This is a genomic window from Polaribacter sp. Asnod6-C07, from assembly GCF_045063625.1.
GTDB classification, from domain to species: domain Bacteria; phylum Bacteroidota; class Bacteroidia; order Flavobacteriales; family Flavobacteriaceae; genus Polaribacter; species Polaribacter vadi_A.
On sequence record NZ_JBEFOF010000005.1, the window covers coordinates 3,748,245 to 3,805,915 of the forward strand.

54 protein-coding genes and 1 tRNA gene (2 of these 55 cut by a window edge) are annotated in these 57,671 nt (G+C 27.3%); 25 read left to right on the forward strand and 30 right to left on the reverse strand.

All coding sequences use genetic code 11. The annotated features are described in order from the left end of the window. The 3 genes in view from ACJJVK_RS16315 to ACJJVK_RS16325 are tightly spaced (at most 39 nt apart) and all read right to left on the reverse strand, a layout consistent with a single transcriptional unit that may run on beyond the window. Window positions 1–938: the 5' portion of a hypothetical protein gene (locus ACJJVK_RS16315; protein ID WP_405567978.1), read on the reverse strand. Its footprint begins 235 nt before the window's first position; the window shows 938 of its 1,173 coding nt (coding positions 1–938); it begins with the start codon at window positions 936–938; its stop codon lies off the left edge, out of view. A 1-nt stretch (window position 939) separates the two neighbouring features. Beyond that, window positions 940–3,021, reverse strand: coding sequence for a hypothetical protein (locus tag ACJJVK_RS16320; RefSeq protein ID WP_405567980.1), 2,082 nt, complete (start codon window positions 3,019–3,021; stop codon window positions 940–942). A gap of 39 nt (window positions 3,022–3,060) precedes the next feature. Further along, the gene (locus tag ACJJVK_RS16325; protein WP_405567982.1) at window positions 3,061–3,372 is read right to left on the reverse strand and encodes a hypothetical protein; all 312 of its coding nucleotides are present in this window, start codon (window positions 3,370–3,372) and stop codon (window positions 3,061–3,063) included. A gap of 131 nt (window positions 3,373–3,503) precedes the next feature. On the opposite strand from ACJJVK_RS16325, the gene ACJJVK_RS16330 reads away from it, so the two are divergent. After that, on the forward strand, window positions 3,504–3,923 hold the full coding sequence (locus ACJJVK_RS16330; RefSeq protein ID WP_405567984.1) for a prepilin-type N-terminal cleavage/methylation domain-containing protein: 420 nt from the start codon (window positions 3,504–3,506) through the stop codon (window positions 3,921–3,923). A gap of 637 nt (window positions 3,924–4,560) precedes the next feature. On the opposite strand, the gene ACJJVK_RS16335 is transcribed toward ACJJVK_RS16330, so the two are convergent. Then, window positions 4,561–4,746: a hypothetical protein gene (locus ACJJVK_RS16335; RefSeq protein ID WP_405567987.1), complete on the reverse strand. Its 186-nt coding sequence runs from the start codon at window positions 4,744–4,746 to the stop codon at window positions 4,561–4,563. 482 nt (window positions 4,747–5,228) lie between these two features. On the opposite strand from ACJJVK_RS16335, the gene ACJJVK_RS16340 reads away from it, so the two are divergent. The 5 genes from ACJJVK_RS16340 to ACJJVK_RS16360 all read left to right on the forward strand — a co-directional run bounded on the left by ACJJVK_RS16340 (window position 5,229) and on the right by ACJJVK_RS16360 (window position 15,510). Then, window positions 5,229–13,214 carry a PAS domain-containing protein gene (locus ACJJVK_RS16340; RefSeq protein ID WP_405567989.1) on the forward strand — a complete coding sequence of 2,662 codons (7,986 nt, stop codon included), beginning with the start codon at window positions 5,229–5,231 and terminating at the stop codon, window positions 13,212–13,214. Then, window positions 13,207–13,860, forward strand: coding sequence for a response regulator transcription factor (locus tag ACJJVK_RS16345; RefSeq protein ID WP_215995300.1), 654 nt, complete (start codon window positions 13,207–13,209; stop codon window positions 13,858–13,860). The genes ACJJVK_RS16340 and ACJJVK_RS16345 overlap by 8 nt, the downstream gene beginning before the upstream one ends. A 614-nt stretch (window positions 13,861–14,474) precedes the next feature. Beyond that, a complete protein-coding gene (locus ACJJVK_RS16350; protein WP_215995301.1) occupies window positions 14,475–14,846 on the forward strand; it encodes a response regulator in 372 nt (123 codons plus the stop codon). A gap of 84 nt (window positions 14,847–14,930) precedes the next feature. Then, window positions 14,931–15,377, forward strand: a complete 447-nt coding sequence (locus tag ACJJVK_RS16355) for a GNAT family N-acetyltransferase (protein WP_405567992.1) — start codon at window positions 14,931–14,933, stop codon at window positions 15,375–15,377. Window positions 15,378–15,437: 60 nt separating this feature from the next. After that, window positions 15,438–15,510, forward strand: a tRNA-Gly gene (locus ACJJVK_RS16360). A gap of 134 nt (window positions 15,511–15,644) precedes the next feature. Here the strand turns inward: ACJJVK_RS16360 and ACJJVK_RS16365 are convergent. Next, a complete protein-coding gene (locus ACJJVK_RS16365) occupies window positions 15,645–16,301 on the reverse strand; it encodes a rhomboid family intramembrane serine protease (protein WP_405567993.1) in 657 nt (218 codons plus the stop codon). 80 nt (window positions 16,302–16,381) lie between these two features. Here ACJJVK_RS16365 and ACJJVK_RS16370 point away from each other — a divergent pair, with 80 nt between their 5' ends. Then, window positions 16,382–17,302 (forward strand): lysophospholipid acyltransferase family protein, encoded by a 921-nt coding sequence (locus tag ACJJVK_RS16370; protein ID WP_405567995.1) that lies wholly within the window; start codon window positions 16,382–16,384, stop codon window positions 17,300–17,302. On the opposite strand, the gene ACJJVK_RS16375 is transcribed toward ACJJVK_RS16370, so the two are convergent. The 4 genes from ACJJVK_RS16375 to rpsA form a co-directional block, all read right to left on the reverse strand. Further along, on the reverse strand, window positions 17,280–18,746 hold the full coding sequence (locus ACJJVK_RS16375) for an aminotransferase class V-fold PLP-dependent enzyme (RefSeq protein ID WP_405567998.1): 1,467 nt from the start codon (window positions 18,744–18,746) through the stop codon (window positions 17,280–17,282). The two genes, ACJJVK_RS16370 and ACJJVK_RS16375, sit on opposite strands and share 23 nt — an antisense overlap. 9 nt (window positions 18,747–18,755) lie before the next feature. Continuing rightward, window positions 18,756–19,589, reverse strand: a complete 834-nt coding sequence (locus ACJJVK_RS16380) for a hypothetical protein (RefSeq protein WP_405568394.1) — start codon at window positions 19,587–19,589, stop codon at window positions 18,756–18,758. Window positions 19,590–19,599: 10 nt separating this feature from the next. Continuing rightward, window positions 19,600–20,991, reverse strand: coding sequence for a phosphoglucosamine mutase (gene glmM / locus ACJJVK_RS16385; RefSeq protein ID WP_405568002.1), 1,392 nt, complete (start codon window positions 20,989–20,991; stop codon window positions 19,600–19,602). A gap of 265 nt (window positions 20,992–21,256) precedes the next feature. Beyond that, window positions 21,257–23,068: a 30S ribosomal protein S1 gene (gene rpsA / locus ACJJVK_RS16390; protein ID WP_215995307.1), complete on the reverse strand. Its 1,812-nt coding sequence runs from the start codon at window positions 23,066–23,068 to the stop codon at window positions 21,257–21,259. A gap of 243 nt (window positions 23,069–23,311) precedes the next feature. Here rpsA and ACJJVK_RS16395 point away from each other — a divergent pair, with 243 nt between their 5' ends. Beyond that, the gene (locus tag ACJJVK_RS16395; RefSeq protein ID WP_405568006.1) at window positions 23,312–23,941 is read left to right on the forward strand and encodes a 7-carboxy-7-deazaguanine synthase QueE; all 630 of its coding nucleotides are present in this window, start codon (window positions 23,312–23,314) and stop codon (window positions 23,939–23,941) included. A 171-nt stretch (window positions 23,942–24,112) separates the two neighbouring features. Here ACJJVK_RS16395 and cmk read toward each other — a convergent pair whose 3' ends face one another. From cmk to ACJJVK_RS16430, 7 genes are all read right to left on the reverse strand, one after another. After that, entirely contained in the window at window positions 24,113–24,802 is a 690-nt protein-coding gene (gene cmk, locus ACJJVK_RS16400; protein ID WP_405568009.1) for a (d)CMP kinase, read from the reverse strand. Between the two features lie 2 nt (window positions 24,803–24,804). Further along, window positions 24,805–25,827 carry a type IX secretion system protein PorQ gene (gene porQ, locus ACJJVK_RS16405; protein WP_405568012.1) on the reverse strand — a complete coding sequence of 341 codons (1,023 nt, stop codon included), beginning with the start codon at window positions 25,825–25,827 and terminating at the stop codon, window positions 24,805–24,807. A 527-nt stretch (window positions 25,828–26,354) separates the two neighbouring features. After that, window positions 26,355–27,098 (reverse strand): DUF4294 domain-containing protein, encoded by a 744-nt coding sequence (locus ACJJVK_RS16410; protein ID WP_405568015.1) that lies wholly within the window; start codon window positions 27,096–27,098, stop codon window positions 26,355–26,357. Window positions 27,099–27,166: 68 nt separating this feature from the next. Then, the gene (ligA, locus tag ACJJVK_RS16415) at window positions 27,167–29,167 is read right to left on the reverse strand and encodes an NAD-dependent DNA ligase LigA (protein WP_405568018.1); all 2,001 of its coding nucleotides are present in this window, start codon (window positions 29,165–29,167) and stop codon (window positions 27,167–27,169) included. A 16-nt stretch (window positions 29,168–29,183) separates the two neighbouring features. Next, on the reverse strand, window positions 29,184–29,699 hold the full coding sequence (locus ACJJVK_RS16420; protein WP_405568020.1) for a hypothetical protein: 516 nt from the start codon (window positions 29,697–29,699) through the stop codon (window positions 29,184–29,186). Between the two features lie 280 nt (window positions 29,700–29,979). Further along, the gene (locus tag ACJJVK_RS16425) at window positions 29,980–31,422 is read right to left on the reverse strand and encodes a glyceraldehyde-3-phosphate dehydrogenase (RefSeq protein WP_405568022.1); all 1,443 of its coding nucleotides are present in this window, start codon (window positions 31,420–31,422) and stop codon (window positions 29,980–29,982) included. 136 nt (window positions 31,423–31,558) lie between these two features. Then, window positions 31,559–32,953, reverse strand: a complete 1,395-nt coding sequence (locus ACJJVK_RS16430; RefSeq protein WP_405568025.1) for a trypsin-like peptidase domain-containing protein — start codon at window positions 32,951–32,953, stop codon at window positions 31,559–31,561. A 129-nt stretch (window positions 32,954–33,082) separates the two neighbouring features. On the opposite strand from ACJJVK_RS16430, the gene dapF reads away from it, so the two are divergent. The 5 genes from dapF to ACJJVK_RS16455 all read left to right on the forward strand — a co-directional run bounded on the left by dapF (window position 33,083) and on the right by ACJJVK_RS16455 (window position 36,810). After that, window positions 33,083–33,853, forward strand: a complete 771-nt coding sequence (gene dapF / locus ACJJVK_RS16435; RefSeq protein WP_405568028.1) for a diaminopimelate epimerase — start codon at window positions 33,083–33,085, stop codon at window positions 33,851–33,853. A 106-nt stretch (window positions 33,854–33,959) separates the two neighbouring features. Continuing rightward, entirely contained in the window at window positions 33,960–34,376 is a 417-nt protein-coding gene (locus ACJJVK_RS16440; protein WP_405568030.1) for a GxxExxY protein, read from the forward strand. A 49-nt stretch (window positions 34,377–34,425) separates the two neighbouring features. After that, on the forward strand, window positions 34,426–34,947 hold the full coding sequence (locus ACJJVK_RS16445; protein ID WP_405568033.1) for a GNAT family N-acetyltransferase: 522 nt from the start codon (window positions 34,426–34,428) through the stop codon (window positions 34,945–34,947). Window positions 34,948–34,976: 29 nt separating this feature from the next. Beyond that, window positions 34,977–36,002: an endolytic transglycosylase MltG gene (gene mltG, locus ACJJVK_RS16450; protein WP_405568036.1), complete on the forward strand. Its 1,026-nt coding sequence runs from the start codon at window positions 34,977–34,979 to the stop codon at window positions 36,000–36,002. Window positions 36,003–36,198: 196 nt separating this feature from the next. Next, complete coding sequence (locus ACJJVK_RS16455) at window positions 36,199–36,810, forward strand: peptidoglycan-binding protein LysM (RefSeq protein WP_405568039.1); 612 nt, start codon at window positions 36,199–36,201, stop codon at window positions 36,808–36,810. On the opposite strand, the gene lepB is transcribed toward ACJJVK_RS16455, so the two are convergent. Genes lepB through dnaA form a run of 4 tightly spaced genes read right to left on the reverse strand, consistent with a single transcriptional unit; the run spans window position 36,807 to window position 40,133 of the window. After that, window positions 36,807–37,493, reverse strand: coding sequence for a signal peptidase I (lepB, locus tag ACJJVK_RS16460; protein ID WP_215995123.1), 687 nt, complete (start codon window positions 37,491–37,493; stop codon window positions 36,807–36,809). The genes ACJJVK_RS16455 and lepB overlap by 4 nt on opposite strands. A gap of 2 nt (window positions 37,494–37,495) precedes the next feature. Further along, window positions 37,496–38,203, reverse strand: coding sequence for an SAM-dependent methyltransferase (locus ACJJVK_RS16465; RefSeq protein ID WP_405568041.1), 708 nt, complete (start codon window positions 38,201–38,203; stop codon window positions 37,496–37,498). 35 nt (window positions 38,204–38,238) lie between these two features. Continuing rightward, complete coding sequence (locus tag ACJJVK_RS16470; protein WP_405568043.1) at window positions 38,239–38,691, reverse strand: low molecular weight protein-tyrosine-phosphatase; 453 nt, start codon at window positions 38,689–38,691, stop codon at window positions 38,239–38,241. 14 nt (window positions 38,692–38,705) lie between these two features. Beyond that, window positions 38,706–40,133, reverse strand: coding sequence for a chromosomal replication initiator protein DnaA (gene dnaA / locus ACJJVK_RS16475; protein ID WP_405568046.1), 1,428 nt, complete (start codon window positions 40,131–40,133; stop codon window positions 38,706–38,708). 176 nt (window positions 40,134–40,309) lie between these two features. Here dnaA and ACJJVK_RS16480 point away from each other — a divergent pair, with 176 nt between their 5' ends. Continuing rightward, window positions 40,310–40,708, forward strand: a complete 399-nt coding sequence (locus tag ACJJVK_RS16480; RefSeq protein WP_405568049.1) for an acyl-CoA thioesterase — start codon at window positions 40,310–40,312, stop codon at window positions 40,706–40,708. Window positions 40,709–40,720: 12 nt separating this feature from the next. Here the strand turns inward: ACJJVK_RS16480 and prmC are convergent, their stop codons facing one another. The 3 genes from prmC to ACJJVK_RS16495 are packed head-to-tail and all read right to left on the reverse strand — an operon-like array spanning window position 40,721 to window position 43,507. After that, window positions 40,721–41,581, reverse strand: a complete 861-nt coding sequence (gene prmC / locus ACJJVK_RS16485) for a peptide chain release factor N(5)-glutamine methyltransferase (RefSeq protein WP_405568051.1) — start codon at window positions 41,579–41,581, stop codon at window positions 40,721–40,723. 5 nt (window positions 41,582–41,586) lie between these two features. Then, entirely contained in the window at window positions 41,587–43,011 is a 1,425-nt protein-coding gene (gene cls / locus ACJJVK_RS16490; protein WP_405568053.1) for a cardiolipin synthase, read from the reverse strand. A 1-nt stretch (window position 43,012) separates the two neighbouring features. After that, window positions 43,013–43,507 (reverse strand): GNAT family N-acetyltransferase, encoded by a 495-nt coding sequence (locus ACJJVK_RS16495; RefSeq protein ID WP_405568056.1) that lies wholly within the window; start codon window positions 43,505–43,507, stop codon window positions 43,013–43,015. 53 nt (window positions 43,508–43,560) lie between these two features. Between ACJJVK_RS16495 and ACJJVK_RS16500 the strand changes: the two genes are divergently transcribed. The 5 genes from ACJJVK_RS16500 to ACJJVK_RS16520 are packed head-to-tail and all read left to right on the forward strand — an operon-like array spanning window position 43,561 to window position 47,218. Beyond that, window positions 43,561–44,025, forward strand: coding sequence for an LEA type 2 family protein (locus tag ACJJVK_RS16500; RefSeq protein WP_405568058.1), 465 nt, complete (start codon window positions 43,561–43,563; stop codon window positions 44,023–44,025). A gap of 34 nt (window positions 44,026–44,059) precedes the next feature. Next, window positions 44,060–45,148: a bifunctional diaminohydroxyphosphoribosylaminopyrimidine deaminase/5-amino-6-(5-phosphoribosylamino)uracil reductase RibD gene (ribD, locus tag ACJJVK_RS16505; RefSeq protein WP_405568396.1), complete on the forward strand. Its 1,089-nt coding sequence runs from the start codon at window positions 44,060–44,062 to the stop codon at window positions 45,146–45,148. Then, entirely contained in the window at window positions 45,141–45,746 is a 606-nt protein-coding gene (locus tag ACJJVK_RS16510) for an HAD family hydrolase (protein WP_405568060.1), read from the forward strand. Before ribD ends, ACJJVK_RS16510 begins: the two co-directional genes overlap by 8 nt. Beyond that, complete coding sequence (locus ACJJVK_RS16515) at window positions 45,747–46,610, forward strand: EamA/RhaT family transporter (protein ID WP_405568062.1); 864 nt, start codon at window positions 45,747–45,749, stop codon at window positions 46,608–46,610. Continuing rightward, entirely contained in the window at window positions 46,610–47,218 is a 609-nt protein-coding gene (locus tag ACJJVK_RS16520; protein ID WP_405568065.1) for an IMPACT family protein, read from the forward strand. Before ACJJVK_RS16515 ends, ACJJVK_RS16520 begins: the two co-directional genes overlap by 1 nt. A 20-nt stretch (window positions 47,219–47,238) precedes the next feature. Here the strand turns inward: ACJJVK_RS16520 and ACJJVK_RS16525 are convergent, their stop codons facing one another. The 6 genes from ACJJVK_RS16525 to ACJJVK_RS16550 all read right to left on the reverse strand — a co-directional run bounded on the left by ACJJVK_RS16525 (window position 47,239) and on the right by ACJJVK_RS16550 (window position 51,123). Then, complete coding sequence (locus tag ACJJVK_RS16525; protein ID WP_405568068.1) at window positions 47,239–47,661, reverse strand: thioesterase family protein; 423 nt, start codon at window positions 47,659–47,661, stop codon at window positions 47,239–47,241. Between the two features lie 15 nt (window positions 47,662–47,676). Further along, window positions 47,677–48,546: a DUF5777 family beta-barrel protein gene (locus ACJJVK_RS16530; protein ID WP_405568070.1), complete on the reverse strand. Its 870-nt coding sequence runs from the start codon at window positions 48,544–48,546 to the stop codon at window positions 47,677–47,679. A gap of 10 nt (window positions 48,547–48,556) precedes the next feature. Further along, on the reverse strand, window positions 48,557–49,102 hold the full coding sequence (locus ACJJVK_RS16535) for a YceI family protein (protein WP_405568073.1): 546 nt from the start codon (window positions 49,100–49,102) through the stop codon (window positions 48,557–48,559). A 19-nt stretch (window positions 49,103–49,121) separates the two neighbouring features. Continuing rightward, window positions 49,122–49,532: an OB-fold protein gene (locus ACJJVK_RS16540; protein WP_405568075.1), complete on the reverse strand. Its 411-nt coding sequence runs from the start codon at window positions 49,530–49,532 to the stop codon at window positions 49,122–49,124. 11 nt (window positions 49,533–49,543) lie between these two features. After that, window positions 49,544–49,900, reverse strand: coding sequence for a c-type cytochrome (locus ACJJVK_RS16545; protein WP_405568077.1), 357 nt, complete (start codon window positions 49,898–49,900; stop codon window positions 49,544–49,546). A gap of 137 nt (window positions 49,901–50,037) precedes the next feature. Continuing rightward, window positions 50,038–51,123 (reverse strand): LytR/AlgR family response regulator transcription factor, encoded by a 1,086-nt coding sequence (locus ACJJVK_RS16550; protein ID WP_405568080.1) that lies wholly within the window; start codon window positions 51,121–51,123, stop codon window positions 50,038–50,040. A 134-nt stretch (window positions 51,124–51,257) separates the two neighbouring features. On the opposite strand from ACJJVK_RS16550, the gene ACJJVK_RS16555 reads away from it, so the two are divergent. From ACJJVK_RS16555 to ACJJVK_RS16570, 4 genes are all read left to right on the forward strand, one after another. Next, window positions 51,258–51,695, forward strand: coding sequence for an OB-fold putative lipoprotein (locus ACJJVK_RS16555; protein WP_215995141.1), 438 nt, complete (start codon window positions 51,258–51,260; stop codon window positions 51,693–51,695). Then, a complete protein-coding gene (locus tag ACJJVK_RS16560; RefSeq protein WP_215995142.1) occupies window positions 51,688–52,236 on the forward strand; it encodes a YceI family protein in 549 nt (182 codons plus the stop codon). Before ACJJVK_RS16555 ends, ACJJVK_RS16560 begins: the two co-directional genes overlap by 8 nt. Continuing rightward, entirely contained in the window at window positions 52,226–53,140 is a 915-nt protein-coding gene (locus tag ACJJVK_RS16565) for a DUF5777 family beta-barrel protein (protein WP_405568083.1), read from the forward strand. Before ACJJVK_RS16560 ends, ACJJVK_RS16565 begins: the two co-directional genes overlap by 11 nt. A gap of 188 nt (window positions 53,141–53,328) precedes the next feature. Further along, window positions 53,329–53,619 carry a hypothetical protein gene (locus ACJJVK_RS16570; protein WP_405568086.1) on the forward strand — a complete coding sequence of 97 codons (291 nt, stop codon included), beginning with the start codon at window positions 53,329–53,331 and terminating at the stop codon, window positions 53,617–53,619. A 36-nt stretch (window positions 53,620–53,655) separates the two neighbouring features. Here ACJJVK_RS16570 and lon read toward each other — a convergent pair whose 3' ends face one another. After that, window positions 53,656–56,109 carry an endopeptidase La gene (gene lon / locus ACJJVK_RS16575; protein ID WP_405568089.1) on the reverse strand — a complete coding sequence of 818 codons (2,454 nt, stop codon included), beginning with the start codon at window positions 56,107–56,109 and terminating at the stop codon, window positions 53,656–53,658. Between the two features lie 198 nt (window positions 56,110–56,307). Between lon and ACJJVK_RS16580 the strand changes: the two genes are divergently transcribed. Next, the gene (locus ACJJVK_RS16580) at window positions 56,308–57,255 is read left to right on the forward strand and encodes a hypothetical protein (RefSeq protein ID WP_405568092.1); all 948 of its coding nucleotides are present in this window, start codon (window positions 56,308–56,310) and stop codon (window positions 57,253–57,255) included. A 98-nt stretch (window positions 57,256–57,353) separates the two neighbouring features. Further along, window positions 57,354–57,671, forward strand: the 5' portion of a protein-coding gene (locus ACJJVK_RS16585) for an RNA polymerase sigma factor (RefSeq protein ID WP_405568094.1). Its footprint extends 249 nt past the window's final position; the window shows 318 of its 567 coding nt (coding positions 1–318); the start codon lies at window positions 57,354–57,356; the stop codon falls past the right edge of the window.

Sequence of the window (57,671 nt, forward strand, 5' to 3'; positions counted from 1 at the left end):
GTTAACATACTTGATTCTGGAAGAGAAATTCCCAATTCATCAAAATATTTAGAAATTGAAATGTTAGCTCCTGATTGTATTCCCTGTATAAGCTGTTTTTTTTGTGTAACTTTTTTTTGTAATGTATTGAGTTGACTTTTATAAGTTTGACTAATTTGTAGCTCTGCAGAAAGATTGCCTACTTGATCTCTATAATTTGTAAATGCAAAGAAATTAACTAGTAATATTAGCAATAAAAAGCCCAACCCTGCTTTTAAACCAATATCAAAAAAACGTTTTTGCTTATAACTTTCAGCTAATATACCCTGAATTGAACTTGTGGTATTTTCAGTATAATAGGCTATAATACCAGCTAAAGATAATAGTTCTATATTAGATACTTCTATATCATTTATGTTGTAGTCTATTGTTGCAACTTCTTGTTTTTCTATTATTACAATTTTATTATTTTCTAAATAAATATTTGCATTTGAAGTGGTTAATATTTTATTTTTCTGAAATCTCAAAAGATGTTGAATGGCTAAATTGCCAATTGAAAAATCAATCACAAAAATCCCTGCTTTCAAGTATAAGTTTAGGATGACATCTATTGTCTCTTTTCTTGCAATAGCTACAAAAGAATAAATATCATCTGTATATAATTCGAAATAAAAATCGTTTAAAATAATATTTGGAAAAGCAGTTTTAACTATCTTTTTTTTATCAACATCTGTAAACTCAACTCTTTTAGCTAATACTTGTTCATCGTTTAAAATCAAAAAAATATGTTTTTGATCTTTTAGAACATTAATAACATCTTCTTGTTTATGAACTATTTTTCTTTGAAAAATTTGAAGTTCTTTTTTCTTTTGAACAAGCTGTAATATTGAAAAAGAATTGTTTTCTGCGTGTTCAACCGCTGTATATTTATTTCCATATTTTATAAACTTTCCTATCATTTTAATAAATGATTGTTGGTTTTATAAGCACTGAAAGTTTACTTTTTTGTGCAGTTCTTGTTCTTTTACTAAATAAATATTTAATTATTGGTATTCTCGCAAGAAAAGGAACACCTGAACCTGAATTATTTCGCGAAGATTCTTCAATTCCACCTAATATTACGATATCTTTATCTTTTACTCTAATTGTAGAAGTAAATTCTCTAGAATTCATTCCTGGAGGAGCTTCTGAATCAATTTGTACACCATTAAAATCAGATTGTAATACATTAATATTTAAAGTAATGTTTCCATCCCCAGATACTAGTGGACGAATTCCAATTGATAAATCTGCATCAATAGGATAATAATTTTTAACATCTGTAATAACCGGATTTTGTGTTCCGATTGTATTAGTTTGGGTAACTGCATAATACGAACGTTCTCCTCTTGATAAGGTGGCTTGATGCCCATTTAATGTTGAAAGTTTGGGTGTCGATCTTATTTTTAAATTTCCATTTGTTTCTAATGCTTGAATTCTAGCATAAAAATTAGGAACTACTTTTCCTACATTTAAAGCTCCAAAATTATTAAAACCTCCTATAATTTTATTAATACTTGCAGCTCCTATTGTTAAGTCAGTAGAAGGGAATACAGTTCCTTGATCTGTTGTGGGTGAATCTCCAATTCCTAAATCTAAACCTGTAGTTACTGAACTTGAATTACTAACTTCAATAATCATCACTTCTATTAAAATTACAGGAACAGGTTTATCAATAGTTTTTAAAAAGGCTTTAAAAGCTTCTATTTTCTGTGCATTACCATTTACTAAAAAAGAATTTTGCTCAACATCTGTCGTAATTTCTAAACCTTCTGTTATTTTTTTTGGAACCAAATCTAAAATAGCATCAGATTTATTTGAATAATCTTGAAAAGTACTTCTATTGTTGTTTATTGAATTTCGATTATTTAGGTTATTACTGTAGTTTTGATTATTTTGATTAAAGTTTGAAGTATTATAATAACTTTGATTTCCATTCAGACCATTTATTCCTAGGGAATTATTTGCTAAGCTAGAATTACTATTACTCTGAATAGGAGTATTCATAATTTCTATTGAACGATGTAGTAATGGAATGATAACAGTGCTTGTTAAAGAAACTTCTTTATTGTCTCCAAAATAGTAGATATCATTCATCTTTTTAAAACTAAAATTTGTATTTTCTAAAATTTTAGTCAACAATACATCAAACGTAATATTATTGGCTTTTACAGTTGCATTTCCTGCATTTGTAAATGGACTGGTTGTAAACATATTAATACTAAGATCATAACCAATATCTTTTATGATGGAAGCAATTTCTATATTTTCAAAATCTACATCTATAATTTGTTTAACAGTGTCTTGTACTTTAAAGTAAAAGTTAGCATCTTTATATCTAGCAGGTTTCTGTCTTCTATTATCAGTAATTCCTTTTTGATTAGGTGCTAAAGCTCTTTCAAATAAGTAAAAATTATCTTTGGTTTTTGTAACTGATAAATTATTAGCAAATGCAATTTTATCTATTGCACTTTCTAGTGGCATCTCTTTAATATAAGAAGTTAGTTTTTGATTTTCAATTTCAAGAGCATAGGATAAGTTTTTTCCTGTAATATTGGTTATTTCTTTAAAGGCAGTATAAAGAGAATCGTTTTGTAAATCAATAGAAAACAAATCTTTGTCTTTGTCATATACAGCCTTAATATCTCTTGCTTTATATGGTTTAACGTACCTTTTTATGTTCAAAATAGTGCCTAAAGATTTAATTGTTAAATCAAATTCATTACAAAGGTACAAGAACACATTTTTTACAGTTGCATTGGAGAAATTTTGCGTAATTCTAAATTGATTTAGGTTAGATGCAATACTAACATTTAATTTATGCTCTCTAGCAATTGCTCTAATAAAAACAGGAAGTTCAGTATCATTTAAATTAAAATCTACTTTTTTTGAAAGCCCAGAAATTGAATTGGATAAACTATCTAATTTGATTTCTATTTCGTTAATTCTATTTCTTTTTTCTTGACCAAAATTAGTATGGTTAATGAAAATAAGAAAAAACAATATTAGTGCTGATTTTTTTATCACTTTAAATTTGGGGGTTTATTTAACTTTTAAGTTGTTTGAGGCATAATTTGTAGAATATCCTGAGTTATATGCTTTTACTCGCCATTCATAATCTCCTATTTCTAAATCTTTTACTAAATAGGTCTTTACTTGAGTTGAATCTAGTATAATTTGGACTGCATTATCAAAATTTGGTGTTGCAATTTGAATTTGATACTCATTAGCTTCAGGAACCTCTTGCCAATTAAATTGAATATTACCAGAAATTACATCTGAATTTTCTGAAGGTGCTATCAAAATAACAGTTTCAGATGATATGTCTTCCACAAAAATTGCTTCACAATTCATAAAAAGACACAATATACTTATAAATAGCAATCTCTTTTTCATTCTTTTCTATAGTTATTTAAAATATAAATGTAATAAATTATTATTATTTTAATACTTTTGGAAGTGTGAATTTTCTAAATTGCTGAACGATGAAAAAAAAGAAAAAGCTATTATCAAAGAAAATAGATGCTTTTAATATGCAAGAACTCCTAGTGGTTTTGGTTATTATTGGCATTCTGATTTTAATTGCTTTACCCAATTTAATGCCAATAGTTTCAAAAGCTAAAGCTCTTGAAGCGCAAACTAATTTATCTACTATTTACTCTTTTGAAAAGAATTATTTTTTTATGCATTCAAAATATACAAATAATTTTAATGATATAGATTACCTGCCTAATAAAACTGTTAAAGAAGGTGGAACTGCTAATTATGAATATGAAATTATAGAAGCCACAAATAATTCTTTTAAAGCAAAAGCAATAGCTGTTACTGATTTTGATGGTGATGGCATTTTAAACGTTTGGGAGATTGATGAGAACAAGAATTTGAAAGAGGTAATTAAAGATTAAATTAATTCTATATAAACTAAAAATGCAATTGTTAAGTTTTTGAAAAATGTGCTCAGCTATCTCTGCTACTAATTATCTCTTTTTAAGAAAGTGCTAAAACAAAAAAACTAATTATACTAAATCTTGCACTAAAAGTCATTTATTTTAAGGTTGAATATCAATAATATTTAAGTTTTTTTTTATAAAATAAAATTTTATTATATAAAAAATTGCTCTTCAAACAATTAGATTATTATATTTGAAAAGAAATTTATCATTAATCAGAGTACACGATTTAGTACACGATTTTATCAAAATAAAGCTTAAACTGGGTTTTTAAAATGGGTTTATTTTAAATTCATAACCCTGAGGTCACGGGTTCAAATCCCGTTTTCGCTACAAGCTTAAAGCTAATTAAATCAACGAATTGTGTATCACAATTCGTTTTTTTATGCCTTCCTTTTTCTTACTTTTACAAAGAGTACACAATCGAGTACACGATTTACCTATGAAATTGAATTATTCTGAGCCAAAAATCTATTTTTTTATCTAATACAAAAATGCAATACAATCAAACACAGTATTACAATATTGTGTTGTTTTAGATCTAATACTTTTTTAATTAGCAGTAAAAAAACATCAGAAATTAAATTTAGATTTAATTGTTTTTTTTTACTTTTCCAATACTAGAAAAAATCATCTTAAAATAAAATGAATTATCGTTTTCAATTAATATTTTATCATACCAAATATCTCTATCATAGTAAGGTAACAAACAATTTGAGCCTGATATTAAAACTATTTTATACCAAGTAATATTATCATCAACTTTAGTTTTAAGCATATTTTTTTTGGATCTACTGCTAATCCCTAACACCTTTACCAACTTTTTTTTCTGACCTAGATCCACTTTTTATAAATTCTGTTTGACAAGACCTTCTTCATTTAATTTAACTGAGCAACAACTCCATGAGTTGTTAAAGTAGATTCAGCTAAAAATAAAGTTAGTTTTGTTAATTTTATTTTTCTTTAAACTCCTATAATTAAACTAAATAGACATTTATAAAACAAAATATAATTAATCTAAAAAATATCTAGAACTAAATAAATTTATAAATAAGGTTATACAATTTAATAAATTGGGTAAAATTCTAATTACAAAAAAAACACTGCTATTAATTATAATTCTAAATTACGCAATAAACAAGTTAATTAAATACTTATTTCCTAAATATTAACTATTTTTAGTATAAAATTCTAAAAACTAGATAGGAATTTAATTTTCATCTATTTTTTAACTTTAAGTTTCCCCAACAACAATAAGTTATGAATTATAATCAAATACTTACCTTGTTTATACAAGGTACAACAGTTGCTACAGTAATACTTTTTTTATTTAGACTTAGAAAAAAATTAGGCCTAGGTGTTTTATATGCCTGTTTAGGTTTGTTTCAGTTTGTACAAGTAATGGTATTTATTTTAAATACTGTTTTTGATTCAAAAACAAGTAATTTTCTAGTTTCACCTGGTTCATCAGTTTTTATTACTATTACACTTTTCAGTTTGCTTATCATCTACATAAAAGAAGATGCTCAAGAAACTAAAAAAATGATATATGCTATACTTATTGTTAATGTATTAATATCATTAGTACTACTTGCTTTTGGTTGGAATATAAAAGAAGCATATTTAGAAAACTCACTATCAACACCTAATCATTTTATATTTTCTCCTAGAATTTTAATTTTTGGAAATATTGCATTGCTTATAGATTCATTATTATTAATAATAATTTTTGAATACATTTCTAAGAAAACAAAATTTTTATATGTACAAATTCTTATAACAATGCTTATTGTTGTAAGTTTAGACACCATACTTTTCTCTGTTACAACTTTCTGGAATTTAGAAAACCTAACCTCTATTATTACATCTAATTTAATAGCAAAAAATAGTTTTGCATTCTATTACAGTATTCTATTTTATTTCTATTTAAGATATTTAGATCATACTGATAAAGATTTAGTCTATTTTAATATTAAAAATGTTTTTAAGCCTCTTAGTTATAAGCAAAAATTTGAAACTGCTGTAAGTAGTATTAAAAAAAGCGAAGAAATGTATCGTTTAATAACAGACAACTCTACAGATGTTATTTGTTTACTTGATTTGGATGGTAAATATAAATACGTAAGTCCTTCTATAAAAAGCGTTTTAGGTTATAATCAATCTGATTTTATAGACGAAAATATATTTAATATTGTACATATAGACGATGTAAAGCAGCTTAAAGAAAATATAATTAACTTTAAAAACACTAATAATATTTTTATCTTTAGGTTGCTTCATAAAAAAGGATTTTATGCTTGGATAGAACTCACGATATCACCTATTTATAAAAATAAAAAGCTAACTTCTTTTGTTTCATCTGCAAGAAATATTTCAGAGAGAGTTATTGCAAACAACCAATTTAAGAACTCTTTAAAACTTTTAGAAAAAAGAGAAAATTTATTAACTGAATCTAGTAAGATAGGTAAAATAGGTTTTATAGAATTTGATACTATTACCAATAGCTACAGTTGGTCAGATTATTTATTTACAATTTTTGGATTAGAAATTGGTTCTAAAATTCCGTCACAAGAAGAACTTATTAATTATTATGAAGAAGAATCTAAAATTGAATTGAAAAAATGCATAAAAAATCTTGAGTTAAATGGTACTCCTTTCGATATCGATTTAAAAATTATAAATGCAAAAAAAGAAGAGCTTTGGTTAAGAACAAAAATAGAACCTGTATTTAATGAACAAAATAAAGTTATAGGAAGAAGAGGAATTTCGCAAGATATTACGAAGTATAAAAATGCCCAATTAACTTTAGAAAAAAATGATTATTCTTTAAAAGAATCTAGCAGAATTGCTAAAATTGGTTATTGGGAGTATGATATAAAGTCTGATTGTTTTACTTGGTCTGACTATGTTTACAAGCTTTATGGCTTAAATGATAAAGATATAATTCCGTCAAGAAATAAAATTATGTCTTTTTATGATAAAGTTTCTAGTGAAAAGTATGAAATAGCCACCAAAAACCTTTTAAATAATGGTGTTCCTTTTGATTTAGAATTAAGAATAATAAATGCAAAAAAAGAAGAAGTTTGGGTTAGAGTTGTTGTTCAACTTATTTATAATGAAAAAAATGAAGTTACTGGAAGAAGAGGTATCATTCAAAATATAACAGATGCTAAAAAAATAAACCTACAATTAGAAAAATCTAATTTAGAAATTAAAGAATCTATAAAACTAATAGAACAAAAAGAACAATCTTTAAAAGAAACAAGAATTATTGCCAAAGTTGGTTATTCTAAATATCTATTTAAAACAGATAGCTTTATATGGTCTGATTACGTATATAAAATTTTTGGTTTAGACCCAAAAAATAAAATTCCAGAACGCACTAAATTATTAGCTTTATACGATGATGAATCTTTAAAAAAACTACAAAAAGCTACAAAAAAATTAGATAAAGATGGTATTCCTTATGACTTAGAGTTAAAACTAACTAACACTAAAAAAGAAGAAATCTGGGTACGAGTAGTTGCTCACCTTATTTACAATGAGAAAAAAGAACTTATTGGCAGAAGTGGTGTTTTCAGAGATATTACAGAAGCTAAAAACAATCAACTTAAACTAGAAACATATTTAAAGCAATTAGAAACCAAAGATGCAGATTTAAAAGAATCGAATAGAATTGCTAATATTGGTTATTGGGAGTATTATTTCGAAAACGATAAAATTACTTCCTCTTATTATACTTATAAAATTTTTGGTTTAGACCCTAACAAAGAAATTCCTAGTCGTAAAGAATTAAAGAAACTATATAATGCAGATGACTTAATAAAGCTAACAATAGCTACTAAAAAATTAATGCTTGATGGTATACCTTACGATATTGAATTAAAATTAAATAACTTTAAAAACGAAGAAATTTGGACAAGAAATATTGTTCAGCCAATTTACGATAGCAAAAATAAAATTATTGGTCGTAGAGGAGTAATACAAAACATTACTGCCTATAAAAAAACACAAATTGCTTTAGAAAACTCTTTACAGCTTTTAGAAAAGAAAGAATTATCTCTTAAAGATTCTAGTAAAATGGCAGGTATTGGCTATATAGAATACGATTATACTACCTCTAAATACACAGATTACTCAGAATATATTTACACACTTTTTGGAATATCACCTGGTGAAGAATTAAAACCTGAAGACAAAGTCTTAATTTATTTTGATAATGAATCAAAGCAAAAGTTTAAAAAAGCCCTAGAAGATGTAAAGAATGGATTAATAACAGATATTGAACTTAAAGGTAAAAACAGAAAACAAGAAGAAATCTGGATTAGAAGTGTATCAAGTCCAATTTATAATGATAGTAAAGAAGTTATTAAAAGAAGAATTGTTTTACAAGACATAAAAGCTTACAAATTAACGCAGCAAGAACTACAACAATCTTTACATCTACTAAAGAAAAAAGATTTATCATTGCAAGATTCTAGCAAAATAGCAGGTGTTGGTTTCATAGAATACAACTACCTAACAGACTCATACACTACAACTGAACATGTATATAACATTTTCGGTTTTGATTTAGGTACTAATGCGTCACAAAAAGAAATTATAACATTTTTTGATAAAGAATCACAAATAAAATATATACAAGCTTTACAAGACCTTAAAGAAAAAGGCTTAAACTACGATTTAGAGTTAAAAGGAATAAATAAGAAAAATGAAGAAATTTGGATAAGAAGTGTATCTAGCCCTTTATATAATGATGATGGAACCGAATTAATTGGTAGAAGAATTGTAATTCAAGACATTAGAAATTATAAAAATATTCAGTTAGAATTAGAAAAATCCAAACAAGAAATTCAAAATTCATTAGATTTAATTAAAAACAAAGATCAAGCATTAACAGAATCTAATAGAATTGCAAAAATTGGTTATTGGGAATATGACATTATTAACGACTCTTATAGCTGTTCAGATTATGTTTATGAAGTTTTTGGCTTAGATCCTAATAGAAAAACTCCTCCTCGTAAAGAAATATTAAAATTTTACGATCAAGAATCTCAAGAAAAACTAGAAGCTGCTACCTTAGAATTAAATACTCATGGTGTACCTTATGATATTGAACTTAAATTAAGAAACACAAATAATGAAGAAGTCTGGACAAGAAACATAGTGCATCTTGTTTTTAATAACAAAAACGAAGTTATTGCCAGAAAAGGTTTAGTACAGAATATTTCAGCTTACAGAAAAGCGCAAATTGAAATTAAAAACTCACTGACCCTTTTAGAAAAACAAGATTATTCATTAAAAGAATCTAGTAGAATTGCTAAAATTGGTTTTGTAGATTATAACAGTATAACAGAAAAATATACTTGGTCAGATTATACTTATGCTATTTTTGGTTTAAAAACAACAGATCAAATTCCATCTCCAGAAAAAATATCAAGTTATTTTGATAAAGAATCTCAAGAAAAATTAAAAAAAGTATTTTATGATATTAACAAAAAAGGATTAGCTACAGACATAGAATTAAAAGGTAAAAATAAAAATAATGAAACCTTTTGGATAAGGCAAGTAGCACAACCTGTTTACAATGAACATAAAGTAATGGTTGGTAGAAGAGCTTTATTACAAGATATTACTGCCTATAAAACAAATCAACTACAATTAGAAAACTCTTTTAAACTATTAGAAAAGAGAAAGTTTTCTATGGATGAAGCAAGTAAAGTAGCTAAAATTGGTTATTATGATTACAATACTGATACAGATACTTTTATTTGGTCTGAAAACATTTATATAATGCATGGTTTAGACCCTAATAAACCTGTACCTCCTAGAAATGTAGTAATAGCAATGATAGATAAAGAATCTTTACCTAAAGTAGAAAAAGCAACACAAAATCTCAACCAATTTGGGACTCCTTATGATATTGAAATGAAAATTTTAAATAAAAAAAGGAACCAACATGTTTGGATTAGACTCGTAGCACAACCCGTTTATAATAAAAATAATAAAATTGTAGGAAGAAGAGGTGTAGCACAAGATATTACACTACAAAAAAACACTCAAATAGAACTAGAAGAAAAAAACAAAAAAATTAATGAAACACTTAAACTATTAGAAAGAAATGAATATTCTAAAAACGAAACTAGCAAAGTAGCTAAAATTGGTTATCATGAATATTATAACACAACAGATTCTTTTTATTGGTCAGATTATATGTATACTCTATTTGGTTTAGAATTAAACAAAAAAATACCATCTAGATCTGAACTCGTTTCTCTATTTTATGAAAAATATAAACTAAAATTAAAAAAAGCTACTGAAAATTTAGAAGCCTATGGTTTACCTTACGATTTAGAATTAAAACTAGTTAATTTTAAAAGAGAAGTTATTTGGATTAGAATGTCTAATCAACCAATATACAATGAAAGTAATAGTAAAATTATTGGTAGAAGAGGTGTTGCACAAAACATTACTTTAAGAAAGCTAATAGAAGAAGAACATTTAAAAGTTAAAAACGATTATATTAGATTATTTGAAAATGCTACTATTTCTATATGGAACGAAGATTTAACTTTATTGTACAAAGAAATAGATAAACTAAAAAAACAAAATATAACAAACATTGATAAATACTTAGAAGAAAAACCAGATGTACTAAATAGACTTTTAGAAAAAATAAAAATAAATTACGTTAATAAAGCAACATTAAAATTATTTAAAGCTAGTAATCAAAATGAGTTTTTTAAAAATATCCATTTATCTTTTGGTAAAGGTGCTGATAAAGTTTTCACAAAACTTATAGAAGCTATTTGGTTTAATTTAGATACGTTTTATTCTGAAGTAAATTACAAAACTTTAAAAGGCGATGAGTTTACTGCAATAGTATCTGTAGCAATACCAAAAACACTTAAAGAACAAAAAACAGTACCTGTAAGTATACAAAGTATTCAAAAGATTAAAGATGTAGAGTTAGCTTTAAAAGATTCATTAAAAAACTTAAATGAAGCACAAAAATTAGGTCATATAGGTAATTGGGAGTTAAACACAATAACAGAAGAATTTACTTGGTCTGATGAGGTATATAATCTTTTTGATTTTAACCCAGAGAATGGACTTCCTAAAAAAGAAGATATTTTAAAAAAAATACATCCAGATGATATTAAGTTTCATAATAAAAAATTAGAGAATGCTATAAAATATGGCAATCCTTTTAATATTGAAATTAGATTTAAAATTTCGGATATTTCAGAAAAAACTATAAAAATTATTTGTGAACCAATAAAAGATAACGAAGGCAAAGTAATCTGTTTAAAAGGTGTTAACCAAGACATTACTAAACAAAAAAAGATACAAAAAGAACTAGAAAACAAAAATAAAGAACTTAAACAATCTTTAGAGTTATTAGAAATAAGTGAACACTCTAGAAACGAGGTAAGTAAAATTGCAAAAATAGGATACCAAGACTACAACTCTATTACAAACTCACACAAATGGTCAGATTATTTTTATGAAATTCTAGGTTTTAACCCTAAATATGGTATACCAGATACTAGCGAAATTGTAAAAGCTTTTCATAACGAATCTCAAATTAAAATGAGTAAAGCAATTTATAATTTAGATAACAAAGGTATACCTTGTGATATTGAGTTAGAATTAATCAACAAAAAACTAGGTAATATTTGGTTAAGATTTGTAGGCCAATCAGTATTTAGTAGCAATAACGAAATTATTGGTAAAAGAGGTATAATACAAAATATTACTGAACAAAAAATAAAACAAAAAAAGTTAGATGAGCAAAACGAAACACTTTTTAATTTAAATAATATTTTAAATGAAGCTCAAAAGATTTCTAAAATAGGAAACTGGCAGTACAATAAAACATCCAATTCAATAACTTGGTCTAACGAATTGTTTAGCATTTTTGAACGCTCTCGTTTATTAGGCCCTCCTAAAGGTTATTCAGATTTCTTATCTTATTATACAGATAATAGTAAATCTAATTTAGATATTGCAATACAGAAATGTATAACACAAAAAACCTCTTTTAATTTAGAATTAAATATTTATAATACTTTCGGAAGTTTAAAACATATAAATATTAAAGGTAAAGTATTGTTTGATGGGTATAAAATTTTAGGTTGTTATGGTACCATACAAGATATTACAGAACAAAAACAAATTTTAGATGAAATTGAAAAAACACAAGAAAAATATCGTTTGGTTACAGAAAATTCAAATGATTTAATCTGTTTACATGATATTAATGGAGTTTTATTATATCTTAGTCCATCTGTAAAACCTTTATTAGGTTATGATAATTTAAAACAATATGATAAACCTTTATATAACATTATACATCATAATGAATTAGAAAATTTTAAAAATCATATTAAAAATACAAGTATTAATAATAAGTATAAAAAACCAATTAGCTTTAGAGCAAAACATATAGATGGTCATTTTGTTTGGTTTGAAGCTTTATCATCAGCAGCATATAAAGAAGGGCAAATTACATTTTTTATAACAATTGCCAGAGATATTACAGAATCTGTATTAGCAAAAAGAGAAATAGAAGAATATCAAGAATCGCTTCAAAAGTTAACTACAGAAATAACATTAGTAGAAGAAAATCAAAAGAAAGAAATTGCTACCAATATTCACGACCATTTAAGTCAAGCTCTAGTAATTTCTAATATGAAAATAAAAGAACTACAAAGAAAACCTGAATTAAAAAATATAGATGAAGAATTACACTTTGTAGAAGATCATATTACAGATGCTTTGGCTAATAGTCGTAGAATAACGTCTGAGCTTTCACCACCTATTTTATACCAATTAGGTATTATAGAAGCTTTATATTGGTTGTTAGAAAACATAGAAACCAAACATAAAATTAAGTGCGAAATTAATGAAGATGAAGAACATATAAAACTAAACGAAATTAGTTCTATATTGCTTTATAGAAGCATACAAGAAATATTAAATAATGCTATAAAATACGCCAAAGCAACATTAATAACAATTAATATTCTTAAAAAGAACCAAGGGTTAGACATCGTAATAAAAGACAATGGTATAGGTTTTAATATAAATAAATTAAATAACTTTCGTAACAGTAATGGTTCTGGTTTTGGTTTATTTACAGTACAAGAACGTATCAAAAATATAAAAGGAAAATTTAAAATAACATCAGAAATTAACAAAGGAACATCTGTTAATATCTACATCCCTCTCAAAGATGAATAATTTAAACACAATTAAAATAATACTAGCAGATGACCATAAACTATTAAGAGATGGCCTAAGAAATATTATTGAACAAAAATCTCATATGCAAATAATTGGTGAAGCTGCTGATGGTAGAGAGGTCATAAAATTATGTACAAAACTAAAACCAGATGTTATTGTAATGGATGTTTCTATGCCTGGCTTAAATGGTGTTGAGGCTACAAAACAAATAAATAAGCAGCATCCAGACATAAAAATTATTGGGCTTTCTATGTATTCTAGTAAACAATTTATACAAGGCATGTTTAAAGCTGGTGCATTTGGTTACCTTTTAAAAGACGGCAGTTCAGATGAGTTAGTAACAGCAATATGCACAGTTACAGAAAATAGAAGATACTTATCTAAACATTTAGACCAAGAGTTACTTGTTTTATTAAAAAAAGGTAAATCTTTAGATAATGTAGAACTTAGCTCAAGAGAAAAAGAAGTTTTACAATTAATTGCAGAAGGAAAATCATCAAAAGATATAGGAGAAATATTATTTTTAAGCTCTAAAACTATAGACGTTCATAGAAATAATATAATGAAAAAATTAGATTTACATTCTATACCAGAATTAACCAAATACGCCATACAAAAGGGATTAACGTCTTTAGATTTATAAAAAACTAGATTTATTTTTTGGGGGGATATAAATCTAGTTTTTAGTACAAAAAATTTTAAATTGAATTTATTTATTTGGGGGGATAAAATAAACCTATAAAAAATTATTAATCGTTAATGTCTTTACACGATTCAAATATATATTAGAAAATAAAAATAATCTATAAGCAATTTTCTTATTTTTAAAATTCATAACTTTTTTAAAATTATAATCAATAAAATCTTAGTATAAGTAAATTAATATACTTTTTTAGAACTTATAAAGTATATAGTAGTTGAAGAATAAATTATCTATTAAAATATAAAAACTAGATTTATTGGGGGACTATAAATCTAGTTTTATAACAATTAAATATATTTCTAAATTTTACTAATTTTTTGGGGGAGTATAAATAAATTTATAAAAAAAATTAATAATCGTTATCATATTTTCACATGTCAAAGATAAAGTAGAAAACAAAAATAATCTATAAGCAATTTTCTTATTTTAAGAAATATTTAATAAAAACATCCTTAAATAGTTAGTACTTTTAATTAAGCATTTCACCTAATGACATAAACAACAATTTAACTTATTTTTGATATCCAACTAAACAGTATTTAACACAAAATATTTTGATATCAAAAGAAAAAAAAATATTAATTGTAGAAGACAACACAGTTATAGGTAATAATATTGTTAACGAATTATCTAAAGTCAATTATTTAAAAGAAGTAGAGTTAACAACCTCAATTATAAAAGCAATATCTCTTATTAATAATATTTTCTTCGATTTAATTATACTCGATTTAAGTTTACCTGATGGTAATGGATTAGATGTTTTAAAATTAATAAAAGAAAAAAAAACACAAAAAAAAGTTTTAGTTTTTTCTACAAGTACACACCTTAAACAAATTTGCTTAAAATATGGTGCTTATGCATTTTTTGATAAAGCAAAAGAGTTTGATGAATTAATTGCTACTACTAAATCTATTTCTAAAGAATAAATTTCATTTTTATATTTCAGAATTTAATAAAAAAAAGGGATTACATTACTTTTACTCTTTAATTCTGATTAAAATTAAATAAAGATGAAAACTCATATTCAAATTATTGAGGATAAAGAAATATTAACTATAATTCCTCTTTTAAGAAAGTTAAACAATAAAACACCTATAGAAACTCTAGAACAAAGAGTTTTAGAAATGTCTAAAATGCCTCATTACGAATGTGTAGGTTTATATGTTAATGAAATTTTAGTAGGTATTTCTGGTCTTTGGTATTCTACAAGACATTATATTGGTAAAACTGTAGAACCAGATCATGTAATTATAGATCATTCTGAAAGAGGAAAAGGATTAGGAAAAACTTTTTTTAGTTGGATTGATGCATACGTAATAAACAAAGGCTGTGAAGCTATAGAATTGAATGCTTATTCTAACAACTCAAAAGCGCATAAATTTTATTATAATGAAGGTTATAATGTTTACGGTTTTCACTTTTTAAAGGTTTTAAGAAACGATAAAAAATTTTATTAATTTTGATAAAAAAACATTGCAGAATTCAAAAATGATTATATATTTGCAACCCTTTACCAAGCGAAAGTAGCTCAGTTGGTAGAGCGTCAGCCTTCCAAGCTGAATGTCGCCAGTTCGAACCTGGTCTTTCGCTCTAAAAAACCTTATTTTAATTAATAAGGTTTTTTTTATGCCTAAAATTAAATCAGCAAATAAATAAGTTGATGTTATTTATACTCTAAAGAAAACAAATTCTTTAGCTTAAAAAATAAAATAAGAAACTGTTAATTATAAACTTTTAAGTTTGTCTCCAAAAAGTAATAGTAAAACAATAGGTATAGCTAGCAAAACAATAAAAGTAGTATTTGTAGAAAACAATATTGGTTGTAATATAAGTGTTAATACAAAACCACCAATTGCGCCACCTAAATGAGCTGCATGACCAACATTACCAACTTGTTTTTTCATTCCATAAATAGAATACAATAAATACCCTACTCCAAAAATATAACCTGGTATTGGAATAGGAACAAAAAATAAATATAAGCTCATGTCCGGATTTAGTAAAATAGAAGTGTAAACAATACCAGAAACTGCACCAGAAGCACCTACAGCACTATAATAAGGTTCATCTTTATGATAATGTAAAGCATACAAACTACCTGCTAACAAACTACCAAAATAGATAATTAAAAAAGAAGTTGTACCTAATATTTGAGTTACAAAACCACCAAACATATATAAAACATACATGTTTAAAATAAGGTGCATCCAATCTACATGTAAAAAACCAGAAGTAAGCATCCTTATTTTTTCATCTCCCTTTACCCTACCAACTTGAAACTTATATTTATCTAAAAAGGAATAATCATCAAAGCCTTTTTTAGAGAATAAAACATTAGCAATAACAATCAGTAAAATAATTGGGTTTATGTCTTGTAGCATATTACAAAAATAACAATTCAGTTTTGTTTTATTATATTCTTTTAATATAAATACTGATATTTGTAAATTAAATAAATGATATGCACTTTTTAGTATTTGCACTTACTTATCCCTTAATTTGGCTACTATCAAAATTACCTATGAGGTTTCTTTACGTAATTTCTGATGGATTTTTCTTTTTAAATTATTACGTTTTTAAATATAGAAAAAAAGTAGTTTTAGATAATTTAAATCTTGCTTTTCCAGAAAAATCTAACGAAGAAAAAAATGCTATTGCTAAAGGTTTTTTCAAACATTTTACTGATTTATTTATGGAAAGTATAAAAGCTTTTTCTATAAGTGAAAAAGAAGTTTTAAAACACTATAAATACAAAAATCCAGAAGTAATAAATAATTTAGTTAAAGAAGGTAAAAGTATTGCTTTGGTTGGTGCCCATCAAGCAAATTGGGAATGGTCTTTTAGCTTACCTCTTGTACTACAAGGTAATATTTATGGAGCTTACACTAAATTAGGGAATAAATATTTCGAAAAAACGCTAAGATCATCTAGAGAAAAATTTGGAATTCTTGGTTTTAAAACTTCTGAAACTGTAAAAGGAATGCAAAAGAATTTTAACAAAAAAATTCAAGGTTCTTATATTTTATTAAGTGATCAATCTCCTCAATTAACTAAAACACATTATTGGAACACTTTTTTTGGAATAAATGTACCCATACATACAGGTGCAGAAATGTTGGCCAAAAAATTTGATTTAGTGGTAGTTAATTATGTTGCAAAAAAAGTAAAAAGAGGTTATTACGAAACAGAATTTCAACTAATAACTGAAGAACCTAAACTACATGAGGGATATGAAATTACTGATAAATATTTAGCTTTAACTGAAAAAAACATTAATAAACAGCCAGAGCTTTACTTATGGTCTCATAAAAGGTTTAAGCATAGAGATAAAATTGAAGAATGGAAAGAAATGAGAGTTGCTAAACAGAAAACCAAGAAGTAACTAACTCTTTTTCTATTGGTGTAAAAGTTTTATGTACATAATCATTTTTAATAGGATCGTATGTATAATCTTTTGTCCAAGCTTCTATATTTTCTGATAATTCTTGTAAAGAATTACATATAAAATCTAACTCAGTATTTGTAATTGTAGGATGCAAAGACAAACGAACCCAACCTGGTTTATCTGTATTGCAACCATGTAAAATTTCGTCCTTAATTCTGTTTGATGTTTCTTGGTCTACATTTAATAAAAAATGTCCATAAGTTCCTGCACAAGAACACCCTCCTCTAGTCTGAATTCCAAATTTATCGTTCAATAATTTTACAACTAAGTTAAAATGATATTTTTCGAAATAGAAAGAAAAAATACTTAAACGCTTTTTATGGTTTGGTGCTAATATTTTAACATCCTTTAAATTCTCTAGAGTTTCAAAAATTACGGCATTAAGTTCTTCTTCTCTTTTATTAATGTTTTCAGTTCCCATATTTTCTTTCAACTGAATAGAAAGTGCAATTTTAATAGTCTGTAAAAAACCTGGTGTACCACCATCTTCTCTAGTTTCTACATCATCAAAATAATCATGTTGTCCCCAAGGATTTGTATAACTTACAGTTCCACCTCCTGGATTATCAGGTACAGTATTTTTGTATAATTTTTTATTAAAAACTAAAACACCAGAAGTACCTGGACCACCTAAAAATTTATGCGGCGAAAAGAAAATGGCATCTAACATTTCATCTTCATTTTCTGGATGCATGTCTATATCTACATAAGGTGCACAACAAGCAAAATCTACAAAACACAATCCATTATAACTATGTATTAATTTTGCTACTTTATGGTACTCCGTTTTTATACCTGTTACATTAGAACAAGAAGTAATTGAGGCTATTTTTATTTTCCTATCCTCGTATTTTTTAATGTATTTTTCAAAAGTTGTTAAACAAACCAAACCTTCATCATTACAAGGTACAACTTCTACATCTGCAATAGTTTCTAACCAAGAAGTTTGGTTTGAATGATGCTCCATATGAGAGACAAAAACTATAGGTCTTAACTCGTCTGGAATATTGGTATGATTCTTTAAATTTTCTGAAACTTTAATTCCTAAAATACGTTGAAATTTATTTACAACACCTGTCATTCCAGAACCTGTTGTAATTAAAACATCATTACTATTTGCATTAACATGACGTTTAATAATATTTCTAGCTTCGTGATAAGCCAAGGTCATTGCTGCACCAGAAGTAGAAGTTTCTGTGTGTGTATTTGCAACAAAAGGCCCTATTTGAGTACTAATTTTATCTTCTATAGATTTGTATAATCTACCACTTGCAGTCCAATCACAATAGACCAAATTTTGTTCTCCATAAGGAGAAGTAAATGTTTGATTAACACCAATTATTTGATTTCTAAACTGAGAAAAATACTGCTCTAAACTCATTCTTAATTTTTAAAATAATTTAAATCTTGCTCCGAAAACTATTGTTTTTTCTAAAAAAGTAAAACTTTGTTCAGCAGAATCTTCTGGATTTATTGTTGTTCTAATGTTTGGCATGTTTATATACCCATATTTTAAATCAGTCTGTAAAAAGAAGTGCTTAAAAAAGGTTAGATTTAAACCAGCACCTACAGAAACTCCCCAACCAGAAACATGAAAATTATCGTACCTTTCTTTGTTTAATAAAGTTGTATTTGTACGTGGATATAAAATACCTGCTCCAAAACCTTCAGTAATATTTAATTGTAAGTTTTCATTATTCATGCCAATTAAATGACCTATTTCATCAAATCTTTTTAACTCTACGTTTACATAATTTAAACCATCTGTGTGTTCAAATTGTAAAAAATCATGAGTTAATCTAATATCATCATTGTTGTAAACTCCATCATAAGGAGTATTGGCATTTATTTCTCCATTTATTTTTACTGTTTGATAACTTTCAACAACGTATTTCATATGATCTACACCAACAGAAATAGTATAATGATCGTTTAAAAAATAACCTAACCTAAAATTGGTTTGTGGTAATGTTATTTTTGTTGGATGAAAATAATCTAAAGTAAAACTAGATATTCTATCATTTGCAACTACATCTTGTAAAGTAAAATCGTAATTTGCTCCTTTAAAATTGATGTCTGAATTTGAGTAATCTGCTCTATTCCAACCCCAATAAATAAAGAATTTCCCTTTATTACCAACTTTTATTTTTTCTTCTTTCTGTTCTTGTTCTTGAGCTAAAAACGATAATGACATCATTAATAACAAGAAAAAAATTAACTTTATTTTCAAAATATTATGCTATTATTTCTTTAATTTCTTTTATAAATCTTTCTGCTAAAGCATCTGCTGCTACTTGAGATTTAGCTTCTGTATAAATTCTAATAATTGGCTCTGTATTCGATTTTCTTAAATGAATCCATTCCTCAGCGAAATCAATTTTTACTCCATCAATGGTATTTACATCCTCATTTTTATAGGTTTCTGCCATTGTTTCTAAAATTTGATCAACATCAATTGCTGGTGTTAATTGAATTTTATTTTTACTCATAAAGTAACTTGGGTAAGAATCTCTTAAAGTTTTACAAGATACTTTTTGATGTGCTAAATGCGATAAAAATAAAGCAACACCCACTAAAGAATCACGTCCATAATGCGAATCTGGATAAATAATACCTCCATTTCCTTCTCCACCAATTACAGTATTAGTTTCTTTCATTTTAATAACCACATTTACTTCACCAACTGCTGATGCTGTATACGTTCCACCATGTTTTTGGGTAACATCTCTTAATGCTCTAGAAGATGATAAATTAGAAACTGTGTTTCCTCCACCTAATCTACCTAAAACATAATCTGCACAAGCTACTAAAGTGTATTCTTCACCAAACATAGAACCGTCTTCAGAAACTAAAGCTAACCTGTCTACATCTGGGTCTACAACAATTCCGAAATCTGCTTTTTCTTTTACAACCAATTCAGAAACATCTGTTAAGTGCTCTTTTAAAGGTTCTGGGTTGTGAGGAAACTGTCCATTTGGTGTACAATATAATTCTACACATTCTACATTTAATTCTTTTAATAAAGCTGGAATAAAAATACCTCCTGTAGAGTTTACTCCATCTACAACTACTTTAAAATTAGCTTTTTTAATTGCTTCTACATCAACTAATTCTAAGTTTAAAACTTCTTGTATGTGTTTATATAAGTATGTGCTGTTTTTAGAGTATGATCCTAAATCATCAACTTCTGCGAATTCAAAATCTTCACTTTCTGCTAGTTCTAAAATCTTAACGCCTTCTTCTCCGTTTAAAAACTCTCCTTTTTCGTTTAATAATTTTAATGCATTCCATTGTTTTGGGTTATGAGATGCTGTTAAAATAATTCCTCCATCTGCTTTTTCTAAAGGTACAGCAACTTCTACAGTTGGTGTAGTAGATAAACCTAAGTCTACTACATTTATACCTAAACCTACTAAAGTATTTGCTACCAAACTAGAAATCATTTTACCAGAAATTCTGGCATCTCTACCTATAACTACTGTAAGTTTTTCTTTATTCGGATTTCTTTTTTTTATGAAAGCTCCATAAGCAGAAGCAAATTTTACGGCATCAATGGGGGTTAAATTATTATCAGTTCTACCTCCTATTGTACCTCTAATTCCTGATATTGATTTTATTAATGTCATAGTTTAATAATTTACTTTTTTAGCATAACAAATATAAAATAATCTATTTTGTAATTTATTAATTTTATAAAAAAGGTAGTAATTTATTGTTAAATTACTGGTGCTTGTAAATAAGCTGCGTTAAGGATTGGAGCTTTGTTTGAGCTCTTTTATGAAGGTATGAATAAAAAGCGAGTGCGTAAAGCCTGACCTGAAAGGTAACGCCCTATAATAAAAAAGCCAATACAAAATTGTATTGGCTTTTAAAATTTATAAAAAATGAAGATTATTTACCTTCTTCCATTTTTTTCTTTAAGGCTGCAAGACCTCCAATATCTCCTAATGTAGTTTTTTCTGCATCAGTAGATTTTTTAGCTTGTGCTTTAATATTCTTACGCTCTTGCTCTTTAAAGATAGATGTATGAGATACAACTACTCTTCTGTATTCTTTAGAGAATTCTAATACAATAAATTTTAAAGTTTCACCTTTAGTTAATTTAGTACCATCTTCTTTTTCTAAGAATCTACTTGGCGCAAAACCTTCTACACCATCAGCAAAAGTTACAACTGCTCCTTTATCATTCTTTTCTTTTACAAGACCTTCGTGAATAGAACCAATTTCGTAAGTAGCTTCGTGTGCATCCCAAGGGTTATCTTGAGTTTGTTTATGACCTAAGTTTAATTTTCTGTTTTCAACATCTAATTCTAAAACTTGTACGTCTAATTTTTGACCTACAGTTACAAAATCTGATGGATGTTTTACTTTCTTTGTCCAAGATAAGTCAGAAATATAAACTAAACCATCAATACCTTCTTCTAATTCTACAAATACACCAAAGTTTGTGTAATTTCTTACAGTACCTGTGTGAGTTGAATTGATTGGGTATTTAGTAGTAATATCTGTCCAAGGATCTGGGTGTAATTGTTTGATACCTAAAGACATTTTACGGTCTTCTCTATCTAAAGTTAAAATTTGAGCTTCAACTTTATCTCCAACTTTTACGAAATCTTGTGCAGAACGTAAGTGAGTTGACCAAGACATTTCAGAAACGTGAATTAACCCTTCTACTCCTTGCTCTACTTCTACAAACGCACCATAATCAGCTAAAACAACAACTTCTCCAGTTACTTTATCACCAATTTTTAAATCAGCATTTAAAGCTTCCCATGGATGAGCAGATAATTGTTTTAAACCTAATTGAATTCTAGATTTGTTATCATCAAAGTCTAAAATTACAACGTTTAATTTTTGATCTAACTCAACAACCTCATTTGGATGATTGATTCTAGACCAAGATAAATCTGTAATGTGTACTAAACCATCTACACCACCTAAATCAACAAATACACCATAAGAAGTAATGTTTTTAACAACACCTTCTAATACTTGTCCTTTTTCTAACTGACCAATGATTTCTTTTTTCTGTAATTCAATATCAGCTTCAATAAGTGCTTTATGAGATACTACAACGTTTTTAAATTCGTGGTTGATTTTAACAACTTTGAATTCCATTGTTTTCTCTACATACTGATCGTAATCTCTAATTGGCTTAACATCAATTTGAGAACCTGGTAAGAATGCTTCGATTCCGAAAACATCTACAATCATACCACCTCTAGTTCTACACTTAACAAAACCGTTAACTACTTCACCTGTTTCATGAGCATTGTTAACACGCTCCCAAGCTTTAATTACTCTTGCTTTTTTGTGAGATAATACTAATTGACCTGAAGAATCTTCTCTTTTGTCAACTAATACTTCTACTTTATCTCCTTCAGATAATCCTTGGTTGTAACGAAATTCGTTTAAAGAGATAACTCCTTCAGATTTAGAGTTAATATCAATAATTGCATCTCTGTCTGTAATTCTAATTACAGTACCTTCAATTACATCACGCTCATTTACAAAACCTACAGTACCTTCTAAAGCTTTTTCAAACTCTTGTAACTTTTCTTCATCTACAGCCTCAATACCTTGTTCGTATTTGTGCCAGTTAAAATCAGCTAAAAATTGTGTTGGATCTACAGCAGGAGCCGCTGTTTCTTGTACTTCAGTAGCAACTACTTGCTCTTCAGTGTTTTTTGTTTCTTCAGACATGTGTCTAAATTAATTTTGTATCTTGTTGTTTTACAGATTTTTAACGATTAAAACTTCAAGAGATGTTTTTATATTTTGTTTTATCTAAATCCTTTTACAAATCTGTTATCGTAAAAAGGAGTGCAAATTTACAAAATTTACTTGATTTATAGCTAATTAGAATTAAATTATTATTCTTTTTATTCTTGATATACAAAAAACTACCTTTGCACTTTTAAAACAATCAGGTAGATTTTAATGTAGATGGATAAAAAGACAAAAGATTTAGTAGATAAAGGTATCATGCTTCCCTTAATGGAAGAGTTTTACACAATTCAAGGCGAAGGTTCGCATACAGGAACTGCTGCTTATTTTATAAGAGTTGGTGGTTGTGATGTTGGTTGCCATTGGTGTGATGTTAAAGAAAGTTGGAATGCAGATTTGCACCCACCAACTTTAGCAGATAAGATTGTAGATAATGTAAAAAAATATGCCAATACTGTTGTAATTACTGGTGGTGAGCCTTTAATGTGGTCTATGGATTATATTACTGAAAACTTGCAAAAGAACAACATAAAAACGCATATAGAAACCTCTGGAGCGTATTCTTTTTCTGGAAAATGGGATTGGTTTTGTCTTTCGCCAAAGAAGACAAAATTACCTTTAGACGAGTGTTATGCTCAAGCAAATGAATTAAAAATGATAATTCATAATAAATCAGATTTTGATTTTGCAGAGCAAGAAGCTGCTAAAGTTGGCGAAAAATGTCAGTTATTTTTACAACCAGAATGGAGTAAAAAAGAAAAAATGACTGAACAAATTGTAGATTATGTAATGAAGAATCCAAAATGGAAAATTTCATTACAAACCCATAAATACCTGAATATTCCTTAGTATTTTTTGTAGCTATTTCCTGCTTTACACTATATCTTTTTATGCTGAATAACTTATAATTCAATTCATTTTCAGAATTTTATAGCTTTATAAAACTTATCGCTAATTTAATTCAGCATAAAAAGGATGTCGTTTCAATCAGGGCTAACCCAGTTTGTAAACCTTTAGTATTTAAGATAGTTTATCATCTACTAAAGCACAGATTCTTTCAAATTGTTCTTCAATTCCCATATCAGAATTATCGAATTCAATAGCATCATTAGCTTTTACTAGTGGAGAGTCTTCCCTTGTCGAATCAATTCTATCACGTTCTTGTACATTAAAAAGAATTTCATCAAAATTTACTTTATCTCCCCTATCTATTAATTCTTTATAACGTCTTGTAGCTCTTTTATCAGCAGAAGCAGTCATAAATAATTTTAAATCGGCATCAGGAAAAACAACTGTTCCTATATCTCTACCATCCATTACTACTCCACCTTCTTTACCCATTTCTTGCTGTTCAGCGACAAGTTTTTTTCTAACTTCAGAAATTGCTGCTACTTTACTTACCAATTGAGAAACTTCTAAAGTTCTAATTTCTTTTTCTACATTCTTGCCATTCAAATACATTTCTGCAAAACCTAAATCTTCATTAAATAGAAATGAAAGTGAGATACTATTCAAACTTGAAATTAAACCTTCCTTATTTAAAGTATCTATACTAACAAAATCATTCTTCTTTGCAAAAAGTGTTACTGCTCTATACATAGCACCTGTATCAACATATATATAGTTGTATTTCTTTGCTAATAATTTAGCAATGGTACTTTTCCCTGTTGATGAAAATCCATCTATAGCAATTGTAATTTTTTTATTCATTATTATCTTTTATCTAAATCTATTTGTAAACTAAATGTACTGGCATTAGCAGCAGAATGGAATTTAGAATATGCATAATTAAACTTTATTTTATTCATTTTAATTCCAAACCCAAAAGAAATACCACCAAAAGTTCTTACATTTTGCAATTTTAATTCTGCTGCTCTTCTAAAATTATAGCCCATTCTAATATTAATAGCACTTTCTGGGAATAATTCAGCACCAATAACAAAATGTCTAAAAGTATTACCAATAAAACCAATTTCTTCCTCAGTTACATTTCCTTCTAAATCAGTAGTTTGCTCTGAAGGGTTAGATTCTGAAACATTCCATTGTTGTAAATTATCTAAAGTAAAATACCATTTTAAAGGAACATATTCTAATTGATAAGAGCCTCCTAACGCAACTTTAAATGGTAGTTTTTCATCAGTCCCATCATAAGTACTAATTTGTGTTCCCACATTTCTAGCTACTAATGTAAATGAATAAGGTTTATAAGGACTGTAATATAAAATACCGAAATCGCCAGCAGCACCAGCAGAATTATAATTACTAATCCTTGAATTTATTATTTTGATACTAGCTCCAAAAAATAAATTTGTCCAAGGTAAATTTCTAGCATAACCAATTGAAATTGCTAAATCATTAGCACTAAAATCACCAGTTTCATTTCCTTCAACATCAGCACCAATTAAAGTACCATAATCTAAATACTTAATGCTTCCATGTATCGTACCAAAACGTCTTGATATTAATTTTGCGTAAGACAATGAACCAATATTAATCCCTGCCAAATAACTAGAATAATTAACAGAAACTTTATTATCAATCTCAGGATTGATCGTAGATGGATTCCATATAGGTTGATTAACATCATCAATAAGCGTTAATACTTCTCCACCAAGGGAAATTTGCCTTGCAGAAGTAGATAAATTCAAAAATTGATAAACATTTTCTCCTCCAACTTGAGATTTAGACTCTATTGAAAATAAAAAAGATATATATAAAATAAATAAAATTCTCATTTAGGCTATTAGTTTACTAATTTTTAAACGAAAATACACTAGAATATTTCATAAAAAAAGCAAATTTCGACAAATTTCTATAACTTATATAAATAAAAATCAATGAACTCTGATAAACTAATAAACTAACATAAAAATGTATTTCGTTTTTCGCTTAGCGGGTGCAAATATACAACCCATTTCTAATCCCACAAGGAATTATTTTAAAAATATTTAATTTATTTTTAACCTTTCTATAACTGCATTAAAACAAGACTATTAAGTCCTTAATTATTTTTAAAAATTTAATCCTTTTTTTTAACATAGTGTTTTTCTTTAACACAAGCATAGCTCAAACGACTAACCTTGTGTTAAGGATTGTAGCAGTTGTCTGAGCTCTTTTTTTGTTATCTAAGGAAATTTTAGTTCGTTTTATGTAAATTACATCTATAATAAGATAACTCAATACTCCAAAAAGAAACAAAAAAAAGCGAGCGCGCAAATCCTGAACCGACTAAAAGAAGGGGAACACCATAAAAAAATGTCTATTATTCCTTTTTCTTTTTAATAGATTTTTTCTTTTTTCTCATTTTAGCGAACATCTGTTTGTAAATTTCAATGTCTATTTCTGCTTTTCTTTCAAAAATTATTTTTGAAAAATCGAAATTAAGTTTAGAATCTTGCTTTTTCAGCTTATCATTTTGAAAAGCACGCTGTAAAACATCTTCTATTAAGAAGTCTTCGTTCTCGAATTCTGGATGATATTCTGTTTTAAGCGACAGTTTAAAAACATTTGCAGTTGTGTTGTACCAAAATGCTTTCCAGCCACTTCTTAAATTTTGAATGTTTTGAAATGCTGTTTTGCCTGTTTGACGATGAATTAACTTTATAAGTATACGACCTTCTGTTCTAGTCATCTTTTTTATTTGATCTGTAAATTCGCCTTCAATGTATTTTTGAACAAGCTTTGTGTATTTCTTTCTTTTTCTTTTAGAATCAATTTTATTTAGACGCACATTTAATGAGTCTAATCTTTCTGATGCTAATTTTGCATAAGGATAGGCTTTAAAAACTTTTTTTCTAAACCATATATAATAACGTATGTCTTTTCTGGATTTGAATTTGTGTTTTGGAAATAAAGTGATTTCGTTTAACTTTATAGTTATACTATCTCCTGGTTTTACGAATATATAATCATCGTAATTATTAGGTAGAGAGTCTAATTCTTCTTTTTTCTGCGAAAAAGTAGTTAGGGAAAATAGTATTATATATATGTATAGGAAGTTTTTCAATCTCTTATTTATTTAACACTTAAAAATAACAGAAAATATAGACTTTATATATGTTCTAAAAAGTATTATTAACTGTTTATCTTATCTATAAAATCTTGTTCTGATATAATAGATATACCTAAAGTTTCTGCTTTTGCTAGTTTTGAAGGCCCCATATTATCGCCAGCAACTATAAAGTTTGTCTTTTTAGATATTGAAGAACTTACTTTACCTCCATTATCTTCTATTGCTTTTTTTAATTCGTTTCTACTCATTTGATGAAAAACTCCAGAAACCACAAATATTTGTCCTTGTAATTTATCTGTTTGATTTTCTAAACTTTCTGCTGATATTTCTAATTGGACACCTACTAATTTTAATTTCTCAATTAATTGAATATTATTTAAATCATTTGAAAAATTAATGATGCTTTGTGCAATTCTATCTCCTATTTCATCAACAGCTATTAAAGTTTCGAAATCGGCTGTCATTAAATTATCTATTGACTTAAAATGTTTCGCTAATTTTTTGGCAACAGTTTCACCAACAAAACGAATTCCGAGTGCAAATAATACTTTTTCGAACGGAATTTCTTTTGATTTTTCAATTCCGGAAATCATATTCTGAGCAGATTTTTCTGCCATTCTTTCTAAAGGAATAACTTGCTCAACTTTTAAATCGTACAAATCTGCATAATTTTGAATTAAACCTTCTTTACGCAATAAATCTACAGTTTCTCCACCTAAACCATCAATATCCATTGCTTTCCTTGAAATGAAATGCTGAATTCTACCTGTTATTTGAGGCGCGCAACCAAATTCATTTGGACAATAGTGTTTTGCATCGCCCTCTGTTCTTATTAAAGGTGTATTACATTCTGGGCAATTTGTAGCATAAATTGTAGGTTCTGAATTTTCTGGACGCTTTGTAAAATCTACAGCAATAATTTTTGGAATAATTTCTCCTCCTTTTTCAACAAATACAGTATCTCCTACTCTAATATCTAATTTTTCTATTTGATCTGCATTATGTAATGATGCACGTTTAACAGTTGTACCTGCTAATTGCACAGGTTCTAAATTTGCAACTGGTGTTATTGCACCTGTTCTACCAACTTGATATGTAATTTCGTTTAAAATAGTTGATACTTGTTCTGCTTTAAATTTATACGCAATTGCCCATCTTGGCGCTTTTGATGTATAACCTAATTCTTCTTGTTGTTGTAAGTTGTTTACTTTTATTACAATTCCATCAGTTTCGTAAGGTAAATCGTGTCTTTTTGTATCCCAAAAATTTACAAACTGAAAAACTTGATCTATTGATTTTGCTAAAGTGATTGTTTCTGGAACTTTAAAACCTACTTTTCTTGCGTTTTCCAAACTCTCGAAATGTGTTTTATATTTTCTTTCGGATGTTACTACTTGATATAATAAACAGTCTAAAGGTCTTTTTGCAACTTCTGTACTGTCTTGTAATTTTAAACTTCCGCTTGCTGTGTTTCTTGGGTTTCTATATTCTTCTTCTCCATTTGCAACTCGTTCTTCGTTCATTTTATTAAAACCTTCTATTGGCAAAATGATTTCGCCACGCATTTCGAAGTTTTCTATAAAGCCTTTTCTTATTGATAAAGGTATTGATCTTATTGTTTTAATGTTATTGGTTACTTCATCACCTTGAAAACCATCTCCTCTTGTTACTGCTTTTACAAATTGACCATTTTCATAGGTTAGGTTAATAGAAGCTCCATCGAATTTTAACTCACAAGTATATTCAGTTTCTGTTGTACCTAATACTTTTTGCACTCGTTTTTCCCAATCTAACAAATCTTCTTTAGAGTAAGAATTGTCTAAAGAATACATTCTGTTTTTATGAGTAACTGTATTAAAGTTTTTGGTTATTGTACCTCCTACTCTTTGTGTTGGTGAGTTTGGATCGAAAAAAATAGGATTTTCTAATTCTAATTTTTCTAACTCTTTAAGCTTAATATCGAACTCAAAATCTGATATAGTTGCATTATCTAACACATAATAATTATAATTATGTGTATTTAATTCATCACGAAGTGATTCTATTTTTTGTTGAATTGTCATTCTTTTGATAAAAAAATTAATCTTGCTTTGTTCCTATTAAAACACTTACTCCCTCTGGAAAAGGGTTGCCTGAAGATCTCCTAAAGGAAACTATTTGACCTACATGCCAAATTGCATCTGCTATTGGTCCATTAATAACACACCAATAAGAAAACTCTTTTTCTGGAAACAGTATTTTAAATTGAGAAACATCTTTACTTTCTCTAAATATTGTACTTGCTTGTAAAAAGTTTTCTAGTGTTTTTTTTCTTTTTTCTGCAAAAGTCATTTTATATTGCTTACCATCATTTACTTTTATTAATGTAGCATATAAAATTCTTATTGATAAATTAAAAATATGATCTATAGTTTCTTCTGTTGTTCTTGCTGATGCATTTGGTTTAAAATCTAAATCTTTTTCTGTTAAACCTTCTGTTGCCCAGTAATATCTAAATCCTAAACCATCTACCATTCTGCTTGCACTTGTACCTGCTGTAAATTCTTTAGGTGCTTCTGGAATTTGATAATAAGGTAATTTATTTTGAACACTCATTTATTAAAGTCTTATTGAATAATTAATTTCTAATTTTTTGATAAAAATAAGTAAAAGAATAATGAATTTAAAGTTGATTTAAAATTACTTTACTTGATTTTTAAAAAGTAGAATTTAATAGAATTCTAAAAGTTAGCAAACAAGTTCAGCCCAGATTGAAATGGCATCCTTTTTTTGTTTTTCACAAAAAAAGATATAATGGAAAGCTGGAAATAGCTACAAAAAAATAAACCCAAAACAAATGCTTTGGGTTTGATGATTAAATTGAATGCGTTTTTTATTAATAATATGTATATCGTCTTACTTTTGCAATGTATTTTGCCAAACGAATTACTTGATGTGAATAGCCATATTCATTATCGTACCAAACATACACAACAATGGTTTCTTTATCTGCTATGGTTGATTTGCTATCGAAAATTGATGGTGCTGTACAACCTATAATATCTGAAGAAACTAATTCATTATCTAAAGAATATTTTATTTGCTCTACTAAATCACCTTCTAAAGCTGCTTGTTTTACTAGTGCATTTATAGCTTCTGTAGTTACTGGTCTTCTTAATTGTAAATTTAAGATTGCCAAAGATCCATTTGGTACAGGAACCCTAATTGCGTTTGAGGTTAACTTACCTTCTAAAACCGGAATTGCTTTTGAAACGGCTTTTCCTGCACCTGTTTCTGTAATTACCATATTTAGAGCTGCAGCCCTACCTCTTCTGTATTTTGAATGAATGTTATCTACTAAATTCTGATCGTTTGTATATGCGTGTATGGTTTCTAAATGGCCTTTTTTAATTCCGAAATTATCTTCTAAAACTTTTAAAACGGGTGTAATTGCATTGGTTGTACAAGATGCTGCTGAAAAAACATCTACTTTATCTGGGTTGTAGTCTTTATGATTTACACCATGTACAATATTTGGCACTCCTTTTCCTGGGGCAGTTAATAAAACTTTACTTGCTCCTTTTGCTTTTAAATGTCTTGCCAAAGCAACATCGTCTCTAAAAGCACCTGTGTTATCTATAATTAAAGCATCATTAATTCCGAATTTTGTATAATCTATATCTTCTGGATTATTTGCAGAAATCATAGCAACAGTTGTTCCGTTAATAATTAAAGCTTCGTTTTCTATATCTGTTTGTACAGTTCCTAAAAAATCTCCATGAACAGAATCTACATTTAATAAAGAAGCTCTTTTTTCTAAAATGGACTGCGAAATTTCGCCACGAGTTACAATGGCTCTTAATCTTAATTGAGAACCTTTACCCATTTTAGTCATTAATTCTCTTGCTAATAAACGACCAATTCTACCAAAACCATATAAAACGACATCTTTTGGTGTAATGTTTTTAGCTTCTTTGGCATTTTTTAATTGTTTTTTTACAAAAGCAACTTTATCTGCACAGCTTTTAGGATTTAAATAACATTCATAAGCCAATTTACCAATATCTAATTTTGATGCTGGTAAATCTATCTGCTCTATTGCTTGTGCAATACCTAATACATCTTCGATTGTAATTTTTTTGTTTACGAATTCTTTAGCATAATTGATTAAATTTAAAATTTCACTGGCTCTTTTATCTTGTAGTTGATTTCTAAAAAGCACTAATTCTATGGATTTTTCGTACCAAAGATTATTTAGGATGTTAATAAACTCTACAGTCGCTTTTCTTGTTTTTGCTTGAGAAACAACTTCGTTTTCGTAATTGAGGGTTAATGACATAGCTTAATTCTTGTTTTTAATTTCTACAAAAGTATTTCTTTTTTTGAGAATACGAAATCGATTTCGTATAAATTTTTTTCACAAAAAAATCCTGATATAAAATATCAGGATTTTTAATACTAATTACGCTAATAATTTATCTTATTGCATATCTCTCTGTTTCTCCATTTAAATTGATAACTTCTAAATATAGAGGGTTACCATTACCTATTTTACTGTTGTCTATAACCTTTTTTGCTTCGGATGCACTTAAAACAGGTTTCTTGTTTACTTTAGTAATAATAAAACCTCTTTTAACTCCATAATAAGATAAAGTTCTGTTTGCATTTTCAATGATTTTAGCACCACCTTTTAAATCGTATTTTTTTAATTCTTTACTTGATAAATCTTTTAAAGAAATACCTAAACTACTTGCTATGAATGTACTTTTCTTATTTAAAACTACAGTTTTGGTTAATAATTCTCCATCTCTATCAATTAAAACATTTACATTATCTCCAGGTCTTTTAGATGTTAATTGCCCTTTAAGCTCAGAAAACTTAGAAATTTTTACATTATTAATTTTCTTAATTACATCTCCTTTTTTTAATTCTGAGTTGTTAGCACCTTCTTCATAAAAAACATCACCTACTTTAACACCTTCATTATTAAAATTAGGATCTATTGCAATACCTAAAATAGCTTCTTGTACTGTACCAAATTCTAACAAATCATCTACAATTTTCTTTGCAATATTAGAAGGTACTGCAAAAGAATACCCTACAAATGAACCAGTTTTAGATGAAATTGCAGTATTTACACCTACTAATTCTCCTCTAATATTAACTAAAGCTCCACCACTATTTCCTGGATTTACAGCTGCATCTGTTTGTATAAAAGATTCAATATTTCTATTACCTTCTAAATCTCTACCTTTTGCACTAACAATACCTGCTGTTACTGTTGATGTTAAGTTATAAGGATTACCAACTGCTAAAACCCATTCACCTACTTTAATATTGTCTGAATTTGCAAAAGGTGTATAAGGCAAGTCAATATCTGCTTCAATTTTTAACAAAGCAATATCATTACTTGCATCTGCACCAATTAATTCTGCTTTATATTTCTTCTGATTATTTAATGTAATCTGAATATCACTTGCATTATCAATTACGTGATTATTTGTTACAATATAACCATCAGATGAAATAATAACTCCACTTCCTGTACCTACTTGCTCAAATTGTCTTTGTCCATTACCATTACCAAAGAAAATATCTAAAGGATTAGATTGTGTTCTTAAAGTTGTGTTTTTAACATGAACAACAGAATTCACAGTTTTTTCTGCAGCCAAAGTAAAATCTATAGTAGCTGCATTTAGTGTTGGTGAACTAGATTCATAAGCATTATTAAAATTTGTTTGCACTGCTTGTGCATTGTTTGGTAGTGTTCTTTCAACAACTACAGCATCATTAAAAAGCAATTTGTAACCTCCTAAAGTTAAGGTTCCTCCCAAAATTGCCATTCCTAGTAAACTAAAAAATTTCTTCATAATTCTAAATTTTTATTATTCAAATATACAATTTTAACATTTTCAAAAATTCTGTTTAACTCGCTTTTAACGGATTTTAACCACGTTTTAACAGCCAATTTTTGTTAACGAAATCATTACCTTTGCCATATGAATCTGACATTTTATAAATATCAAGGAACAGGAAACGATTTTGTTATGATAGATAACAGAACAAAAATCTTTCCAAAAACCAATACTGACAAGATTTCACAAATTTGTGACAGACATTTTGGTATTGGTGCAGATGGCATTATTTTAATAGAAAATGATAATGATTTCGATTTTAAAATGATTTATTTTAATGCTGATGGTAGTCAGACTTTTTGTGGTAATGGAGGTAGATGTGCAGTTGCATTTGCAAAATATTTAAACATTATTAAAGACAAAACAACTTTTTTAGCTTATGATGGCCAACATTTTGCAGAAATAAATGAAGGTATTGTTAGCCTTCATATGATTGATGTTCATGAAATTGTTGTAAAAGAAAATTCTGTTTTTGCTTATACAGGTACACAACATCATGTAGAAATGGTTGACGAATTAGATAATTACCCAGTTTTTGATAATGGTAAAAAAATCAGGTATTCTTATGCAGATCCTGGTAGTAATGTAAATTTTGCGCAACAAATTAATGAAAACACTTTTAGAGTAAGAACTTATGAAAAAGGTGTGGAAGATGAAACTTTGGCTTGTGGAACAGGTGTAACTGCTGTTGCAATTGCAATGCACAAAACAAACAAAACAAAAAGTAATTCAATTTCTTTACCTGTTGAGGGTGGTATCTTACAAGTTTCTTTTAACGAAAATAATGGTATTTATACTAATGTATTTTTAAAAGGACCTGCTAAATTTGTTTTTGAAGGAGATATTGTAATCTAATTTTTTTAAACCACATAGTAACAAAGAAATCATAGAGTACTATATTTTATGTACACTAATTTATACTTTTTAATTTCAATCGAAAAACAACCTAATTTTTTAAATTATGGAAATCACAAAAAAATATTTAGATGATTTAACATATACTTTTTTAGGATGTTGTATAAATGTACATAAAGAATTAGGACCTGGTTTGTTAGAAAGTGTTTATCAACAATGTATCATAGAAGAGTTAAAATATAATGATATCTCATTTTCTTCTGAATTAACTATTGATCTAAAATACAGAGGCAAAGAAATTGATTCAAAATTACGAGCAGATTTAGTTATAGAAAATTGTATTGTTGTAGAATTAAAATCTGTAAAAGAATTTCAACCTATATTTGATGCACAATTATTAACATATATGCATTTATTAAAAGTACCAAAAGGTATATTAATCAATTTTAATTGTTTAAACATTTTTAAACAAGGACAAAAAACTTTTGTAAATGATATTTTTTATGAATTACCAAATAATTAAAACTACTGAACCTATGTTTCTATGTGGTAAGTTTAAAAAATAAAAAGAGATGTCACTATTTGGTAAAAAACTTAATTTAAGAGCAATAGAACCTGAAGATTTAAATTTTCTACATACCATAGAAAACAATGAATTATTTTGGGAAGTTAGCCATACTCAAGCTCCTTTTTCTAGGTATGTTTTAAAGCAATATTTAGAAAATGCGCATTTAGATATTTATGAAACCAAACAACTACGTTTGGTAATAGAAGAAACATCAAAAAAAGAACAAGTGGGTATGATTGATTTGTTCGATTTTAATCCACAACATAAAAGAGCAGGAATTGGAATTTTAATTCATCCTTTTTATCAAAATAAAGGTTATGCCTCAGAAGCTTTATCCTTATTAATTAACTATTCTTTTTCTTATTTAAACTTGCATCAATTGTATGCGAATATTACTTCTGATAATGAGAAAAGTTTAGCTTTATTTAAAAAGCATAATTTTGCAGAAGTTGGTCTTAAAAAAGATTGGATTTTATCAAACAGAAAGTTTAAAGATGAAATTTTATTTCAATTGATAAAAGAGTAGTTTTGCAACCATAAAAAAATATAAGTAAATTGGGTAAAAAAATTTTATACGCAGTAGGTTTTGTTTTATTGTTAGGAGCCATTTTAGGTTATAATTATTATCAAAAAATATTTGGTGAAGCCATTACTAAAGATTACGTATTATTTATAAATAGTACAGATAGTTTGGTTGATGTAAAAGAAAAAATAGCAGATTATTCTAAAAACCCAAATACATTTCTTTGGGTTGCAGCTAAGAAAAACTTTTCAACACCTAAAACTGGTCGTTATTTAATAAAGCAAGGGATGTCTAATAACGATTTGGTAAATATGCTAAGAAGTGGAAATCAGACTGCTCTAAAAGTATCATTCAACAACCAAGATACTTTAGAAAAATTTGCAGGTAGAATTGCTGAACAATTAGAACTAGATTCTATTGCTATTATCAATTCTTTTACAAACAAAGATTTTTTAGCCAAAAACAAACTGAATGAAAAATCTGTTTTGCAAATATGTATACCTAATAGTTATGAGTTTTATTGGACAGTTTCTGCAGATAAATTTAGGAACAAATTACTAAGAGAATACAATCGTTTCTGGAATGCTTCTAGGCTTGCAAAAGCAAAAAATCTAAAGCTATCTAAAGATGATGTAATAACTTTAGCCTCTATTGTACAAAAAGAAACTGCGCAAAAAGTAGAACGCCCAATTGTTGCTGGTTTGTATTTAAATCGATTAAAAAACGGATGGCCTTTACAAGCAGACCCAACTATTATATATTGTATTAAAGAAGTTAAGGGTCAAGATTACGTTGTAAAACGTGTTTTAAATGTAGATTTAGAAATAAACTCTCCATATAACACCTACAAAAATAGAGGCTTACCTCCTACCTTAATTTCTATGCCAGATATTTCTTCTATAGACGGAGTTTTAAACGCTCAAAAACACAATTATTTTTATATGTGTGTAAATATAGATAAGTTTGGTTACCATTCTTTTGCTAAAACTTTAGCACAACATAACAGAAATGCAGCTAAATATCAAAGTTGGTTAAACAAAAAAGGGGTAAATAGATAAATTACTCAATAATTAATTTCATAAAATATCAAGAAAAAATATTTTATTCATAATGAAAAACGTAATAGTTTTCCAATTTTGTTAATAAAAAGACCTTTCACCTATCTAATTTACAATTTCGACGAAATTAATACACTGATATTCAGTAGATTCAAATTATGTCATACATTTGCAGCCGAAATAAAAGGATTATTTTATGATCAAAAAGTTTATATTTTTAGTATTGGTGTTTACATTATTTGTAAACGCAACTTCAGTAAATATTTCTTCTGATAAAAAAACTACTGTTTATACAACTTTTGTTACAAAAGAAACAAAGATATTACCTGTTAATATGGATTATAATATTCCTTATTTACAGAATAATTATGTTGCCTTTAAAGAAGCTGTTGCTTTTAAAGAATCTCAAGGTAAATATTACGTAGTAAACACATTAGGTTATCTAGGTAAATATCAGTTTGGTAGAACTACTTTACAGCGTTTTAAAATATACGATACTGAAGCTTTTTTAAAAAACCCAGAACAACAAGAAAAAGCATTCTTAGCTTTATGTAAAGTTAATAAATGGATTTTGAGAAAAGATATCAAGCGTTCTGTAGGTAAAACTATTAATGGTATTAAAATTACTGAATCTGGTATTTTAGCAGCTGCCCATTTAAGTGGTGCTGGTAATGTTAAGAAGTTTTTAAGAAGTAATGGTAATATACGTTTTGCTGATGCTTATGGTGCAACAATACAGTCTTACCTAAAGAAATTCTCTAATTACGATGTTTCTAATATAGAAGCAGATAGATTGGCTAAGGTTTAAAATACTTTTATAATTACACCAACAATTTCATCTTTTTCTATAAAACCAATATTTCTAGAATCAAAAGTTGCGTCTCTATTATCACCTAAAATAAAAACTTTATTTTTAGGTACAATTAAAGGCCCAAAATTATCTTTATTCCAAGGCTTATTATAAATTGATTGAATTTCTGCATCAACAAAATTCTTGCTTTCAATTAGCCTATCTACTTTAAATTTTAATTTCGATATTTCAGAATCTTTTATTAACGTTTTTAAACTGATAGAATCTACTTTAGTAATAAAAGAAAAAGCATAATCTGGTGTAGTTTCATATATTTTTTCTAGGTTATTTTTAGAAAACTTATAATAATGAACAAGACTTAAATTTTTATCAAAATTTACATCATTAACAAACACAAGCCCATTTCTAATTTCAATTTTATCACCTTCAAGACCAATTAATCTATGAACTCTTTTATGCTTTCCAGAATATTGATCACTAAAGTTATAAGAAACAAAATCGCCTCTTTTGGGAGTAGCAAAATTAGTTACCAAACTTTTAGAACCTTGTGGAATATTAGGTTCATTTGAAGGAGTTGGATTATTATATAAAACTAATATTCCAGATAAATTTAAGAGGTAATAAACAACAATTAAAAAAGTAACAAAATATAAAATGTAGTTTATTTTTCTCTTATTCATAATTACTTCTGAATTATAAAAATTGCAGGTCTTTTGTGTAAATTAGGTTGTTGATGTTTCCAATCTTTAATAGCCATAGTTTTTATATATTCTGATGATAATGTTATATCTGCAGCTATACATAAATTAGTTTGTGGAGATAAAATCACTTTTAAATCTGCAAACATTTTTTCGTTTCTATATGGAGTTTCTATAAAAATTTGAGATTGATTTTTATCGATAGAAATTCTTTCTAAATCTTTAATAGCCCTTTTTCTTTCGCCTTTGTCTATAGGCAAATAACCATTAAACGCAAAGTTTTGCCCATTAAAACCAGAACTCATCATTGCCATTAAAATAGAACTTGGCCCAACTAAAGGCACAACCTGTATATTTTTTTGATGCGCTAATTTTACAATACTTGCTCCAGGATCTGCTATTGCAGGCACACCTGCTTCTGAGAGTAAACCAACATTAAAACCTTGTGCACAAACATCTAAATAAGTTTGTGTTTCTTCTTCAACTGCATATTTATCTATTAATTTAATAGTTAAATTGGGCTGTGGTTTTTTAGGAGCTATTTTTTTTATAAACCTTCTTGCAGACTTCTCATTTTCTACAATATAATAATTGATTTCTTCAATTATTTTTTTAACTGATATTGGCATTACCTCTAAAGGTTCAGTTTCTTCTCCTAAAGTTGTTGGAATTAAATAGAGTTTACCAGTCATTTTGTAATTTTAAGATACTAATTTAAGCAAATATATTAAGACAATTTATTTGCAATAATTTCACAAGCTTCATCTAACATTTTATAAACGTTCTCAAAACCCTGTTTTCCTCCATAATATGGATCAGGAACTGAAGCATTTTCATTAGGATAAACTTCGTTCAAAATCATTTGCACTTTATTTTCATCCTCTTTATTTCTTGCTAAAGCCAAAATATTTTGATAATTACTTTCATCCATAGGATAAATAAAATCAAAATTATCAAAATCATCTACATTAAATTTTCTTGCACTTTGGTTGGTAATATTAATACCATATTTTCTGGCTACTTCTATTGAACGTTCATCTGGTAAATTACCAACATGATATGCTCCTGTACCTGCAGAATCAACAAAAATATTATCTGTATTTATTTTAGATTGTAAAATACCTTCTGCCAATGGTGAACGACAAATATTCCCCAAGCAAACCATTAGTACTTTTATCATTTAAAATGTAAGTTTTAGAAGGTTAACTTCTTTGTTAAATCATCAACGTATTTTCTGAATTGTTTATCAGTTTCTGTAAGGTTATCTACTGTTTTACAAGCATGTAATACAGTTGCGTGGTCTCTTTGCCCAATTTGATTACCAATACTAGCTAAAGAAGTTTTTGTTAATCTTTTAGCAAAATACATCGCTAATTGACGTGCTTGTACAATATGACGTTTACGAGTTTTAGATTGTAAAGTAGCCACATCCATATCAAAATACTTAGAAACTTCTTTCTGAATATAATCTATAGAAACCTCTTTTTTAGTGTTTTTAACAAATTTATCTACAATCTGTTTTGCCAATTGTAAAGAAAATTCTTTTCTATTAAAAGAAGCCTGAGCAATCATAGAAATTAAAACACCTTCTAATTCTCTAACATTAGATTTTATGTTTTTTGCTACATACTCAACAATATCTTCTGGCATTTCTACACCATCTCTATACAATTTATTTTGTAAAATAGATATTCTTGTTTCGTAATCTGGTGATTGTAATTCTGCTGATAAGCCCCATTTAAAACGAGATAACAAACGTTGTTCAATATCTTGCATATCTACAGGAGCTTTATCCGAAGTTAAAATTACCTGTTTTCCATTTTGATGCAAATGGTTAAAAATATGAAAGAATACATCTTGTGTACCTGCTTTACCTGATAAAAACTGAACATCATCAATAATTAAAACATCTATCATTTGATAGAAGTGAATAAAATCATTTCTAGTGTTCGATTTTACAGAATCTATAAACTGTTGTGTAAATTTTTCTGATGAAATATATAAAACAGTTTTATCTGAATATTTATCTTTAATATCTACACCTATTGCATGTGCTAAATGTGTTTTTCCTAAACCTACACCTCCATAAATTAATAATGGATTAAAAGAGGTACCACCAGGTTTATTGGCAACAGCCATACCTGCAGAACGTGCTAATCTATTAGAATCACCTTCTATAAAGTTTGCAAAACTATAATTAGGATTTAATTGAGACTCAATTTTTACTTTTTGTAAACCTGGAATAATAAAAGGATTTCTTAATTCTCTTTTATTAGATTCTAAAGGAACTGTAACTTTTTGAGGTTTTAAAGGATCTCTGTTAGAACTCGGAATTTTAACAATTTGTGGTCTATTACTACTGTAATTATTTTCCATTTTTACATCGTAAATCAATTTGGCATCATTACCCAATTGTCTTACTAATGCAACTCTTAAAAGTTTAATATAGTGCTCTTCTAACCATTCATAAAAAAATTTACTAGGTACTTGAATAGTCAATGCCTCTCCAGAAAGTTTTACCGGTTTTATAGGTTCAAACCAAGTTTTATAAGCTTGTGGCTTTATGTTGTCCTTTATAAAGGACAGACAGTCAGTCCAAACGGATTCAGCAGTGTTATTCATTTAATTTACTGTGTAATTTTTTTTTAAACTCTTAATTTAGGTTCATCTGTAGAACCTTTTGGACCTTTTTCTTAAGCACCACAAAAGTGTGAATAAATTTCATCATAAAAAAATGAAATTACTATTGATTATTAATTATTTTTTACGTAGAATGCAGCTAAAATTTAACACATAGTTTGAAAAAATATTCAACAACGACTAGAGTTCGATATTCAGAAACTGACCAAATGGGTGTAGTTTATCATGGAAACTACGCACAATTTTTTGAATTAGGCAGAACTGAATGGTTACGTAAGTTGGGGGTCACTTACAAAGGTATGGAAATTAGTGGGATAATGCTTCCGGTTATTTCTTTAAATTGTAATTTTATAAAATCTGCTTTATATGATGATCTTTTAACAATTGAAACTTTTTTGGTAAAAAAACCCATGGTAAAAATTGAGTTTGATTATAAAATAACAAACCAAAATAATGAATTAATCTGTACAGGAAATACTGTATTGGCTTTTATGAATATGAAAACTAAAAGACCAAAAAGATGCCCTGATTATTTATTAGAAAGTTTGGGATATTAAAGCTAATAATTATTAATTACTAGCTTTAATCATTCTATCATTTTTAAACAAATCTTTTTTCAATACGATATTTTTAAAAGTTTTTTCTTTTAAAATACTTACAGTTTCTAATCCTAAATATTGATTGATTTCAAAGAATAAAATTCCATTTTTAGTAAGGTGAGTTTTTGCCAATTCAGCAATTTTATTATAAAAAACAAGAGGATCATCATCTGAAACAAACAACGCTAAATGTGGTTCATTTTCTAAAACATTATTTAGTATTTCTGCTTTTTCGAGTTCTCTTACATAAGGCGGATTGGATACAATAATATCATAACTTTCTGATAAATTATCAGCAGTTAAAATATCCTTTTCAATAAAATTTATGTTTACTTTATTTAATTCTGCATTTTTTTTAGCCATTTTTAAAGCTTTAGAAGAAACATCAATAGCAGAAATTGTAGCATTTTTTAAATTTTTAGCCAATGCAATTGGTATGCAACCAGAACCTGTACCAATATCTAAAATGTTTAGTTTTTTATTTTTTGCTAAATCTAAATTATCAACTTCATTTAAAATCCATTCTACTAATTCTTCTGTTTCTGGTCTTGGAATTAAAGTATTTTCATCAACCAAAAAAGGATAACCATAAAACTCGGTTTTACCAATAATGTATTGTATAGGTTCTTGTTTTTTTAATCTTTTTAAAACTTTATTTAAAGTTGATAATTTAACTTCATCAATTTTAAAATCAGGTTTTAAAACAGTATCAATTCTTTGTAAACCTAAATATTCATCTATCAACAAAAAGAAAAAAGAATCGATTTCTGTTGTGGGATAAATTTCTGAAAGTTCATTTTTAAAATGAGTTCTGAATTGTTTTAATATCATATAAATTATAATAATGGACTAAAAAAACGACAAAGGCGCTCTAATGTTTTTTGTTTAATAGATCTTTTTCTAAAGGTTGCATAGTCTAATTTATTGGCTTTATTTTTTCGCTCTTGGAATTCTTCTTTTACTTCTAGAGTAATTTTTTTATCAAAAAGAATTGCATTTAGTTCATAATTATGCTCAAAACTTCTGCAATCGAAATTTGTAGAACCAATTGAAATAATTTCATCATCAATAAAAATAACTTTACTATGAGAAAAATCTTTTCTTAGGTAAATATGTACTCCTGCTTTTAATAAATCTTCAAAGTAAGAATACATACTGTATTTGGCTACTTTAGAATCGCTTTTTTCTGGCAACAATAACGTTACTTTTACGCCACTTAAAGCCGCCATTTTAAAGGCTTCTAAAATTGAAAAAGTAGGAATAAAATAAGGATTTAGAACACAAATACTTTTTTCTGCCAAGTTTATAAAACTTAAATATTGTTGCATAACCACAGATTGCTCATAATCTGGCCCACTAGAAACTAATTGTAATTTTGTATTACCTTTAGCATTGCAAGGTGTAATATAGTTTTTGTGTTGTGTTAAATCTTTATTGGTTGCATAGTAATAATCTTTTAAAAATGTTTTATGAATTCTGTTTACTGCACAACCTTTTACTTGTATATGTGTATCTTGCCAAATGCCTAAAAAATCATCATCTGTAATATATTCATCAGAAATATTAACACCACCAACAAAACCAATTTCATTATCTATTACAGCAATTTTTCGATGATTTCTATAATTTAAAGAGAATAAAAAAGTACCAAATTTAAAAGGCGTTTCTGGATATAATATTACTCCAATATCTTTTAATTTTCTTTTAGAACTATTACTTAAATTATAACTACCAAAAGTGTCATAAATAATTCTAACCTCAATATTATCTTTAATTTTTTGTTCTAAAACATTAATAATTTCTGATAAAATTTCACCATCTTCAATCATATAATATTGCAGGTGAATAAACTTTTTTGCATTTTTAAACGCCTCATTTAATGCTTTAAAAGTTTCCTTTCCATTTTTAAGTAAAACCACTTCATTTTTATCTTCTACATTACTTTTTGTAGAAGAATAAATAAGTTGAGAAATTTTCTTTTGTTTGGTATTTTCTAAAATTTGTAGATTGGCATCACCATCATCTTCTAAAGATTTCTTAATATGTTTTTTTCTTTTCTTGGTTTCTTTAAGTTCAAAAAACTTAATTTTTCTTCTGTTAATACCAAATAAAACAAACACAAAAACGCCTAAAAAAGGAAAGAAAAAGATAATTAAAATCCAACTTAAAGATTTAGAAGGTTTTACACCAAAATACAATACATTGTAAAATGCCCAACTGAATAAAATAAAATGTAAAATTCCTAAAACATAAAAAATCATATTATTTAATTTCTTTTAGCATCCAAACATTACAAGAATAATGGCAAGTATTGCCCATAGGTTTATCTAAATTTTTAAACCCGTATTTTTTATACAATTTTACTGCAGCTTCCATGTAAGGTAAGGTTTCTAAGTAACAGTTTTCGAAACCGAATTCTTTGGCTTTTTCTAAACAAACCGAAATTAGTTTTGTTCCCAAACCTTTACCTCTAGCAATTGGCAAAAAATACATTTTTTGTAGCTCGCAAGTATTTCCATCAAAATTATCTAATTGAGCAACCCCTGCTCCACCAACAACTTCGTTATTATATTCTACAACAAAATAAGCCACTTTTTCTTTTTGATAAGTTTCAAACATGGCATCTGTGGCTTTATCCTCATAAGCAGTACCCACTTTTGGTGCCCCCATTTCTAGAATAACATTTCTTACTACACTTGCCATTTGCAAATTATCTTTTGATTCTATTTCTCTAATGATAAAATCTGTACTTGTCATTTATTACTGTATTTTTGCAAGAGCAAGTTACCTATTTTTTTTATATATATTTGATGAAAAAGGCATTCTATTTTTTAGCTTTATTTTTATTTTTTTACAGTTGTTCTGTAAAAAAACAACCCATTTTTATAAAAATTGATGATGTAAAAATAGTAAGTTTTGCTGCTGATACTCTTAAACTGCGTGCAAATGCTTTTTTTGAAAACCCAAATGATGTTGGTGGTAAAATTTCTACTGATGACATTGCAATATTTGTAAATGATATTGAAATTGCTCAAGTTTTTTCTGATGAATTTAAAGTGCCTGCAAGAGATAAATTTACGATTCCGTTAACTGCAAATGTACCTACTAAAAAACTTTTAAATTCTGATAAGAATGGGGTTTTAGGTGGTTTAATAAATTCTTTTATCACTAAAAAAGTAAATGTTAGAATAAAAGGGAATTTAGAGTATGTTGTTTTTGGTTTCAAAAAAGAATTTATTGTTGATAAAACCGAAGAAATAAAAATTAAGTTTTAAATTTTGTCTTTTTTATCTCACCTAAAATAAAATAATTATCAATCACGAAATTTACATAAAACGCTGTTTACAAATTGCCAAAAATGGTATTGGAACTACCAGACCAAATCCAAGTGTTGGTGCTCTAATTGTTTTAAATAATAAAATTATTGCAGAAGGTTTTACTTCTAAGTATGGTAAAAGTCATGCAGAAGTAAATGCTGTGAATGCTGTAAACGATAAATCCGTTTTAAGAGATGCAACAATTTATGTAACCTTAGAGCCTTGTTCTCATTTTGGTAAAACTCCACCTTGTGCAGATTTATTAGCCAAACATAAATTTAAAAATGTTGTTATTGGTTGCAAAGACACAAACGATTTAGTTGCAGGAAAAGGAATTGAACGTATACAAAAAGCAGGAATTAACGTTATTATTGGTGTTTTAGAAGATGAATGCAGAGAACACCATAAAAGATTTTTCACGGTTCAAGATAAAAAAAGACCTTATATTATTTTAAAATGGGCAGAAACCAAAGATGGTTTTGTTGCTCCTTTAGAAAAAGACTCACAAGCCCCAGTTTGGATTTCTAACAAATATTCGCAACAAATTGTACACAAACTAAGAGCAAAAGAACATGCTATTTTAGTAGGTACAAATACTGTTATTGCAGATAATCCTAAATTAAATGTTAGAACTTGGTCTGGCAACAACCCAATTAGAATTGTTTTAGATAAAAATTTACGCATACCAAAAGAAGCGAATATTTATGACAAAAGCGTAAAAACCATCATTTTATGCGATGTCAAAAGTTTGGCGCTTAAAAAAAGTGATTTTATAAATAATGTTTCTCTAATAGATGAAACTAAAGAACATCAACTGGTATTTGAAAGCATTAATTTTAATCAAAATTTAGCTCAAGAAATTTGTGATGTTTTACAAAAACATAAAATTCAATCTGTAATTATAGAAGGTGGTACACAAACTTTACAAACATTTATAGATGCGAATCTTTGGGATGAAGCTAAAGTTTTTATTGGTGATAACACTTTTAAAACAGGAATAAAATCGCCAATTTTATCAGCAAAATTTACATCAGAAAGAAAAATAAAAAAAGATATTTTAAAAATTTATAACAATGATTAAGAATATAATTTTCGATTTTGGAGACATTTTTATCAACTTAGATAAAGAAGGAACTTATAAAGCTATGGCTGCTTTAGGCGTTACTAATATTACTCCAGAAATGATAGAAGTTTACCATCAATATGAAAAAGGATTAATGACTACAGAAGATTTCATCAACTTCTACTACAATAAATTTAAAATCAATAAAACAGATTTAGTAGCTGCTTGGAATGCTGTTTTGTTAGATTTTCCTCAAAGACGTTTAGACTTTTTAAAAGAATTAGCTGCTAGTAAAAAATACAGATTATTTTTATTAAGTAACACCAATGAATTGCACATACAATCAGTTATAGATACAGTTGGCGAAACTTTTTTTAACGAGTTTAAAGATTGTTTTGAGCAATTTTATTTATCGCATGAAATTCATTTTAGAAAACCAGATTCAGAAATTTATGAGTTTGTTTTAAACGAAAATAACTTAATTGCAGAAGAAACTTTGTTTGTAGACGATTTAAAAGAAAATACAGATTCTGCTAACACACTAGGCATCCAAACTTGGAATTTAACTCCAAAACAAGAAGATGTAACTGAATTATTCTCTAAAACCAATATTTAATTGATTTACCTTTTATTAAGCATCCTTTTTTCTACAGGGTTATTTGTTATTTTTAAATATTTTGGCATTTTTAAGGTTGATGTTTTAAAAGCAATTTTTATAAATTATATTGTTGCTTTTATTATGGGTTTTGCTTTAACTGAAAGTAGTTTTACTTTTTCTGAGCTCCCTAACAAACCTTGGTTTATTGGTGCTACTTGTTTAGGTGCATTATTTGTTTCTATTTTTTTTGTAATGGCAATGACTGCTCAAAGAAATGGGGTTTCTGTAACTTCTGTTGCAGGTAAAATGTCGGTTGTTATTCCTGTAATTTTTGGAGTATTTTTATACAATGAATCTGTAACCATCTTAAAAATAGCAGGAATTATTATTGCTTTAATTGCTGTTTATTTAGCTTCTGTAAAAGAAAAATCTACAGCTTCTAAAAATGCAGGTTTGCTTTTTCCTATTCTTTTGTTTTTAGGTTCTGGTGCTATTGATACTATTTTAAAATTTATAGAATCTAATTACGTAACAAATGATGATGTTTCTATTTTTTCTGGGAGTTTATTTGGTATTGCAGCTACTTTTGCTGGAATCGTTTTAATTATAAAAAGCATTAAAAAAAGAGAAGCCTTTGGTTTAAAAAATGTGATAGCAGGTATTGTTTTAGGAATCCCAAATTATTTTTCAATTGTATTTTTAATTAAAGCTTTGCAAACTGAAGGTTTTGAAAGTTCTACTTTATTTACCATTAATAATGTTGCTATTGTTATTGTGTCTACTATAGTTGGTATTTTAGTTTTTAAAGAACAGTTTAGCATCAAAAATAAAATTGGAGTTGCTTTGGCTATTTTAGGAATTGTAATTGTAGCTTTGGCTTAATGGAAAATGATAGTTATAAAACAATTCTAAAATCATCTACAGAAACACTTTTTAAAGAAAAAGGAAGTAAGTTTTTTGGCTATGCTTTTCCTGTTTTAAATGAAGATGATGTTAAAGACTGTTTAGAAAATTTAAGAAAAACACATCATTCTGCACGTCATTTTTGTTATGCTTATCAACTAGGAACAGAAACTATAAAATACAGAGCTAATGATGATGGAGAACCTAATAATTCTGCAGGACTCCCAATTTACGGACAAATTCAGTCTTTTGAAGTTACCAATATTTTAATTGTTTCTGTTCGTTATTTTGGAGGTACAAAACTTGGTGTTGGTGGTTTAATTAGTGCATACAAAACATCTGCACAAATTACTTTAGAAGCATCCGAAATTGTAGAAAAAACAATTGATGTTTTTTATAAATTGAATTTTGGTTATGATTTAATGAATAAAGTAATGCGCATTATTAAAGAGAAAAATATCAACCTTGTAGCTCAAAAAATGGAACTTTCTTGTGAATACACAATATCCATCAGAAAAAAAGAAGCACAAACAATTTTTGATATTTTTGATAATTTATACAAGGTTGAAATAAAAACTTTAGAGTAAATTAAAATCATCTAAATTGTTTACTCAACTTCCCTAAACTCTTTATCTTCTACAAAATATTTTATGATGGTTTTTGGTGGAGATATCGTTTGCCAAGAAGTATAATCGAACCAAAATAATTCTCTAGTTATTGTTGTACATAATTCCTTTTTATCATTATAAAAATGTATGCAAACATTCATTTTTTGATTTGAAAAAGCAATGCTCTTAAACTCTAAATCTACAGAAAAAGACTGTGTAAATAATAAAGGTTTGTATTGTATAATTTTATCATTTTTCTTTTGCAAACCTACTTTTAAAGCATTCATTTTTAACCTTGTAAATCCTTTTACAAATAAAAAAGTTTCTAACAATCTTGAAGAATAACTTAAATAAGCTGCATTTTGCATCACCATAAAATCGTTTACATCTTTACCATTAACTTTATAATTTCTTTGAAACATAGTTTTATTTTTGATTTAAAATGTTCTTGAAATGTTAAAGCCAAAATGAATATCACCACCAAAGAAATTACCAGTATTTTCTGCTATAAAACTCTTTTCTATCATAGTAATTGCATTCGACAAAATTAATTGAAATACATGCCCACCAGTTTCTATATCTACACCAAAAGCCAATGAATTTCTAGCATTTATAGATTCTGATTCATCAAAAGCATAATAATATTCACTGTTTAAAGAAACTCTTTTACTTAATTTTAATCTGCCTCCAAAACCAAGTGCAAAAATATCGTGAGGATCTGCTTCAATTTTAACCGTATTTCTATGGATGTAAGTTGGAGTTACTTGAAACGAAAAAGACTCGCTAAACTTTCTGGCAATTAATACTTGAGAAACATAAGATAAACTTTCTGCAAAAGTTCTTTTATCTGCAGGATCATAATCTTTAATGGTTTTTACAGCAATGCTACTAAAAAGTGAAACTGCAAAAGGAAAAGGTGTTTCGCCATTTTGTTGTTTTATTAAACTATATTTTAAGAAAGAATCATAGGTTTTCTCAAAACTACTTCTACCAAAACCCGCAGTTAAATTATCTGTTACTCCATATTCTAGAGCAAAACGTATATTAGATTGATCTAAGCCAAAAAGTTCATCAAAACCTAGATTTATAGCACCAAATCTATGAGAAATTATAAATTCTAATTCACTGTCTTTTCTATTTTCTATAGAATGCCCATTTAAAATTCTTGTTCCTTTAAAAGTTGCTGTAACAATATCTTTTGTTTTGTTTTCTGGTGTTTCATTATCTAAAATATCTAACAAATCATCTTGTGAAAAGGTAGAAATATTTATAGAAACAAGAAAAATGGCTAGTAGTATTTTTTTCATTTTTTAGGTATTATTTTTTATAAAATTGGTGATTTAAATTAAAAGTTACTTTTATTTTTTTAGCAATATTTTTGGCAACTACAGCTGGTATTTTTACATTAAAATCTTCTAAACTAATCATAAAATCTCCAGTAACTAAAATGCTGTTTTCTTTTTTAGTCATATTAGCATCAATAGTAATTTCTTTAGAAACTCCGTGAATTGTTAAAAAACCTTTTACTTGTTTTTTACTTACCACATCATTTACAGTATCAAAATTTAAAATTTCGCCTTTAAATGTAGCTTTTGGGTATTTGTCTGACTCTACATAGTTTTCATTAAAATGTTCTTGCATTAAAGCTTTTTCAAACAAAAATGATTTCATTAAAATTGAAATTGCCATTTTGCTATTATCAGTATCTATAATACTTAACACCTGATTATTATCTGCAGAAATATCTTCCATTGTTGCTTTAGAATAAAAGCTAATAGCACCACTTTTTGTTAAATATTTTCCTTGACTGTAAGTTATTGCAACAAATAAAAAGCAAGTAACTATTGTTATTATTAATTTCATATTTGGTTTGGTTTTTATATTAGAATTCTGATTTCACTAAAATAACATCCATTAAATACCCAGTACAGATGCCTTTTATGGTAATGCTTTCTCCAACTTTTAAATCACTCATTTTATTTGTAGCTTCTTCTGATAAATGGCACAGAATACTTGCAAAATCGTCATTTGTTTTTAAGGTTATAATTCCTTTTTCTTTTTCAATTTTTATATCAGAAATAATTCCTTTTATAGCAATAATTTTTTCTAAATACTTAGAATTTGCAGTAGTTTCATCCGTAGAAAATTCTTCAATAATTTTGTTTGCAGAAATATTAAAATCAGCCTTAGTAGCAACAATGTTTAAATGGGGTTTATTGTATGTTTTATAGCCTATAATAGCACCAACAATTCCTAAAATAAGAATTCCTAAAATAATTTTCTTAACCTTCATACTCAATTATTTTAATTATTTAATGCGCCATTATCTACCCAGCAAGAAATAGCCTCTATTTCTGTAGTTGTTAAAGAACCACCTTGTGGCATTCTTCTACTAACAACCTCTGCTTTTACACTTGTAGCATTTGCACTTATGCCATTGTAAGTAGTAAGATTAGGGAAATTACCTCCTGAACCATGACATTGAATACAATTATTATCAATAATCGGCTTTACGTTAATTGTGTAAGTAATCGTTGAACAAGGATCTGTTTCTGGTTCATCTTCAATAATAGTTTCTTCTACATTTGTTAAACAAGAAGCTAAAAAAAATGAAAAAGAAAACAGTAAAAATGTTTTTCTAAATTGTGAGTTGACTTTCATTTATAGTTGGTTTTAGAATTACCGTAAAATAAATGATTTACAACTGATTATAAACTATTAAGTTCTTTGAAAGAGAAATAAAAAAGGTTAAAAGGGAAAAAAATAAGTTAAAAGAAAAGTGTTTTTAATTAAAAAAACTAAATACTAAGCCATTGTTTAAACTCTGCAGCTTTGTTTTTACTGATAATTATTTCTTCGGATGTTTTAGACTGTAATAAAATTTTTAATTGACTATTTCCGTATTTAATAATTTTATCAATAGCAGTAATACTTATAATAAATTGTCTGTTTGCTCTAAAGAATAAAGTGGAATTTAAATTAGTATACATATCATCTAAACTCAAATTTGTTGTAGATCTTTTACCATCAAAACAAACAACATAAGTTATTGTATTTTCTGTATAAATATAGGCAATATCTTTGGTTGCAATTGGCACTAATTCATTTCTAACATACGTAAGAATTCTCTCTTTTTCTTTTTCTGTAGTTTCTTCTTTAATAGTTTTTAATGGTGTTTCTGCCACTTTTTCTTTGTAAGAAACCAAATCTGTATTCAGCTTAGAAAGGTTTACAACTTCTGATGTTAAATTAGAATTTCTTAATTCTAATTGTTTTTCGTAGGCACTACCAATAATTCTTACTGCAACAAAAGAAAGTACAATAACAAGAATACCCATTATTAAAAAAATAAGATGAAAATTACTTTTTAAAGTATTCATTTGAGTAGAAATACTCTTAATATTTACATTAGCAGCAACAATTAAATCAGCATTTTTAATGGGTGATATGTGAATGATTTCTGAGTGAGAATCAGCATTACTATTCACTAATAAATCATATAAATCATCAGAATTATTCTTTTCTTTTAAAGAGGTTAATAAAGTTTGATTAGAATTAACCAACTGCCCAACTTTTGTTTTATCAGGGTTTGCAATTTCTTTACCACTCCAATTAAATACACTAATAAACCAACTATTGGCATTAGAACTTTCTATAATTTCTTGAATATTTGTTACAATAGCTTCTTTTTTTATACCAGAAGATAATTGAAAATCAATAAGTTTTGCGACTTCATTTGCTTCTCTTTTGCTAGATTCTACTTGAACTTCTATTAATTGGTTTGCACTTACTTTTATAAAGTATTTAGATGCAAATAAGGCAACCATTAAAAAAATAGCTGCAATAGATAAAAAGGTTAAAAAATAAAGTTTGTCTTTTTTCATTTATATAAAGAAAGTCGAAATATACTACTATTCTTAATTTGTAGTCAAGATTTTATTCCTCTTTAAGTGATTTTTTTCGCTTTCGTATCATTTTTTTTTCTAAAAACAATAGTTTTTATTTTCTTTGATGATATATGAAAACTAAAAATAAGTTTTTACTGATAATGTTATTTTTGTTGATTTTAATAGGTGTTGTTTACTTTTCTAACCCTTTTTTAAACTCATCAAATAAAAACCTAGAAAACGAACTAGCAGAGCTTAGCTTAAATGCTGGTGAATTGGTAAACTCCTATTCAAATAATGAGGATAAATCTAATTATTTATATACAGGTAAAATTTTAGAAGTTACTGGTACTATTAAAGAAATTACATTTTTAAATGATAGAATTACCATTATATTAAATAGTAACTTTGAAACATTTGGAGTAATTTGCGACATCAACCCAAATCAAAAAAGAAAAATAGATCAACTAAAAGAACATCAAAAAATTAAAGTAAAAGGTATTTGCAAAGGTTTTTTAAAAGATGTTATATTACTAAATTGCACAATCGATTTACCAACCAATGAATAAATTATTACCGCTTTTTTTTCTTGCGATTTCTTTTGCAGATTTTAATGAAAAACAAAATCAATTTATTGCAAGGCAAGGCCAAATTTCTTTTTTTTCTTATACTAATGTAGAAAATATTGAAGCTAAAAACAATCAAGTTTTAAGTATTTTAGATATAGAAAAACAAGAAATTGCAATAAGTATGTTAATGCGTGCTTTTGTTTTTAAAAAGGATTTAATGTATGAACATTTTAATGAAAGTTATATTGAATCTGACATTTATCCAAAGGCAAATTTTGAAGGAAAAATTATTGATTTTGATGTAAATACTAAAGAACCTCAAACTAAAATTATACGTGGAAAAATTACAATTCATGGAATTACTAAAGAAATAGACATTAAAACAACTATCAAAAATAATAATGGAAATTATAATTTAACAGGAGAATTTAACCTAATTGTTAATGATTTTGAAATTAAAATTCCGCCAATACTCTCTAGCAATATTGCCAAAACAATTGCCATACAATTCAACTTTAAATACGAACCTTATGAAGAATAAAAACATATTTAAACTGTTCTTGTTGTGTATGCTATTAGTGCATTCTTCTCTAAACGCACAGGGTTTATTAGACAAATTAGAAAACGAATTTCCAGACAAACCTGTTTACGAAATTGCTACGTTTAAAACTACTAGAATTGGTTTAGGACATTCTATTGAAACACGTAAAAAAGGAGCTTTAGAAATTTCTTTATATAATAGATACTGGAACATTCCAGATTTTAAAGGACAACGTTTTTTAGCTGATGTGGTTAGTATACGTTATGGTTTAGATTATGCTTTTTCTGATAATTTTACTGTAGGTTTAGGTTACACAAATCACGATAAAATTTCTGACGGTTTTTTTAAATATAAACTTTTAAAACAACGTCAAAACTCCAACAAAGGATTGTTTAGTATTACCTTGATTCAAGGTATTTCTCACAGAAAAGTAGAAGGCATTTATAATGATAATTACGAACAAAATAATGCTTCAAGTTCGAGTAAATATGCTTTTACCAGTCAAGTTTTAATTGCAAGAAAAATAAATACAGAACTTTCTTTACAAGTTGCACCTACTTTTATACAAAGAGCAGAAAATCCTTTAATTGATGATACTAAAAATCAATTTGCAATTGCTTTTGGAGGTAGGCATAAAATAGGTGGCCATGCATCTATTGTATCAGAATATTTTTATGTAACAAATCCTTTAAAGTCTATTGAAACCTATAATGCTTTTATGATTGGTCTTAATTGGGAGTTGAGTCATTTATTACTACAATTTCAAATGACAAATGCTAGAAATTTTGCAGAAGATACTTTTATTACTCAAACTCGAAATAATTTTAACGCTAAAGATGGTAATTTCCATTTTGGATTTAATGCGACTTGGGTTTTACAGACTAAAAAGAAGAAGTTAAGATAATGTATCAAAAAAAACATTAAGCCCTAGTAAAAAAACTCCTTAACACCTTATTTACAAGTTATTACACCCATTAATTTTAAACATAATTTAATTTCACAATCTAATTCAATCAATTTTACCTAATGGTAGGTATTGTTTTGACTTTTAAGTTCAAATAAATTTGAACCTATAACTAAAAACTATTTATCATGAAAAAAACAAAATTTTTATTGCTGGCATTTTTAACTTTATTAACCATAAGTTTTACGAGTTGCGAAGAATTATTTGGTTTAGAAGATGAAGATGATAATGTTGTAGAAACTGTTGCTTGTGGCGATTATAATGGACCAAGTAATATTGATAATCAATACGACTATCAATGCCAAGCAGCTTACGCTTACAAATGTAATGGGCAAACAGAAGCTTTGGCTAGCCAGTGTGCATATTACAAACAATTGCAAGAACAGTTAAATTTACCTGATTGCGATTATTGTGATTAAAAAATAAAGCCTCCAAAAATTTGGAGGCTTTATTTCTTATACTAATTTCTTAGCATTTTTAACTTTTTGCTTTGTTAGAGCAATATCAATTACCTGTTTCATATCAGAAACATAATGAAAAGTTAATCCTTTTAAGTAACTTTCTTTAATTTCTAGAATATCTTTTCTGTTCTCTTCACAAAGAATAATTTCTTTAATATTTGCCCTTTTTGCAGCCAATATTTTTTCTTTAATTCCGCCAACAGGCAACACTTTTCCACGTAAAGTAATTTCGCCAGTCATTGCTAATTTATTCTTAACCTTTCTTTGTGTATAAGAAGAAATTAAAGAAGTTAACATGGTAATACCTGCACTTGGTCCATCTTTAGGAGTTGCGCCTTCAGGTACATGAATATGTACATTGTATTTTTCTAAAACTTCTGGTTTAATACCAAACTCTTCTGCATTAGATTTTATGTATTGCAACGCAATTGTTGCAGATTCTTTCATTACAGTACCTAAATTACCAGTAATAGAAAGATTTCCTTTTCCTTTAGATAAAATAGATTCTATAAACAAAATATCACCACCAACAGAAGTCCAAGCTAAGCCTGTAACAACACCAGCAACATCATTGGTTTCGTATTTATCTCTGTTTCTTGGTGTACCTAAAATTGCTTCAACTTTTTCTGATGATAAGTTAACCTCATATTCTTCTTCTAAAGCAATAGATTTAGCAGCAAAACGTACTACTTTAGCTACTTGCTTTTCTAAACCACGTACACCAGATTCGCGAGTATAACCTTCTACAATTTGTTCAATTTGTTTTTTACCTAATTTTAAATCTTTAGAAGTTAAACCGTGTTCTTTTAATTGTTTAGGTAATAAATGTCTTTTGGCAATTTCTACTTTTTCTTCAATAGTATATCCTGTAACATTTATAATTTCCATTCTATCTCGCAAAGCCCAAGGAATTTGTCCTAAGTTATTGGCTGTTGCAATAAAAAGTACTTTCGATAAATCGTAACCAACTTCTAAATAATTATCGTAAAAAGCTTCATTTTGTTCAGGATCTAATACTTCTAACATTGCAGAAGATGGATCTCCTTGATGACTTTGCCCTAACTTATCAATCTCATCCAAAACAAAAACTGGGTTTGATGTTCCTGCTTTTTTAAGATTCTGAATTAAACGTCCAGGCATTGCACCAATGTATGTTTTTCTATGACCTCTAATTTCAGCTTCATCACGCAAACCACCTAAAGACATTCTTACATATTTACGCCCTAAAGATTCTGCTACAGATTTTCCAAGTGAAGTTTTACCAACTCCTGGAGGTCCATATAAACAGATAATTGGCGATTTCATATCGTTTCTTAACTTTAAAACAGCCAAATGTTCTATGATTCTTTCTTTCACTTTTTCTAATCCAAAATGATCTCTATCTAAAACTTTAGTAGCACGTTTTAAGTCGAATTTATCTTCAGAGAAAATTCCCCAAGGCAATTCTAACATCAACTCTAAATAACTTCTTTGTACACCATATTCAGCAGCTTGTGGATTCATTCTCTTCAAACGCGCCAATTCTTTATCAAAAGTATCACCAACTTCTTTGGTCCACTTTTTAGTTTTGGCTTGCTTACGCATTTCTTCTAATTCTTGATCGTTAGAAACGCCTCCTAATTCTTCTTGAATAGTTTTTAATTGCTGATTTAAATAATACTCACGTTGCTGTTGGTCTAAATCTTCTCGCGTTTTAGACTGAATATCATTACGCAATTGTAGTTTTTGAAGCTCTTTATTTAAGTTTTTTAACGTTAATAATGCACGTTCTTTTAGATTATCTTTTTCTAAAATTACTTGTTTTTGCATTACACTTAAATCCATATTTGAGGCAATAAAATTTACCAAAAACGAATTAGATTGAATGTTTTTTATGGCAAAAGAAGCTTCACTTGGCAACATTGGGTTTTCTTTAATTACCTCTAATGCTTGCTCTTTAATAGAATCGATAATTGCATCAAATTCTTTAATATTCTCTATTTCCTTATTTTCTACAGCTTCTTTTACAGTTGCTTTTAAATAAGGCTCTGTCTGAATTAACTCGTCAATTTCAAAACGTTTTTTACCTTGAATTATAACAGTTATGTTACCATCAGGCATTTTTAAAACACGTAAAATTTGCGCAACAACTCCAGTTGTATGAATATCTTTTAAAGTAGGTAATTCTTCTTCTTCATTACGTTGTGCAACAACTCCAATTATTTTATCACCTTTATTAGCATCTTTTATTAATTGAATCGATTTATCTCTACCTGCTGTAATTGGTATTACAACTCCAGGAAATAAAACAGTATTTCTTAAAGGCAATATTGGTAAAGTTTCTGGTACACTTTCTTTATTAATAATCTCCTCATCTTCAGCTGTCATTAAAGGGATTAACTCAGAATCTTCACTCATAATATCTTGAAAAGACAAACTGTCTAACTTTATAATTTTTGATTTGCTCATATGCTATATATCTGTCATTCTGACATTGATTAAAATATAAATCGAAAACCAACATCTTTCTTGTAAAATTAAAATACTGATAATCAGAAATATAAAATTTTATTATTGATTACCATATTTACTAAAGACAATTGTTGTGCCAATTAATATAAATTTAAATTACTTCATTAATTTTTATCATTTTTGTAAAAAAAATAAATGTCTAATATTACAATAAAGACTATTAAGTATAAAGGCTGGAAAAATGCAATTGAAATAACAAATTTAACAATAAAGCTAATTGTAGTGCCAGAAGTTGGTAGAATATTACATTTTAGTTTTATAAATTCTGATAATATTTTTTATGAAAATAAAAAGTTAGAAGGTTTAGAATTTATAAAAGGTAACTATTATATAAAAGAAGGTATAAAACAAGCTCCTAATATTGGTGGCAATAGAGTTTTACCCTGTTCTGAAGATTATTTTCATTTAATTACAGGTTCTAGGCATATACCAGATCCGTATATAAATGCAAGTGAATATAAAGTTACTTTTTTAAAAAATGGTATTCTTCTTAAAAGTCCTGTTAGTAATTTACTTGGCATACAAATCAAAAGAAAAATTACTATTAATGATTTAGGTACTAACGTAAATATAGTACAGGAATTAATTAAAATAAAACCCGCAAAAAATATTGAATTAGAAAAAATACCGCTTACAATTTGGAGTTTATCAAAAATTAAAACTCCAAATATTAGTTATTCAAAATTAGCAAAAAACAGTATTTTTAAAAATGGATATACAATTTCTAAATGGCCAGATGCCAAGAATTATGCAAAAGAAAATGCATCCGTAAAAAACAATCTTTTAGCATTAAAATCTTCTGATGAGTTTCCTCAAAAAATTGGTACGGATTCAAGAAATTGGGTAGCAGGTTATTCAAACAATACTTTGTTTGTAGAAAAATTTATCTATGATAAACAAGAAACATATCCTGATAATGGAACTTCAGTAACCATTTTTGGTAATCATTTATTTACAGAATTAGAATGTTTAAGCCCTGAAAAGAAATTAAAAATTAATGAAACAATACGTTATGATTTAAGTTGGCAATTAGTTAATCTAAGCAACCACCAAGAAGCAGAACAACTCCTTAACGAATTGTAAATCAAAAAAGTATAATATATATTTAAAAAAAATATTTTTATTTTCACAAAACTGTCACAACTCAAAAATAGTTTTGTCTTTAGTATAGAAGTTTTTAATTGGAAGCTAATCAACCACATATAACCAACCTTTTAGAACGCTGTAAATCGTCTGATAAAAACGCGCAACTGAAAATTTACAATGCTTATTACAAAGCAATGTACAACTCAGCCCACCGAATTTTAAAAGACAGTTACGAAGCTGAAGATATTATGCAAGAAGCATTTTTAACAGCGTTTACAAAGTTAAATTCCTACAAAGGGGAAGTTGCTTTTGGTGCTTGGTTAAAACGAATTGTTATCAATAAAAGTTTAACACAACTTAAGAAAAACAATCGTTATGAAGAAGTAAAACTAGAGGTTGTACCTAATGATGAA

Coding starts and splice junctions, on each gene's coding strand:
- ACJJVK_RS16555 (WP_215995141.1), top strand. CDS start 51,258: ATGAAAACTAAAAATAAGTTTTTACTGATAATGTTATTTTTGTTGATT.
- ACJJVK_RS16580 (WP_405568092.1), top strand. CDS start 56,308: ATGTCTAATATTACAATAAAGACTATTAAGTATAAAGGCTGGAAAAAT.
- ACJJVK_RS16545 (WP_405568077.1), bottom strand. CDS start 49,900: ATGAAAGTCAACTCACAATTTAGAAAAACATTTTTACTGTTTTCTTTT.
- ACJJVK_RS16330 (WP_405567984.1), top strand. CDS start 3,504: ATGAAAAAAAAGAAAAAGCTATTATCAAAGAAAATAGATGCTTTTAAT.
- ACJJVK_RS16495 (WP_405568056.1), bottom strand. CDS start 43,507: ATGACAAGTACAGATTTTATCATTAGAGAAATAGAATCAAAAGATAAT.
- dapF (WP_405568028.1), top strand. CDS start 33,083: ATGAATCTGACATTTTATAAATATCAAGGAACAGGAAACGATTTTGTT.
- cls (WP_405568053.1), bottom strand. CDS start 43,011: ATGATTTTTTATGTTTTAGGAATTTTACATTTTATTTTATTCAGTTGG.
- ACJJVK_RS16560 (WP_215995142.1), top strand. CDS start 51,688: ATGAATAAATTATTACCGCTTTTTTTTCTTGCGATTTCTTTTGCAGAT.
- ACJJVK_RS16430 (WP_405568025.1), bottom strand. CDS start 32,953: ATGAAGAAATTTTTTAGTTTACTAGGAATGGCAATTTTGGGAGGAACC.
- ACJJVK_RS16425 (WP_405568022.1), bottom strand. CDS start 31,422: ATGTCATTAACCCTCAATTACGAAAACGAAGTTGTTTCTCAAGCAAAA.
- prmC (WP_405568051.1), bottom strand. CDS start 41,581: ATGATATTAAAACAATTCAGAACTCATTTTAAAAATGAACTTTCAGAA.
- ACJJVK_RS16440 (WP_405568030.1), top strand. CDS start 33,960: ATGGAAATCACAAAAAAATATTTAGATGATTTAACATATACTTTTTTA.
- ACJJVK_RS16335 (WP_405567987.1), bottom strand. CDS start 4,746: ATGCTTAAAACTAAAGTTGATGATAATATTACTTGGTATAAAATAGTT.
- ACJJVK_RS16420 (WP_405568020.1), bottom strand. CDS start 29,699: ATGAGTGTTCAAAATAAATTACCTTATTATCAAATTCCAGAAGCACCT.
- ACJJVK_RS16525 (WP_405568068.1), bottom strand. CDS start 47,661: ATGTTTCAAAGAAATTATAAAGTTAATGGTAAAGATGTAAACGATTTT.
- dnaA (WP_405568046.1), bottom strand. CDS start 40,133: ATGAATAACACTGCTGAATCCGTTTGGACTGACTGTCTGTCCTTTATA.
- ACJJVK_RS16365 (WP_405567993.1), bottom strand. CDS start 16,301: ATGCTACAAGACATAAACCCAATTATTTTACTGATTGTTATTGCTAAT.
- ACJJVK_RS16565 (WP_405568083.1), top strand. CDS start 52,226: ATGAAGAATAAAAACATATTTAAACTGTTCTTGTTGTGTATGCTATTA.
- ACJJVK_RS16370 (WP_405567995.1), top strand. CDS start 16,382: ATGCACTTTTTAGTATTTGCACTTACTTATCCCTTAATTTGGCTACTA.
- ACJJVK_RS16470 (WP_405568043.1), bottom strand. CDS start 38,691: ATGATAAAAGTACTAATGGTTTGCTTGGGGAATATTTGTCGTTCACCA.
- cmk (WP_405568009.1), bottom strand. CDS start 24,802: ATGAATAAAAAAATTACAATTGCTATAGATGGATTTTCATCAACAGGG.
- porQ (WP_405568012.1), bottom strand. CDS start 25,827: ATGAGAATTTTATTTATTTTATATATATCTTTTTTATTTTCAATAGAG.
- ACJJVK_RS16520 (WP_405568065.1), top strand. CDS start 46,610: ATGGAAAATGATAGTTATAAAACAATTCTAAAATCATCTACAGAAACA.
- rpsA (WP_215995307.1), bottom strand. CDS start 23,068: ATGTCTGAAGAAACAAAAAACACTGAAGAGCAAGTAGTTGCTACTGAA.
- ACJJVK_RS16395 (WP_405568006.1), top strand. CDS start 23,312: ATGGATAAAAAGACAAAAGATTTAGTAGATAAAGGTATCATGCTTCCC.
- ACJJVK_RS16375 (WP_405567998.1), bottom strand. CDS start 18,746: ATGAGTTTAGAGCAGTATTTTTCTCAGTTTAGAAATCAAATAATTGGT.
- ACJJVK_RS16570 (WP_405568086.1), top strand. CDS start 53,329: ATGAAAAAAACAAAATTTTTATTGCTGGCATTTTTAACTTTATTAACC.
- ACJJVK_RS16455 (WP_405568039.1), top strand. CDS start 36,199: ATGATCAAAAAGTTTATATTTTTAGTATTGGTGTTTACATTATTTGTA.
- lon (WP_405568089.1), bottom strand. CDS start 56,109: ATGAGCAAATCAAAAATTATAAAGTTAGACAGTTTGTCTTTTCAAGAT.
- ACJJVK_RS16540 (WP_405568075.1), bottom strand. CDS start 49,532: ATGAAGGTTAAGAAAATTATTTTAGGAATTCTTATTTTAGGAATTGTT.
- ACJJVK_RS16550 (WP_405568080.1), bottom strand. CDS start 51,123: ATGAAAAAAGACAAACTTTATTTTTTAACCTTTTTATCTATTGCAGCT.
- ligA (WP_405568018.1), bottom strand. CDS start 29,167: ATGACAATTCAACAAAAAATAGAATCACTTCGTGATGAATTAAATACA.
- ACJJVK_RS16340 (WP_405567989.1), top strand. CDS start 5,229: ATGAATTATAATCAAATACTTACCTTGTTTATACAAGGTACAACAGTT.
- ACJJVK_RS16500 (WP_405568058.1), top strand. CDS start 43,561: ATGAAAAAGGCATTCTATTTTTTAGCTTTATTTTTATTTTTTTACAGT.
- ACJJVK_RS16445 (WP_405568033.1), top strand. CDS start 34,426: ATGTCACTATTTGGTAAAAAACTTAATTTAAGAGCAATAGAACCTGAA.
- ACJJVK_RS16530 (WP_405568070.1), bottom strand. CDS start 48,546: ATGAAAAAAATACTACTAGCCATTTTTCTTGTTTCTATAAATATTTCT.
- ACJJVK_RS16510 (WP_405568060.1), top strand. CDS start 45,141: ATGATTAAGAATATAATTTTCGATTTTGGAGACATTTTTATCAACTTA.
- ACJJVK_RS16465 (WP_405568041.1), bottom strand. CDS start 38,203: ATGACTGGTAAACTCTATTTAATTCCAACAACTTTAGGAGAAGAAACT.
- ACJJVK_RS16345 (WP_215995300.1), top strand. CDS start 13,207: ATGAATAATTTAAACACAATTAAAATAATACTAGCAGATGACCATAAA.
- ACJJVK_RS16325 (WP_405567982.1), bottom strand. CDS start 3,372: ATGAATTGTGAAGCAATTTTTGTGGAAGACATATCATCTGAAACTGTT.
- ACJJVK_RS16355 (WP_405567992.1), top strand. CDS start 14,931: ATGAAAACTCATATTCAAATTATTGAGGATAAAGAAATATTAACTATA.
- lepB (WP_215995123.1), bottom strand. CDS start 37,493: ATGAATAAGAGAAAAATAAACTACATTTTATATTTTGTTACTTTTTTA.
- ACJJVK_RS16535 (WP_405568073.1), bottom strand. CDS start 49,102: ATGAAATTAATAATAACAATAGTTACTTGCTTTTTATTTGTTGCAATA.
- glmM (WP_405568002.1), bottom strand. CDS start 20,991: ATGACATTAATAAAATCAATATCAGGAATTAGAGGTACAATAGGAGGT.